Here is a 57,671-nt window from a genome sequence, read left to right as displayed (position 1 = left end):
CTGACGGCGCTGAATCAGGAAGTGGTTTCGCTGGAGTCTCAGGTTAATCCGGGCGATGAGCTGGCCTTTTACCCGCCAGTGACCGGGGGCTGAGCATGACGGTCAAGGTCGTAGTCGATACCGCCGATTTTAACGCGGGCGAGGAAATTCAGCGGGTACAGCAGTTGGCCGATTCAATCGGCGGAGTAGCCAGCTTTATTGGCTGTATGCGTAGCAATAACGACGGTCGCCGTGTTCAGGCCATGAGTCTGGAGCACTATCCGGGGATGACGGAAAAATCCCTGCAGAAAATCGTCGATGAAGCCTGTAAACGTTGGCAGTTGCAGGGCGCTACCGTCATCCATCGTGTTGGCGAGTTTGTGCCAGGTGATCAGATCGTGCTGGTGGTAACGGCGGCTGCACATCGCGGTGAGGCTTTTGCCGCCTGTGAATTCATTATGGATTACCTGAAGACTCGCGCACCCTTCTGGAAGAAAGAGTGCACCGATGAGGGCGATTTTTGGGTTGAGGCTCGCGACAGTGACGGTCAGGCGGCAGATCGCTGGTAAACTCATTTAAACGGACGAGCTGAAAGGCCCATTCTGAGCGCCTGTGCGGCTGTTGACGTCATTAAATTTGCGGGTGAGGCGTGTATAATGCCCAGGCCTTATCCCACCTGAAAAAAGGAATAATTATGAGCCTGGACAGCCGCGAATTTCGCAATGCACTGGGGCGTTTCCCGACCGGTGTTTGCGTGATCACAGCCAATCCTGACGGTTACGAGCCCTTTGGTATGACCGTTAACTCCTTTGCCTCAGTTTCTCTCGACCCGGCACTGGTGCTGTGGAGCCTGCAGAACGATTCCGAGTGCTTTGACGCCTTTGCCAAGGCGAAAAAATACGCGGTGAACATTTTGTCTCAGGAACAGATGAATCTGTCTAACATGTACGCCAAAAAGGGCGATCACGCGCTGGACAAGAGTCACTACACCCTGGGCCGCCACGGCACACCGATGATCAAGGGCGCACTGACAACCTTTGAATGCGATATTTGGCAACGCTATGAAGGTGGCGACCACGTGATTCTGGTGGGTAAGGTGCAAAGCATGGTTAACAGCAATAACGACAAGCCACTGGTATTCTTCTCTGGCAAATACCGCGAGTTGCGCTGATGAACTATTGCAGTGAATGCGGCAAATCGGTTGATAAGCGTATCCCCGAGGGAGACGATCGACCGCGCTATATCTGCGATCACTGCAATATCATTCACTACCAGAACCCTCGGGTAGTGGTGGGCTGTCTGATCACCGCCGGCGACAAAATCCTCATGTGTCGCCGGGCAATCGAACCGCGAAAAAATTACTGGACGCTGCCCGCCGGTTTTATGGAAAACGGTGAAACCATGTTGCAGGGCGCGCTGCGTGAATCTCAGGAAGAGGCCTGCGCGGAAGTAAAGGGTGAAACCTTGTACCGTCTGTTCGATATTCCCCACATTAATCAGGTTTACGTGTTCTACCGCGGTGAGTTGAAAGATGGCGCTTTTGCCGCCGGCCCGGAGAGCCTGGAAGTACAATTATTCGATGAGAGCGAAATCCCTTGGAAAGATATTGCCTTTCCGGTGGTGACCGATTTGCTCACAGAATATCTCGACGACCGGAAAAAAGGCGTTTTCCCGGTTCGGGTGGATCAGCCCAGCCCACTGTGGGCCGAGCATACTGGCTGGAACAAACGCTGAAACCGGCCCTATATTTGGTGCCTCGGAAAAAGCTGTAACGACAATGACAACCAATACTCTGTCACTGCTGGCGGGAGCTTTGCTGCTTGGTGTATTACTGGGTTATCTGCTCGGAGATCTGCGCCGGCGTCGCGCCGGCGAAGTGTCTATTCGCGCAATAGAGGTGGATGCGAAGGCCTACGCCGTCAAACTTGAGGCTGCAACGGCGCAAAGCGAGCGCCTGATGAAGGAGATTGCAGAGCTCCGGCAGAAAAATCTTGAAAGCGCCAACGAGAATGCCCGGCTGTCGACACGGCTGGAAGAGCAGGCCAAGACCCATCAGGAAAAAATGCAGGTGCTGGAACAGGCCCGCGATCAATTGACGGTTCAGTTCAAGCAACTCTCCGATTCAATTTTTGAACAGAAACAAAAAAGCTTTAACGAATCCAGCCGCCAGACACTGGAAACCCTGCTGACCCCGTTCAGGGATCAGCTCAAGGAATTTCGTACCCGCGTTGATGATATATACGACCGCGAGACTCGCGATCGCAGTACCCTGAAAGAACAGATTGCCCAGTTACAGCAGGTCAATCAGCGTATGAGTGCCGAGGCGGTGAATCTCACGCGGGCACTCAAGGGCGACAGTAAGGTGCGCGGCAACTGGGGCGAGGTGATACTGGAGCGGGTTCTTGAGGAATCCGGCCTCCGAAAGGGCCACGAATACGAGACCCAGACCAGCTTTACCGAGCATGATGGCCGCCGCCTGCAGCCCGACGTGGTGGTGCGCTTACCCGATGAAAAAGATATCGTCATCGACGCCAAAGTGTCACTGGTGGCTTATGAACAGTATGCCAGCGCCGAGGACGAAACCGAGCGCAAACAGGCGCTACAGGCTCATGTGCGATCCATCAAGCAGCACATTGATGGCCTTAGCCTGAAGTCCTATGAGCATATTGCCGGGATTAACAGTCTCGATTTTGTGTTGATCTTCGTGCCCATAGAATCCGCTTTTATGGCGGCCTTTGACGCCGACCCTGAGTTGTTTCGCACAGCCTACGAGAAAAACATCATCGTGGTTAGCCCGACAACCCTGCTGGCAACTCTTAGAACCGTGCAGAGTATCTGGCGGCACGAACACCAGAACCGCAATGCAGAAGCGATCGCCAGTGAAGCGGGCGGCTTGCACGATCAGTTTGTGATGATGCTGTCTTCGATGGAGGATATCGGCAAGCATCTGGATCGCAGTCGCGAGGCCTACGAGAAAACGCTCGATCGCATTAGCCGCGGTCGCGGTAATCTGGTGCGCCGGGTTGAGAAACTTGAAAAGCTCGGCGCTAAAACCAAGCGCAGTCTGCCTAAGAATTATCAGGCAGATGATGAATTTGAATCCCTACCTACTGCAGACGACTAACGGAGCGCAACATGGCATTTCCCAAAGTTGGCAATATGGCCCCGGCATTTTCCCTGCTGGATCAGGACGGCAACAAAGTTGCCTTGAAAGATTTCAAAGGCGAGAAAAATGTCATTCTCTACTTTTACCCGCGCGCCTTAACGCCGGGCTGTACGACGCAAGCCTGCGGTCTTCGAGATACCGAGAAAGCGCTCAAAAAGAAAGACTGTGTGGTGCTGGGCGTCAGCTTTGACGAGCCCGCTAAACTCAAGCGTTTTCAGGAGAAATACGATCTCAACTTTACGCTCCTGTCAGACCCCGACCACGCCATTATCGATAAATACGGCTGCTGGCAGCTGAAGAAGTTCATGGGCAAGGAGAACATGGGCACGGTGCGCACCACCTTTATCATCGGTAAAGACGGTCGCCTGAAGCATATTCTCGACAAGTTCAAAACCAAAACGCATCACGACGATGTGCTTGAGTGGGTTGAAGCCAACCTGTAATTGATTCAGCCGACGAACCCGATACAGCCAGGACGCGCCATGAGAAAGTTTATGTACACTGCTATCACCTTACTCACGTTGAGTGTGGTGTTTGGCGCCATTTTTGGCTTTATCGAGTTTCGCGACCGCATGGTCGGCAGCTTTGTGGCGGCTTATATCCCACCGCCTGTCGGGGTTGAAGCCGACCCGGCTCTGGAAGAGCAGTGGGATACCACCTTGTCAGCCGTCGGCACGGTAAAAGCCGTCAATGGTGTCGATATCACCACTGAGGCCAGCGGCCTGATCAAGGAGATTTACTTTGCCTCCGGTCAGGAGGTGGACGAGGGTGACGTACTGATTCAGCTTGACGATGAAGTTGAGCAGGCAAACCTCAAAAGCTTTAAAGCCCAGTATCGACTGGCAAAAATCAACTTTGATCGCGATTCCCGCCTGATGCGCAGCAACGCTATTTCTCGCACCGAGTTTGACAAGGTCGAAGCCCAGCTTGCAGACATGAAAGCGCAGGTCGAACGCACAGAAGCGACCATCTCGCAAAAGAAAATCAAAGCGCCATTTTCCGGTCGTTTAGGCCTGCGTCAGGTCAATGTCGGGGAATTTATTAACAGCGGCGACGATATCGTGACCCTGCAGGCACTCGATGAGTTGCTGATCGAGTTCTCCGTCCCGGAGTATTTCACGCCCAAGCTCTATGTGGGCCAGAAAATCCGGTTCACGGTCACGGCCTTTGGGCAGCGCGTATTTGAAGCCACGATTTCCTCGATCAATGCAAAAGTTGACGAAACGACGCGCAATATTCAGGTGCAAGGCAATTTTCTGAATGACACCGGCAAGATTCTGCCGGGTATGTTTGCCAATGTGAGTATCATCCTGGAAGAGCAGAAGTCTGTTATCACAGTGCCACAAACAGCGATTAGTTACTCACTCTACGGTGATTCGGTGTTTGTGGTCTCCGAGCAGGAGCTGAACCTGAAAACGCCGGATACTACGCTGGAAATCTTTGGCCTGGAAATCGATCTGTCCAAAATCCATAAAATGGAAATTCCACCCGAGCGTGGACTGGCGGTGAGTCGCCGTTACGTGAAACTCGGTGAACGTCAGGGCAATCGGGTCTCCATTGTTGAAGGAGTGTCCGCCGGCGAACTGGTGGTGACGGCTGGCCAATTGAAGTTGAATAATGGCACGCGGGTCGAAGTCATTGAGCAGAAGCCGTAGGCCGCGCCATGAATTTTACTGATATTTTTATTCGTCGACCGGTTCTGGCTTGTGTGCTCAGTTTATTGCTGTTGGTGACGGGCCTGAAAGCCTTTACCGGCCTGCAATTGCGCCAGCACCCTGAAATAACCTATCCCGCTATTAACGTTACAACGGTTTATCCCGGTGCTTCTGCGGCCTTGATGAAAGGCTTTGTGACCACGCCGGTACTTTCTGCGTTGAGCTCCGCAGAAGGGATTGCCTATATGACGGCGACGAGCACCGACAGTACCTCAGTCGTCACCGCCTTTCTGACGCCCGATTACGACGTGGATTCGGCCTTCCTTGAGGTTAGCGCCAAGGTCAATAAGGTGCGTACTGAATTGCCGCGCGAGTCGGAAAACCCGCTGGTCGAAAAAATGGAAAGTGCCAGCGGCGATATTCTGCAATACATCAGTTTTGTCAGTGAGGTGATGAGTCAGGAGCAGATTACCGACTATTTGAGCAAGGTGGTTCTGCCCGAAATCAATACCATTGAAGGGGTCAGTCAGGCCCAGATTCGCGGTAAGCGCACCTTTGCCATGCGGATTTGGTTAGACAGCGAGCGTATGGCGTCACTGGGGCTTTCAACGGATGACATTGAAAGTGCGTTGGCGCGCAATAATTACCAGAGCGCAGCGGGCAAAATCGACGGCGAGTTCGTGCGCATCTCGGTAACGGCGGATACTGACCTCAATTCCCGCGAGGAATTTGAAGATATCGTGGTTCGCGGAAATGGCCAGACTCTTATCCGGATGAAGGACATTGCGCGAGTCGAACTAGGTGCCGAGCACTACCGAGACGTGATTCGCTACGGTGGTCAGCGAACGGTGTTTGTGCAAACAACAGCTTCGGCCAGCGCCAACCCGGTGGAAGTTGCCGCCAATGTGCGGGCTGCCTTGCCCGACCTTGAAAAACAGTTGCCGCCAGAGCTGAAAATGGAAGTGGTGTTTGACACCACCGTCTCCATCGAAAAATCCATTGAGGAAGTCCTGAAAACGCTGGTCGAGGCGAGCATCATTGTGGTGCTGGTGATTTTAGTCTTCCTCGGCAATCTGCGTTCGGTGTTGGTGCCGATGGTGACCATCCCGCTGTCGCTCGTGGGCGTGATGGTGCTCATGCTGATGATGGGCTTCTCCCTCAATCTGCTGACCTTGCTGGCCATGGTGCTGGCGATTGGTTTGGTTGTGGATGACGCCATTGTGGTGCTGGAGAATATTCAGCGTCATATGGAGGAGGGCGAGTCACGCTATCAGGCGGCGCTGAAAGGGGCGCGCGAGATTGCCTTTCCGGTTATCGCCATGACGTTCACACTCGCGGCGGTGTATGGTCCGGTCGGGTTTCTCGAAGGTTTGACCGGAGCCCTGTTTACCGAGTTTGCCTTTACTCTGGCCGCGGCCGTTATCGTATCCGGCGTGGTGGCGCTGACCCTGTCGCCGATGATGTGTTCCCGGATGTTGCCGGAGCAGATCGCCGAAGGGCGGTTCTCCAAAAGCATTAACTCCGTACTCGATGGCTTGACCCAGTTGTATCTGAGAGCTTTGGATGAAGCGATCAAAATGCGCTGGCTTACGGTGTTGTTCTGCGCGGTGATTCTGAGTTGTATCTATTTTCTTTACGACTCGATAGCTCAGGAGCTGGCGCCAATGGAAGATGATGGTGTCGTCGTGGTGACCGGTACCGGCCCGATAGATGCCAACGCCGACTACATGGAAAAGTATGTAGCGCAGACCGAGAAACCCATTGCGGAGATTCCCGAGCGGGAGCGCAGCTTTTTCTGGGTGTCAGATTCCAATGTGTTTTCGCTGGTGCTCTTGTCTGATTGGGATGAGCGCGAGCGCACCGCGAAGGAAATTCAGGATTCCCTGCTGTCGGAGTTGAACAAGGTCACTGGTCTGCAGCTGTACACCTACAATTTCCCGCCGCTGCCCGGCGCAGCCGGTGGTTTGCCGATGCAGTATGTGCTGACATCGACGCTGTCTGATGAGCTCTTGTTTCAGGTTGCGGACCGTGTGCGTGAAGAAGCTTCCAAAAGCGGTCTGTTCACCTATATCAGTCAGGATCTTAAATTCAACAAACCCGAACTGGTGGTCAATATCGATCGCTCCATTGCGGGTGAGATGGGTGTGTCGATGGAAGATATCGGCCGCACCCTGTCGACGTATCTTGGCGAGGCAAACAGTGGCCGTTTTAGCGTCGATAATCGCAGCTACAAGGTCATTGCCCAAGCGGACGCACCCTTCCGTCTGAATCCCGAAGCGCTGGCAAACTATCATGTGCCGGCGGTGACCGGTGAAATGGTGCCGCTTTCTACCTTCGTCTCCACTGAACTGCGCTCGTCGCCCAACAAGCTCAGTCAATTCCAGCAGCTGAACGCCACCTATATTGGCGCCATGCTGGCACCGGGCGTTAGTATGGGGCAGGCGATTGAGTATATGGATGAACTCTCTGAGCGCGCGCTGCCGGATGGCTTCGGTCACGATTACATGGGGCAGGCGCGGCAGTTCCTGGAGGAAGGCAACGTACTGGTAGCGACGTTCGGTTTCTCGGTGCTGTTGATTTATCTGGTGTTGGCGGCGCAGTTTGAAAGCTTCCGTGACCCCATCATCGTGCTGATCAGCGTGCCGATGTCGATTTGCGGTGCCCTGATACCGTTAGCACTGGGCCTTTCGACCATGAATATCTATTCCCAGATCGGCCTGATTACACTGATAGGTTTGATCAGCAAACACGGTATATTGATTGTCGACTTTGCCAATAACCTGCAGGAGTCCGAGGGCTTGAGCGTTCGCGAAGCGGCCAAACGGGCTGCTGCGGTGCGACTGCGGCCGATTTTGATGACGACCGCTGCCATGGTATTTGGTGTGCTGCCACTGCTGATGGCCAGCGGCGCTGGCGCCCAAAGCCGCTTCAGTATTGGTTTGGTGATTACCGCAGGCATGTCTATTGGTACGCTGTTTACCTTGTTCGCGGTACCGGTCCTGTACACCTTTTTTGCGCGTGTGCGTAAACCCTTATCCGCTCATTCATAATTCAGGAGATGCAAATGAAAGGCGAAGACTATATCCAACAGGCATTGCAGACCGAATCACAGCCCAGTGAGGAGCAAATGTCGCGGGTGAATCTGCGGATTTTGCACGCACTGATGGGTTTGCAAACTGAAACCGGCGAACTGACCGATGCCGTTAAACGCCATATCTTCTATGGCACGCCTCTCGATAAGGTGAATCTGGTTGAAGAGATTGGCGATGTGTTCTGGTACATCGCCATTCTGATGGATGAGCTGAAAGTTGATGTGGGTGACAAGGCGAGCTTTGAGCATGCCATGAAGGTAAATATAGAAAAGCTGCGCGCCCGCTACCCCAACAAATTTACCGAGTTTGATGCGGTAAACCGCGATCTGGATACCGAGCGCAAGATCCTCGAACAGTAAGTTGTGAGATCGGGCACGTAGTGCTCAGAGCGACGGCCACTTCGGTGGCCGTTTTTCGTTGAAGGCTGTCATCGCTTCTTCCATGCAGCCGGTAAAGTAGCCCAGCACCTGGGTGCGGTTTTCAATTTCCATGGCTTCGCGCAGGCTGCTGGCATTCACATTACTGCGCAGACCTTTTTTAGTCATCCACACACCGTATTCGGCGTTGTCGCGAATCATCCGGGCTTTTTCCAGGCACGCTTCTAGCAATGCGTCCGGTTCGACGGTTTGAGAAGTCAGCCTCAATTCACGAGCCTCTGCCGCATCGATAATACGCCCGGTCAGCATCAGGTCGCTGGCATCGGACAGACCAATAATGCGGGGCAGGAAATAACTGGTCCCTACATCGCACGACGACAAGCCGGTTTTAATAAACACCGAGCCAAAGCGGGCTTTGGTGGAGGCGATGCGCAGATCGCATGCCAGTGTTATGGCCAAGCCGCCGCCGACAGCAACGCCGTTTATCGCGGCAATCACGGGTTTGTCGCATTCATTGATGGCGAGCATGACTTCTGCCAGATATTCCTGAAACTTGTACACGTAACCCAGTTGCCCCATACCCTCGGTGCCGGGAATGGATCCGGGTGCCGCACCCGTATTGCTCAGATCGGCGCCAGCGCAGAACCCTTTTCCAGCGCCTGTCAGAATAATCACGCGGGTGGCGCGGTCGTTGTGCAGGGTTTGCAGCGTTTCTCGCAACTCCCGAATAAGGGTTTCATTCAGGGCATTGAGGGTTTCCGGTCGATTCAAGGTGACCAGAGCAATTCCGCTTTCCGGGGTGGAGAGTTCAATCGTTGTCATGGGCGGCATCCTCCTTTTGTTTGAGTATAATCGCCAGCGACACAGCGGATATTAACGATAGGATAGGGAGTCGAGGGATGCGCGCACCACTGCAATTCAAGGCCGGTCGAGCTGCAATTGAGTTGATCGAGCGGGAAGGGCTGCAACCGGAAAACGTCGCAGCGATTGCAGGCGCAGCGGGTGGTCCTAAATGGCTGGTGCTCGCGGCCATGGATAAGTTTCTATTCGGGGAGTGGCTCAAGCGCCGAGAAGCGCCGCTACCGCTGGTGGGCTCCTCTATAGGCAGTTGGCGTTTAGCGGCAGTATCCACCGCTGACCCGATTGCGGCCATCAATCGTCTTGAAAGGCTTTACGTTGAGCAGTGTTATAGCGGCAAGCCTTCTTTGAGAGAGGTGACCGATACTGCAACCCGTTTGCTGGACGCACTGCTGGGCGAGCAGGGCACAAAAGAGATTCTAGCTCACCCGTGGGCGCGGCTTCATGTCGTCACCGCGGCCTGCCGGGGTTGGACAGGCCTTGATAAAACGCTGCCCATGGCGCTGGGATTTGCCGGTGCCTTACTGCTCAACACGGTCAAGCGGGATTGGCTTTCGGTTTTTCTGGAGCGCCATGTGTTTGCAGATCCGCGCGGAGGCTTAGCTGAATCGGCGTTTCCCGGTTTTAAAACCAATATCCTTCCACTGACTGACAGCAACCTGCAGCAGTCTTTGTTGGCGAGCGGTTCTATTCCCTTTGTGCTGGAAGCGATCTCCATGCCGGGGCAGGCGGGTCGCTATCGCGACGGTGGATTGATTGATTACCACATGGACTTGCCGCTGAGTCAGGAAGGCGTGGTGCTGATGCCGCACTTTTCCAAAACCCTGCTGCCGGGTTGGTTGGATAAATATATCGGGTCACGCGGTATGAGCAACGGTGCTAATACCTTGGTAATACACCCCAGCGACGAGTGGATTGCGACGCTGCCTAACCAGAAAATTCCGGATCGAACGGATTTTAAAAGCTATCGGGATGATGACGTGGGGCGATTCAGAGACTGGTACAACGTCGCTGGAAGAAGTCAGGAGCTGGCAGATTTTCTGGAAGAGCGTTTGCTCAAGCAGGATCTGCCAGATTTTATTGAGCCTCTCTAACGCGAAGCTTTAACGGTGCAGCTCTTCAAAGGCTGGCCGCAAAACTCTATCAGGCGGGCCTCCCCGTCGTCCTTGTAGAGAAAATTGACGTAGCGCGTATCCGGTTGCAGAGGAAAGCTATGGCTTGCACCCGCATAGAGTCTTTTCGCAGGGATCGGCTGGCACTGTTCTTCATTGCTTTCGTTCGGGCATTCTCTACCGGCATACAATAAAAAATTACTGTTGCCCGTATGGGTAAAGGTCAGCGCTTGGTCTGTGCTGGAGACTAGGTAGCGGGCCTCTTTCGAGGGTGGGCGGAGAATAAGCAGCAATTCATAGTTAAACACCACGCTGATCTGGCTGGCCTTTGACGACGTGCCCTTGTTTGCTGAGGGCTTCACCAAAATGCGGTAAATGGCATCTGTCTCTGTCGGGAGGTGAAGAAAGGATAGCCGCACCTTTCTGCGTTCGCCGGCTGCCAATGTGAATTGGCGCGGGGTAGCCAACAGGCCCATGTCTCGAGGATTTTCAGGCGATACGCGCTCCTCGTTGGGCAGGCCCGGATTCAAAACTCGGTATAGCTCGATACTAACTTCGCTGTCAGTGCTGCCCTGATTCAGGACATGAAAATCACTGCGTCGGGCCTCTCCAGCCGTGACGTCGATGATGCTTCTGTCGATTAGCACGTCCCCGAGGATTAGGGGGGAGGCGAACAGTAACAGACAGCTGGCGATGTATCTAATTGAAATATTTAACATTTGTGTTTTTCTGGGGGCAGTTCAGAGGACTTGGGGTGCTTAAGGTAGTGATACTTTTGCACACAAAGTTGACTTTGTGAATTAATACCGTTATTTTTGTCGCGCTCCTTCTGGAGAGGGGACAGGCGTTTGAGTAAGCCCTGTCATGTATGGTGGCCACTACATTACTCAACTTCTAAGAATCGTGAATCCGCACGAAGCGGTGTCATTATAAATAAAAGGGGTTGATGATGAGTGCGTCAAAGCATTTCAAACGTGTTGTATTGTCTGCGGCGATCGCTGCGGTTTCTCTGAGTACCTTTGCTGCAACTCAAGATGGTACTAAAGGTAATTCTTCTACCGCTAAAGTGGATGTGAATGCCCAAGTTGCGCAAAAAGTACAAATTACCGGCGCAACGGCTATCAATCTGGATACTGAGCTGGCCAACTGGACCGGTGGCGATGTTTCCGGAACAGATCTGCTGTGCGTCTGGTCCTCTACTGAAGCTTATAACGTCACCATTACCGACGCCAGCACGGCCGCTGGCTTTAATCTGGAGTCAACCGGTCAGAATGATCTGCCTTTCTCGGTTTCCTGGGCTGATGAGACCACTGCTGCCGACACGATTGTGCATGGCGATGCTTTGACTGCACAAGTCACGACGGCAAACAACAAAACCTGCACCAACGTGGGCGGCACTAACGCCACCCTGACGGTCACTCTGGCTGAGGCCGATCTGGAAGCTGCACGCGCTGCAGTTTATACCGGTGAGCTGACTGTTGTTGTTGCGCCAGAATAACTCGTAAATTCAGTTAGTTAGCCCATATTGGCGGGGGGGGGTTGTTCCCCCGCCAACTAAGTGTTTTCCGCCATTGACTTTGTAAGGCGTACTTGGTGTTATGACGCTAACAGAGCTGTTCTGGTGTATTCCTTATGCGTTGTCTGAAACGCACATTGTACCTGGCACTCCTTGGAGCTGTTGTGGGTGCGCTGTCCTTGCCGGCAGTTGCGCAAACCGTAGAGAGTTCCAGTACTGTCAAGGTTCCCATCAGCGCGGCGGTGCCCGCCAAGGTCAGCGTCACGCAAGTCCAACCGTTTGCTCTAGGGAATTGGGCCGGTGCCGGTGATTTGGAAGCGGAGCAGCAATTTTGCGTCTGGTCTAGCACGGGCAGTTATAGCCTCACCGCGACCACCACAGAAGGTGGCAATCGCTTTGGTATGTTGGGTCCAAAGAATCGACTACTGGATTACAACGTTCAATGGAATGATGGCGGTGGCTACCAGCCGCTGTCGTCGGGCCAGACTTACTCCGGGCTCTCGGCAAATTCGCAGTCTATTAGTTGTTCTTCTGCGGCTGATTCCAGTTCGCGCCCCTTTATTAAAGTGTCTGTTGCCGAAGCCGACCTGTCAGCCGCCAAAGCAGGTTCGTATAGCGACGTTCTGGAAATTCTTATTTCCGTCGAGTAGACGGCTCTCTTTACTTTTTTTGATCTTCTTCGTGCATCCGTTGCCAGTCAAGGCAATGGAAACGGCATTTGTCGATGTTTATTACGATGGGCGATTGCTCGATGCCATATTGGCTGACTTTGATCATCGCACGATTCACTTTGCGAGCTCCGAAGAGCTTGTTTCGACATTACCGGCCACCACGGATCCGGCTGTACTGAGCGATTTATTGGCCGCTCCCATACCCTTCAGGGATCCGTCTGATTGTCATGCGACGACCATCGCAAGCTGTTTTGAGGGCACCGAAAGCCCCCTGATTGTTACCTACGATCCGAATCTGTTTGCCGCCGTCATTTACCTTGCGCCCCGTTTGTTGCCGATGTATCAGACAGAGACAGATCATTATCTGCCGCCCTACACCGGAGGGCTGTCATACCTCGCCGATTTTCGTTCGCTGTACTTACATAGCGATAGTGATGTCGCGGGCTCAAACACGTCTTATAACCTTGCTCTGGATCAGGTCCTGAGTCGCGGCGATCAACGCTTTACGGCTCAGTTGGGCATAACCGACGACGAATATTACGCGCGTGAGATGTATTTTTCCGCCGACGCCCGGCGCGACCGCTTTGTGTTGGGTCGCTACGAATTGCCCGGTAACCGCCTAACGCCCGGAGCCATGGTATATGGCGGCGGGATTCATACAACCACGGATTTGCGACTGGATTTAGATCAAAACGGGGCAACCCAGTTTGAGTATTTTCTGCCACAACGCGGGCGGGTGGACATTTATCGCGATGGCCGCTTGCTGTCGACGCGCAACTATTCTGCCGGGAATCATCGCCTGGATGTATCGGGCTTGCCGATAGGCGCATACGACATTGAAATACGGGTTGTTGTGGATGGCGTGGTCGTGCAGCAGGATCGACGTTTTTTTACCAAATCCACCACGCTGCCTCCGGTCGGTGAAAACCATTTCAGCGCTGATGTTGGTGTACTGGCCGACCCGACCCGGCTGCACCGGGTTAGCGATGGCGAGTTTGCGCGCCTCGGTTACGGGCACCGCTTGAATGACCCGACTTATATTGATTTCACCCTGCTGGCCACCCACCCGTGGCAGGCACTGCAGACATCCTATCGCTGGGTTTGGCGCAATTTCACGGGCGTGGCGAGCGTGCAGCAGGCGAACGATGGTTACCGAGCATCAACCCTGTCTGCGTCATGGTACAGCGATGCCGGATCGTTCGGTCTGGATTGGAGCCGAGGGCAACCAGGGAGCGTTAACGAGTTAACGCAATTGCGCCGCTTTACCACGGATAGTGAAGAAGTCGGGCTACGCTACGGGTTCTATCGAGCGCCATGGTCGCTCCGAGCCAACACCCGCTATCTGGAGACGGATTCCAATAGCGGCATGGTGAGCTCACTGAGCGCAGGCTACTCGCCCAACTTTGGCAATAGTGCTTTGCAGATTTCTGGCTCGCTGAACTATGACGAGCAGGAACATTTTTCAGCGACTCTAGATGTTGCGTATCGCCTGTTTCGAGAAAATCATGCTTATTGGGGGCGGAGCAGCTGGCGCAATTACGGCACTCAACGGGTGCGCGTTGCCATTGGCGTGGATGCTTCGAGCGAGCCCAGGGGCGACATTAAGCGGCTGGATTATTCTGCCTTGGTGGAGCAGCGCGAGGAAGAAGCTTACCTCGAAGGCGATGTGATTCTCGATCACAGTCGATTCAGCCATACATCGACGGTTAGTGCAGTGGAGGGTGATGTCTCGTCGAGAGTCTATTCAGGAAGCCTGAACACCTCATTAAATGCCACCTCTCGCGGCGTGCAGATCTTCGGCGGTAGCGGCGTTCGTTCCGGTGTGCTGGTTTCCTTGCCGGCAACTCATCGCTCTGAGGCGATTATCAGTATCAACGAGGGGCGGCATATTCCCGTGATATCGGGGTCTGTTCAGTTTGTACCGCTCCAGCCCTACGAAAAGTACCGCATAGCCGTCCTGTCGAAGAGCGGCAGTTTGCTTGAATATTCAGGGCGTGTTGAGGACGTTGTATTGTATCCGGGCCATGTGCCGGTACTGGAATGGATAGGTGTGCAAACCGTTTCTGTATTTGGCCAAATACGCGTACACGATTTGCCGGAAGGCGAGAGTGTTACGGTAACGACCAGCCGTGGCCGAGACCGAATTGAAAATGGCGGATATTTTGCCGTTGATTTAGCCAGTGACTCGCCGCGTATTCGGGTCGAGATCGAGGGCGAGGTTCACTGCGAGGTGGCGGTAGATATTGACGCCAACTCGCAGGGTGTTATCGATATGGGGGCGATAGGGTGTTACACCCTATCACTCTAGAGCAGCGAGCGGTGTGACGACCGTCTGTAGCGGTGCCCGCACAACATTGGCATAGGGTGTGCCTTTGTTTTCGGGGCGTTGGGTCGGCACCATAAACTGCCATTGCTGGCCGTCAATTTCATTGATGGGCTTGCCCAGTACAAAGGCGTTATCGACATCGCCGGTAAAGAAGTAGTGAATACCGTGGGCGCCGAATGCCCCCTGCCGCTGATCGCAACGCAACTGATCGTAAGGAGTTCCACCGTTGGCCTGTTCATAGCCAACGTTTACCCGCGGATCTGTTGAGTCTTCGCCGGGCCAGGGACGGGCTACCGGATCATCACCAGTGCCGTCATCCAGACAGGCGTCATCACGGTAGTAGGGCACCACGACCGGTGTCATCGCTGAGGTCGCTCCCTTCAACTCAAAGCTGTACACCAGCGAACCGCTGTTGCCCTTACCTGAAATCTGCTCCCAGTTATCAAAGGCCAGTGGCAGGTTAAAGGTGGGGTCTGCCGTATCAAAGAATGCCGGTTGTCCTAGTAAACTATCTATCTGGCCGAAATCATCGTTGATACCGTCGATCGGTACACCCTGTGGGCGAAGGGCTGTGAAGTAGCGACCGGGTTCCACCGCTTCGCCGGGGTCAGGCAGCATGGAACTGCGATTGTAGTCCCAGGACGTGTAGAGGCCATCTGAGGGAATCGGGTGAACCCTGACGCGATAGCGGTAGGTAATGACGTCGCGATAAAACGTTTCAGTCTTGGTGACATTGGTGCCGGAATCTGCGCCCCAAGTCTCACGAATACAGCGCACCGGGCCACAGCGCTCACCCAGCAGAGCGGCATTGGCTTCCCAGTTGACCTGCTCATCTTCAAAGCCGACCAGCGAGATGGTTGAGTCCGGGCTTTGCTGAAAGGCACGGCCTTTCCAGCGGTCGATCAGATCAGGGCGTTGAGTCCAGTCAGTGGGCTCACTGCTATTGCCGGGTTCACGGACTTTCAGACTGCGCACCATCCAACGACCACTGGCGTACCACTGGTAGGTATCCGTGGTAACGGTAACGCCGTCGCGGGTAAAGCGGTCAGTGGAAGATCTCGTGGTGTAGTTTGTTTGATCTACGCTGTAGCCATCGCAAACTGTACCTGTAAGATTGGGACCATACCCCGTATTGCTGCTACCGAGTTTTTCGGGATCGTCATCCGTAAAGAAGCGTCGATCTATCCACTGATCCGCAAAAGGATCGTGGACATAGGAAATATAGCCATCTACGGATGAGCTTCCGCTGGTACGTAGTCCGAGATATACAAACCTCACATTGTCTGGGGCCAGCGGGTCGACGACACGAACTTCGTGTAGCTGTTCTGTATTGGGAGGTGAAGTTTCCGTCTCTTGCTCGCCCGCGTCTGAGGCCATAAAGACGATTTCGTCATCGTAATCGAGCCCGGAAATGGGGTCAGGCACGGGAGCGCTTAGTCCGCGCATGCGATCCGTAGCCGGGGGATTGGTGACGTTATCAGGGTTCAGAGGGTCGTAAGCGAGAGTATCCCAACCATTGGGATCATACTCGCGAACGCATTCACCTTCGGTCATCCCCCAGACTTCTTCCCCGAAGTAACCTTCAGGGTCACCTTCACTACGCCAAACATAGGTCAGCTCTTCGTCAGTACCCGAATAAAAGGAAAAGCTTGAGTTGGCATTGGCGAGAAAGTAGGGCATGCGCTCATCGACCTGCACAGGAATCTCACGCCATTCACCCTCAATAAAGCTCCAGGCAACGATCTGGTTTATCGCAATCTTGCCTTTTGCTGGGTCAGCGCCGGGCGTCCAGCCTGCAGGATGGAGCATCGTGCCGTTGTGAGCATTACGGATCGCACTGCCGATCGTACTGCCACCGTCTTGTAGGTTGCCCATGAGCGGGTCATAGGCTTCACAACCGCCCCCTAGTTGGTCAGGGCACTGCTCTGTATCGGCACCTGAAGGATAGGGCTCGGGATAACCAAAGGCGGCCGGCACACTCCATTGCGGCAATTTGTCGCCAGTTAGAATAATCGGCTCGACGCTGCGTTCCGCACTGACTAGTTCTGCGGCGGCCTCTTCGGGGGAGGTATGCAGACCGATAAGGGCAGGAATATCAGATGGGTCGCTGGCGCCAAGAGCCTGAAGGTTTGTGCCTAAATTGGCGAAAGCCGTTTCAAAAGCACCCTGTGCGTTTACGTAATCGCCAGAGAGCATTAACGTCAGCGCCTGATTCATGTCGCTGCCGAAGGCGCCGATAACCCCGATAACGCCAGTGCCGTAGCCATTGTTGCAGTCGCTGCAGACCGTCTCGTCGGGCGTGATCGGAGATAGAGCGGTATCGGCGGGTTGATCAAGGATTGGTGCGCCGTCTTGATCCACTTGATACAGCGGAAGCTGCAAGTCACCGGACAGATTCACTGCGGCAATACTGGCATCACGGGAAAACGAGGCCAGATATTGGGGGTGATAGCCGTAGACGAGCAGACCTAGACGATCCCCCTTGGCAAGGCGCTCTGCGATACCTACCATTTCAATCGAGAGGTGATTGCCTAATCCGCGTATGGGCATGATCTGATCATCAATCAGCTGCCACGTCTCGGAACCGTTCCGCTGAACGCCCAGACCGATATAGGTGATGCTGTCGCAACCTGTCCGTGCCGTTTCATCCGAACCGGCGCAGTACGCATCGCTGGCCCCGATGGGGGTGGTGACCACAAGATTAGCCAGTGGAATACCGGCGACGATAAGCCCTTCCTCGGCAGAAACTTCAGCGATGGGATAAACGCTGAACTCCTGACCGGCGTTGAATGCTTGCTGCGCAATGACGCCATTAGGGATATTGCTGACCGAGACTCCCGAGACTGGGTAGGCATGGGTGCCGATTGAATCCGTCTGGCCCGAACGTGTGGCCAGCAAATGTTCCGCGGGCAGCATGATAGCGTCACCGTCTTCCAGTGACAGGCATAATCCATCGTTGGTTTCGGCGAGCATGTCACTGGCGGGCAGGCCTTTGAGTTTTTCGTTAAACCAGTCGATGGTGGCCTGCTCTCGATCAATTTGACCACAGTTTTTGTTGCCACTGCCGCGCTGAAAGGTGATCTGTGGCGGCATCTCAAAACCGTCTACGCGGTCCACATAGTCCTGAAGGTTGTGGCCACTTTGGTGGGTGAGAAGACGCACGTCACCGCCGCGCTCACTCAGGCACTGATAGTTCCACCAGGCGTCATTAAAGTTAAACAAAGCATCGCGGAAGCCTTGTGTCAGCAGTACGTCGACAGGGCGTTGGGATGCGCGAGTATTGTTTCCGGGTGCCGTGTCGGGATTGAGGTTATTGTTCAGCGTACCTGCGTGAGGCGAGTAGGGGCGACTGGGCTCGTCGCGTAGGTCACACCAGTAAGTCGGGCTGTGATATCGGAACCACTCGAGTCCATTCCGTGGAAATTCATTGGTGCTGGCGCCGCGCAGCAAAGTTTCGCGAATATACGGATCAAGGCCAGAACCTGGTTTCACCGTTTGTGGGTTAGCACTGGTGAGCCCAGGTACATAGCTGCCGCCTTCACCACCAGCAACAAGCAACAGATCCCAGGCTGTTTTCAGGGTGTCGCCGGGGTTCAGGCTATAGCGCAAGTCGTGCCAGGTAATATCGGGCGCGAGCGCGTCCAGACGATCTTTCGGGTCGACGGCATGCAGTAGCAATTGGTAACCACCGCCGTAGCTGCTGCCATAGGCGCCTGCGAGCAGGTTGTCGCCGCCGCTGATACTGGTTCTGTCGGCGGGGCGGGCGACAAATTCTTTGCTGCTATCATTGCGCCAAGCCAAATAGTCCAAGTGTTCTTCTGCCCAATCCAAAATTTGGACCAAGTCTTTGCCTTCAAAATCCGGATCCATCACGCGCACGGTGCCTTCGCTATCTCCGAAGCCGCGTTGGTCGATACTGATGACGGCATAGCCTGCATCGACCAACTTTTGGGTGAGTTGATCGGCTTCCTGCAGGCGCAGGCCACCAAAACCGTGACCGTGAAGTGCTAGCGGGTGAGCGCCTTGATTAACGTTGTCACAATCAAATGTGGCAGGCTCGAATACCTGAAAGCTGATGGTCTGCTTAGTCGCTGAGGTCAGAGTAACTTGATAGCTGCGGCCGCCAGCGAGGTGGTACTCGCCTACGCAGGATGCGTGGTTCGATTGGGACGCGCTACAACCACGCGCATCAACCTGCTCGTTAGCCGGTGTCTCGTGGCAGGCATCAGCTGTTTCATCGCCAAGACCGTCGTTGTCGGCATCGGAGTGATTGTCTTTATCTTCCGGGAAGGCGTCATCCTCATCTTTGACACCGTCGCCGTCATCATCGTCGTCTTCGTTGTTACCAACGCCATCGCCATCAGTGTCGGTAGTTTCCGAATCATCTAAGGGGAAGTCGTCCTCGTCATCGTTTACGCCATCGTTGTCGTCGTCTTCGTCTTTGTTATTGCCTGTGCCGTCACCGTCGGTATCGGTGTCTTCACTGGGGTCGAGGGGGAAGGCATCTTCGTCATCGTTAGCGCCGTCGTTGTCGTCGTCTTCGTCGCAGACATTGCCCTGACCGTCGCGGTCGGTATCGGTTTGCTCCGCGTTTGCATCTACGGGGCAGTTGTCGTCACCGTCGCCTACTCCGTCAAAGTCCGTGTCGGACAGGGTGGGGTTGGTTTGCAGGTTCGCTTCATCCTCGTCCAGCAAGCCATCATTGTCGTCATCGCGATCACAGGCATCGCCGCGAAGATCGCCGTCGGTATCGAGTTGATCTGCGTTGGGTGTTGCAGGGCAGTTGTCGGAGCCATTTGCGATGGTATCGCCATCATCGTCAGCAGCCAGCGCATCGCTGTCCGGGCAGCCTGCAAAGTTTTCATCGCCGGGGGTAGCGGGGCATTTATCGACCGCATCATTTACGCCATCGCTGTCAGTATCCACGCCGCCATCGTAGTCGACGCGGCCATCTTCGATATCCGCCAGAGAGGCATTCAGGTGGGCCTCCGCATCGGCAGCACTGACCAGTGTGCGGGCAGGTTCGCCATTGGCTGTGGTGGCGAAGGTTTCGAGGTCGCTACCTTCCAGAGTGCTGAAATCGACAGTACCCGTGAAGGCGTCTGCCGCCGCGCGCACGGCTTCGCTGAGCTGAATACCGTTTTCAGGGTTGCTGTCGGCGTCGAGGGTTTGCAGGAACTGTGCTATAGCGGTGGCGGTGTCACCAAAATCCTTGGGGCTGACAAAGGCCGCAGAGGGATCAACCTCACCCAGCTCGATCTTGCCGAGGAAGAAGGTCAGGGTCTCTCCGGTGAGATACGTGAAGGAGCCGGTTGCGCTGGTCTGGAAGACCTCATCGCCGCCGTTGCGTCGGTAACTCAAGCCTTTGACGAGACCGTCTACAAATTGGCCGGAGCTGCTGCTGGCGCCGCCGCCAGAACCGGGGCTGCCGCCGCCACTGCTGGAACTGCCGCCACCACACGCGCTCAACGCGACCGCCAGACCCAGTATGCCCAGGCCACCATAGACTCGCTTCATGCTAGAACCTCGAACTGCTTTGTTATGGTTGTTTGTATGCAAAGTCGCGTCCGATCGCCACTATTTAACAACAATTACGCGGCAGTAAGGTTCGGAGTTGACACTGTTAGCATTCTACACAAGCACCACGCAGGCGCAATTTCAATCTGTTAATGAAGGACGAGAATGGGGAGGGTAGGCGCAGCAGAGGTAAATGCCGGGTCAGGTGCCCGGCGCTTGCTGATCCAGCATTTTCAGGGTGGCGGTGGAGGAGAGCACGATTCGGTCATCGACCTGAAGGGTGGCGCGGACGAAGGCCAGTTTGCGGGTGCGTCTAATGAGCTCACCGCGGCCGGTCAACAGCTCTCCCGCCTTGGCGGAGCCGATAAACTGGTTGTCGCAGGTGACGGTTAAGCAGCCCTGTTCTTCGTTTTCTAATGCGGCTAAGCAGAGGGTGTAATCCGCAAAAGCCATCAGTACCCCACCGTGGGTGATGCCAAACAGGTTGCAGTGTTTCTCTGTGAGGCGCAGGGCGGTGTCTGAATTGGGCGCCATGCTGCGGCAGAAAAAGGGGCCGATATTGTCTTCAGCCTTGTCACCGGCCCAGTGGCGGTAGCCCGGGGGCAAGTCAAAATCGGCGGCCAGTATCTCGCTCATAATCGCTACTCCTGAAAATGTGCCGGCTATTGTGCCTGCTCTGCAAGTCGCTCGCCAGAACGTGAGCGCGCGACAAAACCATCGGATTATGCATTGACTGCGTAACTAATTGGCATGGGGCTGGGTTCTGTGAATATTTTCATAGGCCTGCGCGGCGCCACTATGTTTCGCTGACGATAACACTTTCAGTGACGAAAATTTTTGGAATAGGAGGAATGTTGTATGGCCTTCGAACTAATGGAATTGCCTTACGGAAAACGCGCTCTTGAACCGCATATTTCGCGGGAAACGCTGGATTATCACCATGGTAAACACCACCAGAAATATGTGGACACGCTTAATGGTTTGATTGAGGGAACCGCGGATGCCGATAAATCTCTTGAGGAGATTATCCAGTCTTCAGAGGGCAAGTTGTTTAATCAGGCGGCGCAGGTGTGGAACCACAATTTCTACTGGCAGGGTCTGAGCCCTGAGGGTGGTGGAGAGCCGAGCGGAGAATTGCTGGAGGCAATTAACAAGCAATTTGGCGAATTCAAAAGCTTTCGTGAAACTTTCGATGAATCGGCAAAAGGCAATTTCGCTTCAGGTTGGACCTGGCTGGTGAAATTTGAGGATGGCAAGCTGGGCGTAGTGAATACCGACGACGCCGATACGCCGGTTGCCCACAAGGGCGTGACGCCGCTGTTAACGGTGGATGTGTGGGAACACGCTTACTACATCGATTACCGCAATGCCCGTCCGGAGTATCTGGCGGCGTTCTGGGAGCTGGTTAACTGGGACTTTGTTGCAGAAAACCTACGCAAGGCCAGCTGATCACTGATCAGCGCCGGAAAGGCAGCACGTTGTCACCCTGCGGTTTGACCAGCAGGGTAGACAGCAGTTGCTTCAAACGATTCGCAAACAATACCCGGTCGCCGGTGTAGGATTGCACCAGTTGTGGCACCTTGTTGTTTGGCGTGGCCAGATAAAAGCTGGTCATGCCTGCAATCAGTGACATGCAGTCAACCAGCGGCACCGGGTTAAACGCGCCTTCTCGAATACCTCTTTCTATCAATTTTTGCCAGCGATCCAGCGTTTGTACGGCCGTTTTGGGCGGCATTTCCTTGCTCTGTCCCGATGCCACGGCAAAGAGCGAGAGATAGACGAAATCCGGGTTACTGAAGGCGTAGTCCACCCAGGCATCCGTCGCTAAATGCAGCAATTCAACCGGATGTGTGCCGGGTTGTTCGAAATAGGGCGTAAGCTGTTCGTCCTGCTCTTCCATGGCCTGTTGCCAGACCGCTTGGTACAGCGTGGGTTTGTCTTTGAAATGATGGAACAGGGAAGGGCGACGTATGCCGACATCTTCGGCTATATCGTCCAGCCGTGTGCCGGCGTAACCATTGCGAGCGAACTGTTGGCGAGCGGCCAGCAGGATACGCTTGCGTGTGTCGTTGGATTCTCGTGGCGTACTCATGGCAGCTCTTATCAGTTTGGCTGAACGGTAGCGGAAAATCACAGGCCTCACAAGCGCACTTTGCTATACTGACCGTCCTGTCAAAACACCTCGAGCGGACGACCGCGCGTTGTATCTTCATTGGGGACGGCCCCGCACGGATTGATCATGGCGTGGCTTATTCTATTGCTGGCGGGTGTCAGTGAAATCATCTGGGTTCTTGGCCTGAAAACCGGTATTGGCGCAGCGCGGCCGTGGCTTACACTGGTCACTGTTGCAGCAATGGTAGTGAGTGTTGTGCTACTGGAAGTGGCCATGCGGTATTTGCCCGTGGGTACGGCTTATACGGTATGGGTCGGGATAGGGGCCTGTGGAGCGGTTGTCGCGGGTGTCGTGTGGTTCGGTGAGCCCATGGGGCTGATCCGAATTGTGTCGCTGATCTGTGTGGTGCTGGGTATTGTCGGGCTGAAGCTGACTTCAGCTTAAGCGATGATTCTGGCTTGACTGGATGGGCTCTGGGTCCAGGTTGAAAATCAGTGAAAATTCAACGGAGCGAATGGCTGCGCGGAAATCACTCAAGGTTGCCGGTTTCTGAATTGCGCCGGCAGCGCCCATGCCTTCTGCCTGACTGCGGTCATAATCTGACAGGTTGGTCGACATGATCACGCAGGGGGTTTGCTGGTAGCGCCGGTCTCGTTTGATCATTTTCAGGACTTGCAGGCCATAGATCTTCGGCATGAACAAATCGATCAAAATGAGATCAAGCTTGGGCAGTTTCGGATTGGGAGTGCTGGGGCGGCCTGTACTCGGGTCAATACCGAGCATCATCAGCAATTGTTCTCCGTCTTTCGCGTCAAACAAATTGCATTTGTGACTGAATTCGGACAAGCCTCGCGAGACAATAAATACGTCGCTTGGATCATCGTCAGCAATAAGAACGTTTAGGCTCTTCTGCTCTCCACCTTTCACGAAAACCCGCCTCCGGTTGTGCCCGTGTTGAGCCTATATTGAAGCAGAAATTGGGCAAAAAGGGTTTACGTAATAGTACCTAAGACTGTCTCAGCTGCTCTTATCGGCAGACCAGAAGTCTAACACGTCGGCGCCGTGATCCAGCTGGTTTTCTTCCAGCCAGTGATCGTAATGCAACTGATTAAAATCGTAGGTTTTGATTCGGCATCTGTCGGCACCATCTAGTTGAGAGCACACCCACTTGCTAACACCGCTGGCAATCCGCGCAGAGGGCAAAATTGCCCAGGAATCGGGGGCGTACATGGCCATGTGTCGATCTGACAAGTAGCGGGGGAGAACGAATTTCCCAAAACGTCGCAGATTGTCGTCGATAGTTTGCCCCAATGTGTGTTCGTAATGGCGCATTCGCTGATACCAGTGCAGCGTCGTTCCCGTTAGCCTCCGTTGGTTAAGCGCCTGTTCCATCTCCAAAGGAGAAAGATTGGCTATAAGAGCAAGCACTGAAGGCGGGACGCGGTAGCGACTAAGTGCCAGACGCAAATCACGCCCCTTTACCAGCGGTACAACTTGAGTGCAGTTGGTTGCGAAAAGTGCGGCGGGAGGAAGGGAGCTATATTTGCGCATAACGACACACATCTTTTGAATTGCTTAATTGTTGTGCTGAAATCGATCAAAATTTAAGCATAAATACGTAATTACCGCTATAAGATTTGCTTCTTTGGGGTGTTTGAAGGAAATGGAAATAGCGGAATAAAGAGCAGAAACAAGGGGCTGTGCCGTGATCTTAAGGTGATCTGGGGTTCGAAAATCCTCTCGAATGTTTGGTCTGAATACGATAAATCTGGATAATGTGTTCATAGTTAACAAATAACGAGAGAATTATGTCGCGAATCACGCTTCTACGCTCGCCACTGTCCCTGCTCACTGTTCCCTTGGTGCTGGCGGGCTCTATAACCCAGAGCGCGCCTGTCGCGGCTCAATCGGAAAGCCGCGGTGTGCTGGAGGAGGTCGTGGTGACCGCTCGCCGCCGGGCCGAAAATCTTCAGGATACGCCGATTGCGGTTTCTGCCGTGGGCTCGGAAACGCTAGAGCGGCTGGGTATCAGCGATATTGAAGACGTCGAGACTCTGGCGCCTAGCCTTCAGTTCTCCCAGACCAATTACAAGGCGCCGGCCATTTTTATTCGAGGTATCGGACAGCGCAGCGGTAACCCGGTACTGGATCCGGGTGTGGGGATGTACTTGAACGGCGTTTACGTGCCGCGTTCGGACGCCCAGTTGCTGGATGCGGTCGATGTCGAAAATATCCAGGTACTGCGTGGGCCCCAGGGCACACTGTTCGGCAAGAATAATATCGGTGGTGCGATTCTGGTGGATTCCAAAAAGCCCCACTCTGACGAGTTTGAGCTCGCCGCCAAGATGACGCTCGGCAGCCATGGCCGCAAAAATGCCAAGCTGAGTTCCAATATTCCCCTGACGGATGATCTGGCATTGCGACTCGCGATCAATGCCAAGCGCAGTGATGGTTCCATCGACAACGTAAATGCTGACAATGCCTTGTTTGACCAGGATCGTATGGCGGTGTCGGGGCGAATGCTCTGGTACGCAACAGAAACCCTCGAAGTGGATTTGTTTGGCTTTCTCAGTCGCATTGATGAGCGCGGCTCGCCCTACAACTGTAAGTTCCAGAACAGTGGTGCCATTCTAACCAAGGGCATATACCGCGATGCCAATGGCAGTAACCTGAAAGAGGCTTGTGACCTCAGCGATTCGTTGGCCGGTGATTTTAAAGTGTCGCAGAACGACGAAGATGCCCGTTATGCCATAGACAACCATATGGCTGCCCTGACACTGCGCTGGCCGATGTGGGGCATGGATGTAGAAAGTATCAGTAGCTATGCCTTGCAAGACAATATTGCGATTAGTGGTGACTCCGACGGTACCGGCATTCATATCGTTGCGGTCGGTCCCGACGCCGGTCGGCAGGTATTTGATGGCGCTGGTTTGAGCACACCTGATCAGCAGCGCACGCAATTTACACAAGAGCTGAAGTTTAACGGCAGTGCATGGGATGAAACCCTCAACTACACCTTTGGTGCATTTTTCGCGCGTGAAACTCTGGACGATACACTTGATGGCACCGACGTGGGTGACAACGGTCTGGTCGCGGTTGGCCCTGATGCGGCTGTTGATCTGGGTATTCCTTTGCCGAATAACTCCGTGCTGCCGGTACAGGCCAATGCCGCCCAGAATGCCAACTACGAAAACAAAACCAAAGCGGTTTTCGCGCAAGCCAGCTGGGATATGGCGAGTTGGTTTCAAGTGACGCTGGGTGTCCGTTATACGGAAGAAGAACGCAGTAGCGAGCACACGCAGATCACACCCGATTACGTTGAATACGGCAATCGCCTGAATGCGCAGATAGGCAGTGACCCCGCGATCGTGCAGCCGGTCGCTCACTATCAAGACGGCATTTATTCGCCGGTATCCCTGCAGCAATACTTCGCCTATCAGGCGCCTCAAGTTCCGTTGGTATTTGCTGAGCCATTGGTTGGCGATACCCGTTTCTCCGAGGTTACGCCCAACCTGACCCTGACCTATCTGGCGACAGACGATACGCTGGAAGCCTTAAATCTCGACAGTTTTATTGTCTATGGCACGATCTCAAAAGGCTTTAAGTCCGGTGGTCTCGATATTCGCAACACTCAGACTTCCGCCAATATTCAGCAGTTTGAGCCGGAGCTGGTAACTAATAAGGAGCTGGGTTTTAAACTCGATGCGCTTGATTCGCGCGTGCGCTTTAACGTTGCTGTCTTCCAGATGGATTACACCGACCTGCAAGTCGCGCTTTACGAGCGAGGCGCGACTGCGACCGAAGTGATTCAGTTTACCGGTAACGCCGGTGAAGCCGTGGTCGACGGTTTCGAGCTGGAGCTAACGGCCTTGCTCGGTGATTTTACGATTAATGCCAATGCTGGTTACACCGATGGTGACCTGGTGGAATACAGCTTGGGTACCAATACCGCCGATGGGTTTGCGGTGGTGGATCGCAGTGGTGAAGCTTTTCCGCAAGTGCCGCAGAACGTGCGCGGACTGGTTGTGCGCTACGACTGGTTCTCCGACCTCGGCATTATTTCGCCGCAGCTGCAGTACTACTATTCCGATGAGATTTTTATCGGCACCGATTATCTGAGCGGCGAATACGAAAGCTCTGTTATCAGTCAGTATGAGTTGTACAACGCGCGTTTGGCTTGGGAAGTGAATGATCAGCTGTCAGTTACGGCCTTTGTCGACAATATTAAAGATGCGCCGTATTTTGTCGGCGGTATCGCGGTAACCAGCGTGATCGGCGTAGCCAACCGGGTGCCCGGTACGCCGCGCCAGGCTGGCTTGGAATTCAGTTATCGCTTCTGATAGCTCTCGGAAAATAAGGTTCTTATGAAATTTCTGAAATGGATTGGTGTGTTGTTAGTGGTGCTGGCCGTTGTATTGCTGGTGCGTACTCAACAATTCAAGCCGGTACTGGATGAGCAGGCAAGCGCCGTTGATTTGGGGCGTTGGGATGAACAGTATCTGGCGCAGGGTTTGGCGAAGTCACTGACTTTTCCCACCGTTTCCAGTGGTGACCCGAGAGAGTTCGACCTGCAGCCGTTTTTTGCGTTTCAGGAATACCTGAAACAGCGCTTTCCAAAAACCTTTGCACAGATTCCTTATGAAGTGATCAATGAAGCAACACTGCTGTTTCGTTGGCAAGGGCAGGATACTTCGCGTAACCCGATTATCTTGTTGTCGCATCAGGATGTGGTTCCGGTTATTCCCGGGACGGAAGAGGAATGGACCTATCCACCCTATGCGGGCACCGTTGCGGATGGCTATATCTGGGGGCGAGGCGCCATTGATGACAAGGCCGGCGTGGTTGGTATTCTTGAAGCGGTAGAGCGCCACCTGGCGGAAGGCTTTGTTCCACCGCGCACAATCTATCTGGCCTTTGGGCACGACGAAGAAGTTGGCGGTAATCTCGGTGCTGTCGCCATTGCCGATCTGTTTAAGCAGCGCGGTGAAACGCTCGATTTTCTGCTGGATGAAGGCGGCGTGATTGCCAAGGATATGGTGCCCGGCGTTGAGAAGCGCATTGCCTTGATTGGCCCGGGTGAAAAGGGCTACGTCAGTTTGAAGCTGAGTGCGCGCGGTACCGGTGGTCACTCATCCATGCCGCCGATGCAGACCGCTGCGGGCCGGGTTGGTCGTGCGGTGCATCGCTTGGAGCAGCATCCCTTTCCGGTAGATCTGGATTATACCGTTGAGTTCATGCGTTTTCTGGGAGAGGATCAGCCTTTCTTCCAGCGTTTGTTGTTCGCCAATGCCTGGCTGTTTTCACCCTTGCTAACTACTGTGTTGGAAAATAATCCGGCAACCAATGCCGGCATCCGTACGACAACGGCTGTTACCATGCTGCAGGGCAGTGTGCGCGATAACGTATTGCCGATTAAGGCCAGCGCCGTCGTAAACTTCAGGATTCTGCCGGGTGATACCGTCGAATCGGTGATGGCTTACGTGAAAGAGGTTGTGGATGATCCGGCGATCAAGATTGCACCCTATGATGGTTTTGGCAGCAACCCTTCACCGGTTGCTGATACGTCCAGTGCGGGCTTTCAGGTACTGAGTGATGTGGTCAGGCAGGTAAGCCCGGAGACAATTGTGGCTCCGCGTCTTGTTATGGCTGCGACTGACGCGCGGCATTTCAGTGAGGTGGCCAAAAATAGCTATCGGTTTATGGGGGTAGAGGTTAGTCCACGCGAGCTCGCAGGCATACACGGTACGGATGAGCGCGTGTCGGTTTCAAGTTACACCGAGGCCGTGAAAATGTACTATGCACTGATTGCGCGGGCCGACGAGCTGTAAGGTTTACTGTGCGTTTTGAGCGGGGGAGGTCGTTTCGATCTTCCATCCCAACCGCATTACCAGTACCGTCATTAGTGGGCTGATCAAATTAAAAAAGCAAAAGGGCAGATAGCTCAGCGTTCCTATACCTAGAACGGTCGCGTGGTAAGCACCACACGTATTCCACGGGACTAATACTGACGTTACTGTTCCACTGTCCTCCAGTGTTCGGCTCAGATTCTTCTGGCTCAAGTTGTACTGGTCATAAAGCTCCGGGTACATACGCCCGGCAATCAGCAGTGTCAGGTATTGCTCTGAGGCTGTCAGGTTCAATACGCCGCAGGTGCCCGACGTTGTTGCGACCAGCGAGCTTGGCCCCTTCACCAATCGATTCAAACCATTGAGCAGGCTGGTCAGGCAGCCTGACGCTTCCATTAAGCCGCCAAATACCACCGCACAGAGTATCAGCCAGATGGTATTTAACATGCCGGCCATACCAGAGGTGGACAGCAAATCATCGGTAAAAGCATTGCCGGTGGAAATAGCGTTATCGGTTACGAGGGTGGCGATTAAGCCTCGGTAAATTCCGCTCCAGTCTTCAGAGCCACCAATCAAATAGACCAGCTCGCGCTGGAATAGCAGTGAACACAGACTGCCGAGCAGCGTCGCAAAAAACATCAACGGCAAGGCCGGCATTTTGCGGACAATGGCAAACACCACCAGTGCCGGAACAAGCAGCAGCCAGCCGGAGGTATGCACATTGCGATTAATTGCATTGATCATCTCCGCAGGCTGGGCGATCTGACCTTCAGCGCTGTGTGTCAGCCCCATCGCGATGAAAAGACCAAGCGCCAATACGAATGACGGCAGTGTGGTGAGAAACAGATAGCGAACGTGTTGAAATAAATCCACGCCGCATACCCCGGAAGCGAGGTTGGTGGTATCTGACAGGGGGGATAGTTTGTCACCGAAATACGCCCCGGAAATAACCGCACCTGCTGTTACTGGCAGACTCATGCCCAAGCCTTGCCCCGTAGCCATCATGGCGACACCAATGGTGGCGGCAGTTGTCCACGAGCTGCCAACGGCAGTGGATACAATGGCGCAGACGACAGCCGCTGCGGCATAAAACCAGGCTGGGTCAGCCAGTTGTAGCCCCAAGACAATCAGCGTGGGGACGATTCCGCTGATCATCCAGGTGCTGGCCAACGCACCGATCAAAAGCAGCATTAAAATCGGAGTAAGTGCAACATGTACGACTTTCAACATGCCGTCTTGAAGATCTGACCAAGCCACGCCCCGTCGAATGCTAATCAGAGCCGCCATAACGCCAGCAATGATCAACGCAATTTGATTTGGCCCTTCTATGGCGCTGTCACCAAACAGAGCGACATTGACGCCAAGCAGGATCAGGAGCAGTGTGAGTGGCAGCAGGGCGAGGGTAAGCGTCGGGCTGTTTGCGGGCGTCTGCATGGTCTCTTGCCGTGGGGTTTCGGCGCAGTATAGCAGTCATCCGCCTCGCGGCGAGGTTCCCCTGAATGGGTGATGCCTGCGCGGCCTTGGTAGCTGAAACTTAGAAAATAATAAGGTGGTGAGAGGAGTCTTTCATGGAATACATCAGTGTGGAGCAGGCGCGAGAGCAGGGTGGACTGCGACTCGTACTATGTGCGGGCACGCCCGGTGTGTGGGGCGAGGCGATCAAGGCGGTGCTGTCGTATAAGGGGATTAGCTACACGCCCGTTCTGCAGGAGGTTGGCGGTGAAAACCGAGCCTTGAGGGAGTGGACAGGGCAAACCAGTGCACCGGTCATTGTCGATGCAAATAACCGCCAGCATATTCTCTGGGAGAGCATGGTCTTGCTCGCCGAGGAGCTAGAACCCGAGCCGGCGTTGATACCGCAAGACCCAAGTCAGCGCGTGCAGCACTTCGGGCTGCTGCGGGAGATTGCCGGTGTTGAAGGCTTGGGCTGGAATCGTCGGTTGCAATCTATCGCTCTGTCTGGCGGTCCCTCCGTCAACCCGGTGCTCCAGCGTTTGGCCGATAAATATGGCTACAGTGACGAGGCGGTAAAACGCTCGGAAGCTCGCACAGTAGAGATATTGAATTTACTCAGCGCACAACTAAAGCAGGGCGGGCCGTATTTTTTCGGCGATCAGCCGACCGCGCTGGATTTTTATGCGGCGATCTTTATCGGCGTGATGATCAACCCCTTGCCGCATGAAGTGATCCCGATGCCGAAGGGCATGCGAGCGGGGTTCTCGCATCCTTCAGAGGCGATTGCTAGTGCGCTGGATACTGTTCTGCTGGCGCATCGAGACAGGATATTTGAGCGGCATATTAAATCGCCGCTGACGTTTTGACCTATTTTCCGAGCCGCTCACGGGTAATGTCTGCATATTCGCCATTGCTGCCTGCCAGCTCCAGATACGTTTGATAGTACTTGCGCGCTCCGACGCTGTCGTAGATCTTTCGGAGCGACTCGGCATAGCGGAAATAAAAACTGTTCGGTAGTGGCAGTTCGAGCGCTTCAAGTGCGGCGTAGTTTTTGACTGCAGTATGATGATCGTCGCTGATCAGTGCGCTGCGCAGCGAGGTCATATAGATTCTCTGTTGTTCTCGTTTGGACTTCCACTGGATAGCGTCTAGTTCCAGCGCCGCTACCCAGTTTTCGTCATATGGTGCCTTCAGAGTCAACTGACTGCCATTGTTTTGCCTGCGAGTGATCAATAGTTCAACTGCTTGGGGGCGCAAGGGTAGAGATTCCAACGGGGCGCGGAAAGGAATTTTGAATGCGCTTGTCCCGCTACGTGCAATCGTAGACAAGGATACTTCCTCAGTACGTGCTATCTCGCTGCCGAACTCATCCTTCGCTACCCAAGTATAGCTATACTCGCCTGGAGTTTTAGGGGCGACCCAATCCCTTGTTTCGTCTGACAGTTCTCGAATGTTTCGCTTTTCGTGACGGTATTCCCAGTCGCTAGTACTCCCGTAGCAAACGTCGGGCATATGCCTATCTAAAAAACAAATCCAGAAGATTAGAGGGTTTAGACCAATATAGAGCTTACCGGGGTAATGGGTTCGCTCTTTGACTTTGACGTAGTCGTACTCAACGATATAAAAATCTTCACTCTCTCCAAGGATGGTCTCGATGAAAGAGGCTTCGCTAGGTCGGCCTGAAATAGTTGGTTTTCCCTCAATGCGAAAGTAGACAGACTGTTTGTCGCTCAAGACGCGCTCACTGCGAACGTCGATATGTTCTGTTTGAGACTCATGCCTTGGATAGCTTGAACAGCCAGATACGACGAGTATGAGTAAACTAGCGATAGCTAACCGAGTGGTCTGTGTAAGTGCGCAGACGATTCTGCTGAGAGTCGTTTTGGTTGCGCTTGTTGTCAGGTTAGTCATGAATTTTATTCCCAAGTGCACAGTACTTGTTTTAGATAGCTTCCGTATTCGCCAGTGATAGGGGAGATTCTGTCGCTCCGATAATGCTGCCATCGCTTGTCGTTCGACGGAAGTTCGGAGATATTGAGTTCGCGTTGTATCTTATACTCATGTACCGGAATAAAGGTTTTAAGGCCCATCTTTTGGCACATCGATACAATGGCTCCAAAGTCGCTATCTTCAAATTTGTCCGAAAATAGGTAGCCGCGCTCCATTAATTTTATCTGGCTGTAAGGTCCAAGGGGCATAAATGCAACGACGCCGTTACGTTCAATCTCACAATAGCCACCGTCGTCTCCACTAATATTGTTAGGGCACTTACCAAACCAACGGCCAAAGCGTCTTGCATGTCTTGATTGAGCCGACACGTCGGTATAGGTTGGAGGTACGTGCCATTTTCCGGATTTTGCTATAATCCCATACAGAGGTTGCGGCCGAGTGCCACTCCATCCGTTTTGTTGCCCACGGTTCGACGCGCGGATTGTGTAGGGATATCGGTACCGATAGTCCTTGGTAATAGCAAAAGGTTGCCTTGCTATCGCTAGGCCATCAATGAAGGGATAAGCCTCCAGAAAGCGAGGTGGTATCTGCCAGTGTCCTGTTCGATCAATGTAGCCCCAGTAACAGTAAGGTGTATCACTAAAGCTGTACTGTTTGTGTCGACAGGGATATTCCAATGCTGCTGCTAGGCCTTCGCTGAAAGGTCGCACCCGTGTAAATCGCGGCTGAATAGCCCAGTTACCAGCTGCATCTTTAAAGCCCACGAGGTTGTTGCTTCCCCGGGAAGGCCGGAGTTCTTCTTTGCTGCAATCCTGGTGTCCTCGCCTCTGCGTTTGAATAAATGTAAAAAGATTATTATACGCCTTGCTGTCGGAAGGAATCTTTCCGCAATCGCGGGATGCAATGCGTTTTTCATAGTTATCCCTAGACCTTGTCATTGCGTCGGCAACTCTCTGCCGCTGAGTGCTTTTCCCTGAGTGTTCACGCTTTGTAGTCTTTAACGATTTTGCTTGATCAACCTGCTTGAAAAGAGCATCGAAGTCATCAGGGGCTGATTCTTGATTTTTGCTCACCGATTGCTCTTGCTCTTGTATGCTTGCTTCCCGATATTCGTTAAGCCAGCGGTATACGGCCCCTATATCCAAGCGCAAACCTTCGATTTTTACCGTGTCGCTGCCGTAAAGCTCATCGCGGAATAGGGCTTGGCCGCGTTTCAATATATTTTTCGCGTAGTCAGATGAGCGAGGTGTGGCCGATTTAAGAGCATAGCCTGTGGCCATCGAAAAAGTGTAGAACTGCTTATCCCAACCACGGCTCTCCGGGACATTAAATGAGGCTTTTTTTACCCCGGGCCCCCAGAACGACCCTGGGTCACACTTTATGTAATCAAAGCCTGTATTTTGCTTGCTGTCGAAGGGAAGCCAGAATTCACCACCCCATATACGTATGGCGTTCGCGACTTCAGTGGGTAGCTCTCGCATCGTAAATCGCTGCCCTTCAACATTGAGAGCGTTTAGCTCCCACCAACCGGTGCACATCTGTACGGGCTCCCCAAGCAGGGTCCAGACTTTTGTCGCCATGTGGAGATTAACGTCAGCAAAATCCTCGCCAAAGCCCTTGTCGCTGACAAAGACACGAAAACCTTCAATATTGAGTCTGCCGCCTATTTCATAAGGGGCTGCTGCAAGCGATAACGGAGTTATGACAATAAGGAGCGTCAGGATTAGGGAGTATAGGCTTTGTCGGTAAGACATTGCGGGTGTAGTCTCCTTTGTTGTCTTATATTACTCGAGATGACTGCGGTTGTTAGGGGAGGGGTGTGCAATCAACGGTGTGCATGCACCACGCTCGATTAGTTTTATCTTCAGTGGGATTTTCGCCCCTAAATTCGGAGTATAGCCTTGCTGGTATAAAGCAGATTTCGAGAGCTCGATCCGTTTTTGCAAAGCGTGCAGCTGGAGTGTGATGTGCTCTCCCTTTAGTCCAGTGATTGTGCCGTCGTCTTTGAATATTGCGTAAGAGCAGGGGCTACCGGCGCCACCATGAGAGAGAGTCGCGACGGATGTCACTATGAGTGTGATGATGCTACGAGAGAGCAACCTTTTAATCCGCTTTTTGGTGGGTGATATATTAAATCCTAGCAAAGGTGGTGATGTTGATAAACTCAGCTGAAAACACATGACTAATCTTACAGAAAGAGAGAAGCGCCGGGGATGACTGTGAAAACCTTGTTTCGTGCGGGCTGCTGTATCGGCCTTATGCTTGCCGCTCTGGTCGTGGGGCGCGTTCAAGCGTCCGGCAGTTTGGGCGCTTATCTGCGGCTCTCCGATATTGCTTATTATCCTGAAGTTAAACTTGAACAAATCGGTTCACGAGATCTTCACTACCTCGGCAGGCTTGGAGATTGGCATCTATTGATGCGGATAGTCAGCTCCGTTGCCAATGGTATGCCGTGGAGTGATGGCGAAATTATCAAGATGAAGGCGGGGGACCTATCAATTCAGAATGCGTGGCTCATTAAACAGGATGAGCGGTTTATTCATGCGAACGCCTGCCCTTTTCTGGAGTATAGTGCTGGGCAGTGGCTGGTGACTGGCGATGAGCGGCGTGGAAAGATTTGCGGAACGCAATAAAAGCAGGCGCAGCCGTCAGGTGGCCACGCGAAATTGCACAAAAAAGGGCTACACCTTTCGATGTAGCCCTTTTCTTTGTTTGGCTCCGCCTGCTGGGCTCGAACCAGCGACCCAATGATTAACAGTCATTTGCTCTACCAACTGAGCTAAGGCGGATTGGTGCTCTCCGTCAGGAGAGGTGGCGCATATTAAAGGCCTTTTTTTACATCGTCAACCGCTTGAAAGCCGTTTTTTCCAGATTTATGGCAATTGGCCAAGGCGGTGGCGGGGTAGTACCATATTTCTCTTTATGCTGTTGAAAATATGAGCAAATCTTTCACGGTTTCATCCAAGTTTGAGCCCGCCGGAGACCAGCCAAAAGCTATTGAGCAGCTGGTGGAGGGGATCAATGCGGGGCTGCATTCGCAGACCCTGCTGGGTGTCACCGGTTCAGGTAAAACCTTCACCATTGCCAATGTTATTGAGGCGATTCAGCGGCCGACCATTGTCATGGCGCCCAATAAGACCCTCGCGGCCCAGCTCTATGGCGAGTTTAAAGAGTTCTTCCCCAATAACTCGGTCGAGTATTTCGTCTCTTACTACGATTATTACCAGCCAGAGGCTTACGTTCCTTCGTCCGATACCTATATAGAGAAGGACGCGTCGGTTAACGATCATATTGAGCAAATGCGTCTTTCTGCCACCAAGGCACTGATGGAGCGCGAGGATGCGCTGATTGTGGCGACGGTGTCGGCCATTTATGGTCTGGGTGACCCCGAGCAATACTTCAAGATGGTATTGCACCTAGATCGGGGCGAGCAGATTGATCAGCGCAAGTTGCTACGCCGGCTCGCGGAGTTGCAGTACACCCGCAATGATGTGGCTTTTCAGCGGGCGACCTACCGTGTGCGGGGGGATGTAATAGATATTTTCCCGGCAGAATCTGAAAAAGACGCGGTGCGGGTTGAGTTGTTCGATGATGAGATTGAAAGCATTACGCTGTTTGATCCGCTGACGGGGGAGTCGCTAGGCAAGCTGCCTCGTTATACCGTTTTCCCGAAGAGTCACTATGTAACACCGCGCGATACGCTGCTGAAAGCGGTCGATCAGATTGAAGAAGAGCTAAAAGAGCGATTGGAAGTTCTGCGCAACAACGACAAGCTTCTGGAGGCCCAGCGTTTGGAGCAGCGCACCAAGTTCGATATGGAGATGATCCGCGAGCTGGGCTATTGCACTGGCATTGAGAACTACTCGCGCTATCTGTCCGGGCGGGAGCCGGGGGAGGCGCCGCCGACCTTGTTTGATTACCTGCCGCACAATGCGCTGGTTGTTGTCGACGAGTCTCACGTGGGGATTCCACAGATAGGAGCCATGTACAAGGGCGATCGCTCGCGAAAGGAAACGCTAGTGGACTACGGCTTTCGGCTGCCCTCGGCACTGGATAACCGGCCCCTGAGGTTTGAGGAGTGGGAGCGCTTGATCCCACAGGCCATATTTGTATCGGCAACACCTGGCCCCTATGAGGCTGAGCACGCAGCGCGGGTGGTGGAGCAGGTGGTGCGGCCCACGGGGCTGGTGGATCCTGAGGTGGAAATCCGACCCGCAGCGACGCAGGTGGATGATTTGATGTCTGAAATCAATCTGCGGGTTGCTGCAGAGGAGCGGGTGCTGGTCACCACGCTAACCAAGCGCATGGCAGAGGATTTGACCGAGTACCTTGGCGAGAATGGTATTCGGGTGCGCTACTTGCATTCAGATATTGATACCGTTGAGCGTGTCGAAATCATTCGCGATCTGCGTTTAGGTGAATTTGATGTGTTGGTGGGGATTAACCTGCTGAGAGAAGGTCTGGACATGCCTGAGGTGTCGCTGGTCGCGATACTGGATGCGGACAAGGAAGGTTTCCTGCGCTCTGAGCGGTCTTTGATTCAGACTATTGGTAGGGCGGCTCGAAATCTCAACGGTAAGGCGATTCTCTATGCCGATGTGATGACAGGCTCCATGGAGCGGGCCATAAGTGAGACTAATCGCCGTCGCGAGAAGCAGGTGGCCTTTAACAAAGAGCACAACATAACGCCTGCCGGTGTGAAAAAAGCCGTTGCGGATATACTGGAGGGGGCCTTCGCGCCCGGTAGCAAGCGCGGTCGCAAGGGCGGTGCTCGCAAGGCGGCGGAGCCCGGTGGGGATTATGCAGTTGATGTGAAGTCCATGAAACCGGCTGAACTCTCCAAAATGCTCAAGAATCTGGAGCAGCAAATGGCCGAGCACGCCAAGAATCTGGAGTTTGAAGAGGCTGCGCGGGTTCGGGATCGATTGGCGGATATTAAGCGCGATCTGTTTGTTGAATAAATAGAAGAAAGGGGAAGACCATAATGAAGAAAATTCCGTTGCTGATCCTGATGATGGCGACATTCACCGCAGTGGGGTGCAGTTCGAGCCGGACCTTGAGCGATGCAGAGGTGGAGCGCGAGCGGGCTCGGGCCAATGAAGTACACCGTGAAATGGACCGGGAGACCCGCTGAGGGCGCTGGAGAAAGCTGATTGAAAACAGGTGGTTGTTTAGTGTCAGCAGCGTGGCTATAATGCGCGTCCTCTGAAGGCGGGGTGGTTTTTCCGCTGATCAGATGCTGTACGACCGTAGCTCAGCTGGTTAGAGCACCACCTTGACATGGTGGGGGTCGGTGGTTCGAGTCCACTCGGTCGTACCAATATTCGCGAAAACGGCTCACCTTTGGGTGGGCCGTTTTTGTTTCTGCTCCGATTTACTAAAAATATATTATATTTACTGTTTATTCATACAATTCAAAGCGTTAAGCTCGGCATATGGCTTTTGGTAATATGCACACCCTTGGGTTAATTGTGATACAGTTAACGCATTGCTGTGTCTGCGGTTAAGCGGGCATTCAGGTCAAGAAGATCGGACAAGAACAATGAAAAAAGCGTGGTGGTGTGGGGCATACCTGACTCTGGCTTTCTGCTTTGCCGGGCCGGTACAGGCTGGGTTGTTTGATTCGTTACTCGGCGCGGCGAAAGACAAGGCTGAAGAAGAAAGCGGTTCCAAAGAAGAACGTGCTTTGAGTCTCTATCGCAAGGGCAAGAAAAATTACGAGTCCGGCGACTATCAGGCTGCGCGTGATTATCTTTCGCGTGCTCTGCAACTGTATTCCTCTGACGGCAAGATTCGCATTGTCAAAGATCAGCAGGTTGAGTGGGTGGAGACCCCGCGAGGCCTCGAACGTCGAATCGTTTCTGATTCTACGGCCTACGATTACTACCCCAATCGCTATATGGGCTACGTCAGCAATGAGTTGGCGCGTATAGAGCAAGAGCGCAAGGTTGCCTGGGAACAGCAGCAGGCAGATCAAAAGGCTCAGCAGGACCTCCAGGAAAAATTTGCCAATCCCCCTCAGCTGGTCATTCGCTATGACCTCGTAGACAGCAACCGTGACAATGTATTGTCGGCTAAGGAATCTGCCAAGGCGGTTGTGACGATTGAAAACGCAGGGCAGTCCATGGCCGAATCGGTAGAGCTGACGGTATTCAGCAGCTCCCAGCATGTGACGCTGGGGTGTTGTGATACCCGTCGGAAGCTTGCCATCGGGAATGTTTCACCCGGTCAGTCTATTGTGGAAACCCTCGAAGTTATTGCGACCGATAAGGTTGGTACCGGCTCTGAGCACTTGAGTGTGACCGCGACCGAAGCCGATGGCTTCGGCATCCCGGACGAACTCAAATTTGCTTTTGCTACGCAGGAATATATGCCTGCTGCGTTTGCCATTCACGATCAGCGTGTGGCTCATGTTAAGGGCAATATCTATGAGATTTCCTATACGGTTATAAATCAGGGTAAGGGCCCCGCGCTGGATGCGGTGACTCAGGTCCGCTCTGAAAATAGCAACGTCCATATTTTTGGGGATACGGAGAGCGCTATCGGTCGTTTGGCGGTCAATGCCAGTCAGCGCGTGACCTTTACCTTTGCCAAAACCAATCGCCTGAAAACCGGTGACCGCTTGCCAATTGCCTTGCGCGCGATTGATCGCGCGGATGAAAGTACTCAGCAGGAATTCGCTCATTCGATGGTACTGCCGGCCGGCAGTGCGCCGCAGCGTTACGCGGGCAACAGCTTTCAGGCCCCGGCTGCTGTAGCGGCTCCCTTGGCAGGTATTGCGATTGAGCCGGTAGATACCGATATTCCCACGGGGACAAAACAGATTCGCTTCGGTCGGGCCTTCGTGGTCGGCAATAGCCGATACAGCAATCTGGATGCCGTGGATTACGCGGAAAACGACGCCAATATTGTGGCTCAGTACGCCAAGAAAACGCTTGGCTTTCAAAAGACCAAGTTGTACCTGAATGAAGGCACCTTTGGTCTGCGTGATATTTTCGGAACCAAAGACAAGAAATTCAAAGACGGCGACCTGTACAAGATGGTCAAGCGGGATTCCGAGCTACAGCCGAATCCGCCGGTCTTTATTTACTACTCCGGCCACGGCGCGCCTGGACTGGAAGACGGTAAGGCTTACTTGGTGCCGGTTGATGCGCAGATGGAACGACTCGACCAGCAGGGCTATCCGCTCGAAGATCTGTACGCGGCTATTAAATCGCTGCCTACCAATAACGTAACGCTGGTGCTGGACTCCTGCTTTTCGGGTAATACGGACACCTCCGACGGTCAGCGCACCAAAGCACTGTATACCGGCGTTAGCCCGGCGGCTTTTAAAACCAATGAGCTGAATCCTGGCAACATCGACAATCTCACGCTGTTTACCAGTGCTTCGGCCAGCGAAGTCAGTTACTGGCATAAAGAAAGTCGTCATGGCCTGTTTACCTACAACTTCCTGCGCGCACTGCGTGGCAAGGCGGATAACTGGGTGAAAGGCAACAACGACGGCGTTGTGAGCGCGGAAGAGATTCAGAGTTTTGTCAGCTACGAAGTGGCCGAATATATTGATCAGACCGACAAAGGAAGTAATCAGACCCCCGGGCTCAGTGGCCAAAAATCCAAGCCTCTTGCTGTCTTGAAGTAAGGGCGGCGAGTGAAAAGGCTTTTTGGCGCACTTCTGTTTGCAAGCACGCTTCTAATTCAGTCCTGTGGCCTGCTGCCGGAGGGTTCAGAGGCGTCTGAGGTTTCGTCTGAAACACAGGCGGAGCAGCAATACCGTTCGTTCTGTATTGATAAAACACCTCGCGATACCGATCACTTTGTCGTTGGCGTGGGTGTCGGTGAATCGCTAAGCAAAGCACGCCAATTAGCCTTGTCCGAAATTGCACAGAAACTTTCCAGCCGGGTGTCTGTGACCACCAAAAGCACGACGCGCGCGATCGATGATTATGAGTCTCAGACCTTTGATCAGGATGTGTCGATCGAGTCCGATGTCGCTATCGATAACGCGGTTGAGTTGTGTCGCGATATTGATGATCCCCGCGGCAAAGTCTACGTTGTCTATCAGCTCGACAAACGGCCTCTGGTACAAAAGGTTTATTCCGATCTCGCTCGCCAGTGGCAGGGCAATCTTCCAAGAACCATTCAGTTTAAAGGGCCGTCCATTCTGGTGAATTCTCATTTCGTATCCGAATTGAGAGAAAAGCTGGAGCGCGACACCAGCACGCTAGAGAAAACGGTTGTGATTGATCTCAAGCGTCAGAACAATCGCTGGGTGCTTAGCGTGAACGATAGTGCCACGTACACTGTGGCAGATCGCAAATTCCTGTCGTTTATAGCGCCGGATTTTGCCGGCACCGTCAAAGCACTGGATATTGATATTGCCTCTGGTGAAGCGCCGCGGCCGCCAGCAGATTTTCGTTTTGCTCGCAGTGTCAGGCTGAGGCACGGCGACGATTTCAGCTTCCGAGTCGCGTCCCGCCGCAATGGTTACTTTTCGCTGTTTAATATTTATGAAGACGGGCGAATTGCCAATTTGTTGGAAAACCGTTTTGTTGATAATAACAGCGCATTTCAGTATCCCGATGGGGGCACCTTTACCTCACTCGTGCTGGAAGACGGCAAAACCACTTACGATGTATATATCGGTGTGCTGACTGAGAACCCGATTGTGCTGTCTGAGTTCGCCAAGCTGGAAAGCCAGGGCGGTTTTCTGGCGGGCGATGATTACTATCAGTTCGACCAGTTTCTTCGCTGGTTTGATTTTGTTGACCCGATAGGGGTGTCTACACTTGAGGCTCGGACCGATCCTTAAAGCTAGTTTGTCGATGTGCGGCCTGCTGGTGACATCGACACTTGCTGCGGAGCCCTGCTGGCTCTCGCAACCGGTCACGAACGAGTATCAAGGTTACATAGGCGTAGCCGAAAAGTTTGATGCGGCTGGCAGCCTTGCCATCGCGGCCAGCCGACGTTCCGCATTGCGACAACTGTTTGCAGTTGATGGCGCCACACTCCCTGAAAAATTCCAAAACGACGATGCGCTGCTTGAGTTTGCAGGTATTGATGTTGAAGGGCGTCATTTTGATTTCACGTCCGACTACGTCGGGCGGGGCGCAGTCTTCTCCTATTTGGTCACTGGCGACCATTCGGACGATACATGTGTGGCCTCAACGTGCAGTAGTCAGCGCTGCGAGCCTGAGTGGCTGTGCGGGCAGTCATCCGACGCTGAAAGCACCAATGTGCTTGGTGTAGGTGAATGGCGCATCTCCGACAAGCAGCAATGGCTGGATGCGGCTAAATCTGCCAGTGAAACGGCTGCGTACTGGGGCATTGCTGATGTCAGCTCGGAATATCGATTATTGCGTACGGCGGCGGCTCAGCAATATCTTAGCTTTATTGATCATACGATTTCTGTTGAAACTAACAATCGAGATTTGCCGCCACTCACCTTGATGGAAAGTTGCCGTGATGGGGCAACGTTATTTCAACGATGGCTCTACGAAGATCGTCAGAAATTTAAGCGCTACGCAAATTCCAATGCGCTGCGCGGAAAAGCTACCGTTTCTGCCTATACGGCCGCTGGCACACTGCAATCCGTTATTGATTTGGCAATTCACAGGGCTTATGCTGAATTGGCGCAGAACAAAGATGTTCGCGTCAAATCATTACAAAAAACAGTATCCGGGGAAAGCACCGGTCGAGGATACTCGATGGAAGCTGTTTCGCTATCCAGTCATCACCGCATTTCGGCAAGCCTTTCGAGATTGTCTATCACGCCGCGCGTGGACAAACCTTATATTGTAGAAGTTGAATTACTCGAGAACACTGCTCAATAAAACTCACTCAAGGAGAATATTATGAAAACAGCAGTTAAAGCAGCTTCCCTGGCAGCAAGTGTTTTGTTGGCAGCCTGCGCAGGTGCACCAGAACAGACCGCTCAGACAAGCAACGCGGCGCCTTACGATAATCGCCCGGATTGGGTAAAGCTGCCGATGGTTGAAGATGGTCTTGCGAGCACTCAGTGCGTTGCCAAGAAAGGTTCTTCCAGCATTATGCAGGCCAAAGCGACGGCATTAGCTCGTGCTGAAATTGCCCGTCAAATTGAAGTTAAAGCGACGGCGCTGGATAAAACCTATCAGCGTCTGACTGAAGCATCTGCCGGCGATTCCTTCGGTTCTTCCTTTGAAAGTGTCTCCAAAACTGTAGCTAACCAGAATCTCTCCGGTACTCGCGCGGTGAAAGCTGAATATGTCATGGGTATTGATGGTCAGCCGGAATATTGTGTCATGGTGACCATGAGCCCATCGCTGACGAAAGATCTATTTAATGATCTGATGAAAGAAGCTGATGCCAACCTGAGCGCGCAAAACGAAGCAATCCTCTACGAGGAATTTAAAGCTTTCAAAGCGCACAATGAGCTGGATGAGCTGACGGCTCAGTAAGGTGAAGCGAAGCGCAAAACTGCTGACAGCGCTGCTGGCGATTTTGCCAGCGGCGCCTGTCACGACAGCAGATATTTGGGGAGAGCTCGAGCGGGAAGCTGGGGAGCTAGATTCGGCTGCAGAGCGCAGTGTCGAGGCTTCCACAAAGAAACCTACTGAGTTCGAGCTTTACAAGAAGCGTCAACAGGAAGAATTTGCCGCCTACCGCAAGATTTTTGAAGAAGAATTAGATAACTACAAGAAGGCGATCAAAAAACGTTGGCCTGATCCGGAAGTCAGTTCTCAGAAAGTCTGGGTGTCTTACACGCAAGACTACGCCGTGAAGCGAGCGGTCGACTTCGAGAGTAATACGCTGACGATCTCCGCGCAGGGTGTACAGGCGAATCAGAAAGCCGCGGTTAAAAAGTTTGAGGACCAGATTCGTCAGGTACTGACCACGACGGTCTCGGGCGCGTTTGAAACTGATCAATTTGCCAGTGCTGTTGAAGCGCGTATCAAGCGTGAAGGTGTTAAGGCAAAAACCAGCAAGGTACCGAATAGCTCGATTTTTGGTTTGAGCTCTGCGGACAAAAAGAAAGCTGAATTGCTGGAGAAGCGGGTAAAAGAGCTCGCCAGCAAATTGGAATTAAAACGCTCTCAGGACGGTAAGGCTGTTACCGCCAGCGTAGATATTTCCAAGGTTCTGAAGAGTAAGAAAGCATCCAGACCAAATGCGGGTGCTGTAGCGATGCCTGCGCGTGCGGAAGCCTATGCTGATCGTATCGTGGCTGAATCTCAGCGTAGAGATCTGGAAACCAGCCTAGTATTGGCAGTGATCCAAACGGAGTCTGCCTTCAATCCGATGGCACGTTCTGGCGTTCCGGCGTACGGTTTGATGCAAATCGTTCCCAAAACGGCCGGCTTGGACGCAACGGAATATGTTTATGGGAAGCAGACTCTGCTGGCACCTTCAGCTCTATACAACCCTGATCAGAATATAGAGCTGGGCGCCGCCTATCTGTGGATTCTGAATAATCGCTATTTGAAAAAAATAGAAGACCCATTGAGTCGCTATTACTGTGTTATAGCGGCGTACAATACGGGGGCAGGGAATGTCGCCAAGGCATTCACGGGCAAAAGAAACGTTAATCAGGCGGCAAAGATCATCAACAAAATGTCACCAGAACAAGTCTACAATCATCTGATTAAAAACCTGCCTTACGAGGAAACACAGAATTACCTGAAAAAAGTCGTCCGCCGAGCGGAAGGCTATAAAAAAGCTTCACAAACCTAAGCTACAGCGATAACTGAGGAGAACGACAATGAAAAACAAAAAACTTCTTGCTGCCGGCCTGATGGCTGGTGCGACTTTGGGGGCGAGCAATAGCTTTGCTTTGGAGCAGTACTTTAATACGCCGGGTACTCGCGCGATGGGTATGGGCGGCGCGTTCGTTGCTAACGTTGGGGATAGTAGCTCGCTTTGGTACAACCCCGCTGGTTTAGCAAAAATTAAGGATTCTGGTGACGCGACTCTGGAGATTGGTGAGCTCGTAGAACGGATTGATACGAACGAGTTTCTAAATACTTGCTCAGGCGGCCCATGCGGTGATCTTTACGATTCCTCAAATACGCTGAAGTACTTCGCATTTGCAAAGAATCAGCAGGGTTTTGCATATTTCTCCCCATATCGATTCAAGAATTCGGCGTTTTACAACGTAAATGGGACGCAAAATGCGGCCGATGTTGAAACAGATTACCGAGAGTTGAAGTGGGGGATGGGCTTCGAACTAAGCGAGAATATTAATTTTGGTTTCACTCTTGATTGGCTCTTCCGGTTTGCTGATATCAAGAATATCAACACTGGCGAAGAGGACGAATTAGACGAGAACGAAATTGGCTTCTCGCTGGGCCTGCAAGGTAAAGCGCCTCTGGATGATGTGCTTCCGAAGGGACATAAGCTGACTTATGGACTGATTTACCGATCTGGAACTGATAGTGAAGTCGAAGACGATGTGACTTTTGACGCTGTAGAAGGCGTTCCGGGTCGTCCTCAAGCGCTGAACTATGGTATTGGCTATATGGCTCCCTTGCCAGCGATCATGGGCATGAATTCAGTTATCACATTCAATTATGAAATCGATAATCTTGAGTATGAGGACATCCTCAACGCGCTTACTGTGAATACTACGGGTAACGCTGAAGGAGACCTTGAGGAAGAGCGCACTGCTTTTGGTTTGGAATGGCAGATGTTCCCAGAGTTCATGGGTGCAGGCTCGCTGTTTGTTCGCTTTGGTATGAGCGATACAGATATTGATGTCAGCGGTAATCCGGAAACATCTATGGTTGATAGTATTGAAGCTAGCTCAATCGGTTTTGGTATTAAACACGGCAATCTCGTTTTCGATATTGCACAAGAAACCAGAGATGTGGAGTTTATTCCAACTTTGTCGAACGTGCCTGATCAAGAGTTTGATCTGACGGCAGTTTCAATCTCCTGGTTGTTCTAAAAAAAAGAAAAGGAGGCTTCGGCCTCCTTTTTTATTGCCTCAATCTAATGCTGTCGCCTTCTCGAATTTCCCCGCCTTTAATCACCTTCGCATAAACCCCCATATTCAAATGCCCAAACTGTCGCTTCAAACCCTGAAGCGTTTGATCGCGCGCTGCAGTTTCCGGGTTAACATTTATCGCCGTGCAGCGATCAGTAATTTTGTAAACGAGGAATTCCGTGCCGTTAATCGTCAGGGTTTTATTCAGCCACGTTTCTTCTTCCCAGGCGGGTAAATCATCCAAGTAGATATTGGCGCGAAAGCGTCGGTGGTCTACTGGATAGCCTAGCGCTTTCTCTAGTGCTTTTACGCTATTGAGGTTGATCAGGGAAATGCAGGGCGTTGAAAGGTCGGTATAGCTGATACCCGGTGCGCTTATTAGCCGAGCCTTGCCTTTGATCAGCCCTTGCATGAAATTGGTCAGATGCTCTTCGCACTCCGACTTTCCCGCCGAATTACTCAGTGCGAAGATAGAGGTGCTGCCGTTTGACGAAAGTGTCAATTCCGTGGTCAGCGGATCAAAGCCCGTTTTAAGCTGGGCCAGTCGCTCGTATTTCATTTGCACGACCAGCTGTTGTTTTTTGAGATGGCAGGGCTCGCTCGGATCGAAGGGCGTACTTTCGTCGGCAATGGCGAATTGCCTGTCGGCAGGAAAACCACGGTTTTCGGTTAATTGAACACGCTCAAGCGAAATGCCCTGCAGGCCTTTGACGGGGTAGTAGGTCAATTGGGCAATTTGCGCCATGTGATCCTCTTTGCCGGGCTTAAAAGCTGGCTTTTAGTACGATAAAGAAGTCCGCTTCCTGAGCTTCTATGTGATCTACGCTGATATTACTGTCTGCGGTGGGTGCTGCAGCGACGGCGGTAAGTTCAAGGTGATCACCGGCGCGTATTGATGCGCTCAGGCCGGCGTCCTGCAGTGTGCTGTATTGGCTGAGATCCACGTCTTCGCTGTTGCCGAGTTGTACATCTTCATAGCCTGCTGCGCCTGCTTCATAAAACACGCTGGCACTCAGTGTTACATCGTCATTGATGGACCATTTACGTTTCAGCGAGGCCTTTGCATGGTAGCCGCTGTCGCCGACCAGCACGCCGGGCAGGTAGGCATGCAGACGCGAGGTGCCCCCGAGTACCCACTGCTGTTGCTGAGGCAGTTGATCGTTGGTGAGTTGGGCCTGCGCGCTCAGTTCTGCTTCCCAATGTTCAGTAATGGGGTAGATGACGGAGAAACTCGGTTTCGCCGTGGTGAATTCTGCAGTGCGCTTTCCGATGGCGACACTGGGTGATTCCGGGGCGGTAGCAAACGTTCCGCTATCACTGCTGAGGCCGTGATCGATATGCAGGCTGATCCGCCAGTTAAGCGCTTTGCCGGCGACGGGTGTCAGCGCCTCATAGCGTGTTCCGATTTCCAGTGCGGTGTAGGACTCGTCTTGCGGTGTCAGGCTCCGGTTGGAAAGTTCGGAATCGATATATTCAAGACGCTGTTGCAGTGTCCAGCGGTGATCGGTATCCGCCGAGATTAGTTGTTGGGCATTGATTGCCACGGTTTGTATGGTGGCATCGAAAGATTCACTGCTGGCCGCTTGCCCCGGTGTGCTGCTCAAACACACGCCGCCAAACAGGGCGGCGGAGCAGCTGCCGGCAGTGGCGGGTGTGGTGATATTTCGGGTGTATTCTGAGTGGCTCGCTTCCAGTTCATAAATGCCCCAGCGCGAGGGGTGGCTGATGCTGAGGCGATTGCTGTTGTAATCTTCGCCTTCACCGGTTTCGCCCCATTCGGGAATAGCGCGCTGGTGACGTGCCTGCAACTGGGTGCCACGAGAAAAGGTGTAGCTCAATGCGGTATCCGCAAAGTATCGGCCAACAAAACGGTTGCCCTGATTGCCGAGTTGTAAGCTGCCCCGCCAGCGTTTTCGCTTGCTGCTGGCTTTTTCGTTGAGCTGAATATTCAAGGCCCCTGCATTTGCTGAAGAATAGGTTGTTGAGTAATCGCGTCCGGTTCGTCGGGAATACTGGTTGGCCAGAATCTGGCGACGCAAAAACTCATGGCGTTTCAGTGAAGGGGTATTTTCCAAGCCGCTGAAGAAATGGGTGATTGCGTCGTCGCCCTCGATCTCTCCGAGACGCTTTTGTATCGCCAGTACATGCACGATCCCATTCACCGGGCGGGCATAGAGATACTCGACCAGCCAATGACCTTTCTGGCGAGTCTGGTCGTTCATTAGCAGGATGGCTTCCGATGGAGTGCGGGCTTTATCGAATATCGCTTCGAGTTCGTCAAAGCTGAGATAGTGATCACCACTTACCTGTACGGAAAAGTCGCCCACAGTGCGAATATAGGCGCCGCGACTGCGTTGCTCGTCGATCACGCTGGAGGGGTTTTCCAGGCTGGGCGGTAAGCTCGGGGGAAGATCTATTGGCATGAGATAAGTGTATAGCTCGCTTTATTCTTCCAGGTTAATGACTTCCAGGGTGTAACCGGGGTCGCTGTAATCCTCGGCTTCGCCTTCGTCGTCGCGTGAGGCGGTGCCGGTTTCTTCTAGAAACTCCAGCACTTCGTCGTAGCTTTCCTCGGCGCTTTCAGCACGCTCTTTAGCCGCTTGTATTTGGGCCGCTTTTTCCTCACGAAGGCGAGCCTCCTGCGCGATTTTCTCCTGACGACGCTGCTCGCGCTCGCGCATGGCGGTACGTAAAGCGGCAAACGTTTCCGGGGCAGTGACGGTCAGCTCCATGCGGCGATTGATCTCGGCCACGCCGGGAAGTCGCTGTCCACTACTGGTGCGGTGAGGGACCAGAGGAAAGGCTTCGCCACGGCCGACGAATGCGAGTCGGTTTTCCGCTATGCCGTTGCTGATCAAATACTGGTAGACCGCTTTTGCCCGCGCTTCTGATAGAGCGAGGTTGGCTTCCTCGCTGCCGTTGTCATCAGTATGACCTTCGACAACAATGTGTGGCGCCTCGCTGGATTTGATCAAACTGATAATTGAACTCAGTGAGCTTTTGGCCGCCGTGTTCAACTGTGCGCTGCCGGAGGCAAAACGAACGCCGCTAAGAATAATGGGGTTGCCGGGTTGCAGGCCGCAGCCATTGTCCAGAACCGGTGCTGAGGCGGGGGAGCCTAGACAGGCATCGCGAGTGTCACAGACGCCATCTTTGTCGCTGTCGCGACACTCGCCGGTTTCGGCGTTCTCACGGCTTTCTTCAGACTCGAGCCCCGGTAGTTCAAACAGCGTCGTCTGGTCACACTGAAAACCCTCGCAGCCGTTATCGGCGCTGAGTCCGGAATTGGAGTCTCCAGTTTCGCTGCCGATCAGGTCGGTAATACCAAAAACATCAGCGCCCTGACCGGGATCACCGCTGCCGGGTGAAAGCAAATTTTCACCACTGCCGACCATATCGGTAACAGGCGGCTGTGCGAGGGATGGGGCGCAGCTGAAAAGCGTGATCAGCAGTACAGCCAGAGCGTTGTGGGCCCAGTTCTCCAATTCGGGTAACACCTGTCATATTCGAGCGGTTATTATGGGGTCAAGCATACCGCGTGAGGCCCTGTCTTGCATCTGCAATCTTGCTTTCAGCGGCGTGCTTCAAGGAGACAATAATAAAGTCTGTCACGGAGGATTATCATGGCTGTCTATAGTAATCATGAACCACAAAAGCCCTGCTGGATTGGGTTGAACAGCGGTCAGCAATATCGACTGCGACTGCGAATCTGGGAGCGGCGGCAAGGTGAGGACGGCCCGACTCTGGGCACCATTAGCTGTAATGAGTGGGATTACCAGCATCTCATTGAACAGACCGGCGGCGCAGCTGGTTGTTTTGAAACCCTGTCGCTGCCGGTGACCGCCACCCTGTGGTGTGATTTTACGGCGATTCCCGCGTCCAATCAGGATATGCATATCGAGATAAATCTTCTGGCTCTAAATAATCACGCGCTGGGCGAACCGTTTTACGAAAAGGTGCCGAAGAATGTGAGCAGCCAGCCGCTGTCGCTTATGCTCGCTTACGCCTAAGGAGAGGCTTATGAACAATCTACTACGGTTTCTAGCCGTGCAGGCGCTGGCCTATATTGTGCTGCCCGCAAATGCGTCGTTCAGCTCTGCTGATGCGGCGCGACAATTTCTCGAACCCCACCGGGCTGATTGCCGATTGGCCGGCCCCAACCCGCGTTTGCAGTACTGTTTAACTGAGTCCAAGGCGACTATTGATCGTTTGCGCTGCCTTCAGGCACACGGTAGTGCGGTTGTGAGCGGTGCTTCAGTTGAGCAGCGAGATGATCGTGTTAAATCCGCGCAAGACAGATTCGCTGCTGGCGGCGATCTTCAACAGGCTTTATTGAAGCAGACTCTGGATAGAGTGAAGGCAGTGGTATCGACCTCGCCCTTGCCAGCGCTCGCGGGTGTGGCTGACGATTTCACCAATACACTGGTGCCAACCTTGCTGGAGGCCAGCGGTGGATTGAATGAGCCTCAAACACTGGGTTTATCGGTGGTTCTGCCGCGTTTTCTGGGGCTGCGGGTAAAACTCGGTGGCTACAGCAATCCCGATGCGGAACTGAATCCGCTGCTTGAAAAGACCCTGCTTGAGCGGGGACAGTTAGCTGGGTTTCGGGAGCAGGAGGCACGACTGGATCTGGGCGATGACTACTATCTGAGCGCGGATGTCAGTGTGTTGGGTCGCTGGTTGGGGCGTGACCCAATGGATCATGGCCGGGATCAGTCGGCGCTGGCCTGGCAGTTGATGGCCGATGCGCCGCCGGGACAAGACGCGCTCAGCCGCCGTTTTCAGGAGGCCGCGACCAAAATTGTAGCGGACGCGGCGTTCTCTGAATCGGATATTGCCGCCGTCGATTGCGCCGTTTATCAGTATCGCAAAGAGAGTCAGCAGGCGCAGGCGCGCATTGCCCAAAGCGGACTGAATGATTTCTGGCGACTGGTACATAATCAGCCACAGTTGATTCTGGGTTACCGCCGTCTGCATCGCGATGATCTGGTGGGAGCCGACAGCCGCACTTACAAAATCAAATTGAGTTCGGGCCTGTTCAACAACGTCAATTTTCTGCGCTGGACCTCGCGCTGTGACAAGCATCTTGGCGGTGATGACTGCCCGCAGGCGATGGACGATATGCTGCAAAGCTGGGCCATGCGACATGGTTTAGGATTGGCGCTGTATTTTGAGGAAAGTGATCTTGCCATCCTGAGGGTAGAGCTGCCGGAGCTGGCGTCGGCGGGCAGCGCACTGACGCCGCCACTGCTCCAGCAGCAGATCGTGGGCGACGACGATGTGTTCCGGCTTGAGGGCGGCAATTACCAACGCTTTGGCTGGTCTGTGGGCACCGAGCTGATTCAAATGCCGAGTTCGGACCGGGAGAGCAAGTCCTCGCTCAGACTCGATGCCGGTATGGACTACTATCGTTACGATCGCGATTTGCTGCGGGCGGATCATGATGTATCCCGAGTTACACTCACTTACCGTCGGGGGTTGTTCAGTTTTCCCTTTCACCTGATGTACCGCTCAGAAACCGAGTTTGAGGCGGATCTGGGCGATGATCTGGTCGTGGGGATTGGTGTCCAGTCCAGTTTCAGCCAATTCTGACGGTTCAGGTAAATCGCCTGTAATGTCTGAGGCATCTCTGCCACTCTATGATGGAGAGCGATAACACTAACAACGATCAGGAGTGGCAGTATGAAAGTTGCAGTCTGGGGTACAGGCAATGTCGGGCGCCCGGCGATTCGTGCGGTTCTGGATCATGCGGAATTGACGCTGACCGGCGTGATTGTATCCAGTGAGGCCAAAGACGGCCGTGATGCCGGGGAATTGGCAGGCGTTGCTCCGACCGGGGTTATTGCAACCCGTGATGCCGCTGCGGTGTTGGCGGGCAAACCGGATGTGGTGGTGTACACAGCGTCGGCGGATATTCGCCCGGACGAGGCCATGGCGGATCTGTTGAACTGTCTGGAGGCGGGCTGTGATGTGGTCAGTACCTCGTTCTATGATTTTCTGCATCCCGCCCTGGCTCCGGCGGATGTGCTGGAAAAAGTGAATGCCGCTTGTGAGCGTGGCAACGCCTCTTTGCTGGTGTCCGGGATCGATCCGGGCTGGGCGATGGATGCCTTGCCACTGTTTGCCAGTGGTGTGGTTGCGGGCATTGAACAAATTCGCTGTCAGGAAATTTTCAACTACGCCCTCTACGATGCGCCGGATATCGTGCGCTATGTGATCGGCTTTGGTCAGTCGATGGATGAGCTGCCGCTGATGCTGCACAGCGAGGTGTTACTGAAGATTTGGGAGCCGATGGTGCGATTGGTGGCTAAGGGCCTGAACGTCGAGCTGGATGAGATCACCACGATGGTGGAGCGTCGTCCGCTTGAGAAAACCGTTGAAGTCGCCGGTATGGGCAGTTTCGAGAAGGGCGGGCAAGGTGCCTTCCGTTTTGAAGTGATGGGTATGAAAAATGGCCGCCCGTTGATAGTGGCTGAGCATATCACCCGCATTGACGCAGATTGCGCCCCAGACTGGCCGCAGCCGCTAACGGAAGGGGGTTGTCACCGGGTTCTGGTGAAGGGTAACCCGGATCTGGATATTACGGTGCACGCGACTGATCACGTGGATTCAGGCGCGGCAGCGGGTGGCAATGCGACCGCTGCCAACCGGCTGGTGAATGCGATTCCGGCGGTATGCAAGGCGCCTGCCGGCGTACTGTCGGCACTGGATGTGGCGATTGTGCCGGGCACCAGCCAACTGAAACTTTCCTAGTCGTGGCGGATTTAATCGCTCGTATTTAGTGAAAGTCGTGTGACGCCACCTCGAGCGCCAGCTCGCTGGTGGCGTCTTCAATATGCAGTGCCACCACATGAATCACCGGGGGCGTACTAAAACCTTCCCGCTTTGGCGGGGCAGATCGCTGCACCAGTCCTTTCACAATCACCAATCGGCCGCCGAGAATGGCTTGCCGACACTGAACTTGCACCTGCTTCCAGACCACAATATTGCTGTTGCCGGTTTCATCTTCCAGCGTTAGAAACAACACGCCAGAAGCGGTACCGGGCCGCTGCCGGCAGGTCACCAGTCCGGCCAGGCGAATAAAGCGGCCGTTATCGATATAAGGCAATTCCTTAGCCTGACGGCAGCCTTTGAAGCGGGGCCGCTCGCGCAGCAGGGCCAGAGGATGGCGGCGTAGACTGAGTCGGCTGAAACTGTAGTCGGCGCGGACCTCGGCAATCTCAGAGGGCGCGGGTAAGGTCACGCCGTCGTCGAGATCCTGCGCGGCGGGCAGAAAAGCGTCGTTCTGTTCGCTGGCGCTGACCTGCCACTGACTCTGGTGGCGGTGAAGTTTAAAGCTGGCAAACACATCGGCCCGGGTCAGGGCATTGCGCTCCAGTTTGTTCAGGGGTACGCGCGCCAGAAAATCTGCCAGCGAGGCATAGGGCTTTGATTGCCGGTTGTCGACAATGCGTTGCGCAGCGATCTGGTTAAAGCCCTTAACCTGACGCAGTCCCATGCGCAGTTGCGGCTTGGCCGTGTGCAGGTTTTCCAGCGTGTAATCCCAGTGGCTGTGATTGACGCAGTAGGGCAGCACGGTCACACCGTGGCGGCGGGCATCCTGAATGAGCTGCGAGGGGCTGTAAAAACCCATGGGCTGGCTGTTCAGCAAACCGGCAAAAAACGCGGCGGGGTGATGACACTTGAGCCAGGCCGAGGCGTAGGCGAGCAGAGCAAAACTGGCAGAGTGAGATTCGGGGAAGCCGTAGGCACCAAAGCCTTTCATCTGATTGAACAGACGCTCGGAGAAGGCTTCGCTGTAGCCGTTTTTTTTCATGCCTTCGATCAGCTTGTCACGGAAAATCAGTAGTTGGCCGTTGCGCCCCCAGCTGGCCATGGCCCGGCGCAGCTGATCTGCTTCGCCGCCACTGAAACCGGCCGCGACCATGGCGAGCTGAATTACCTGTTCCTGAAAGATGGGTACGCCCAGTGTGCGCCCCAGCACTTTTTTGATGCCTTCGTTTTCATAAACCACTTTTTCCAGTCCCTGCCGCCGGAGCAGATAAGGATTCACCATATCGCCCTGAATCGGGCCGGGCCGGACGATGGCAATCTGGATCACGAGATCGTAAAAACAGCGCGGTGCCAGTCGCGGCAGCATGGTCATCTGGGCGCGGGATTCAATCTGGAATACGCCCACGCTGTCGGCCTGGCAGAGCATATCGTAGGTCGCCTGATCCTCGGCCGGAATATCCTGCAGGGTGAAAGGGTGCCCCTGTTGCTGACTGAGCATTGCCAGACTTTTGCGAATGCTGCTGAGCATACCGAGTGCCAGCACATCCACCTTCATCAGGTGCATGGCTTCGAGATCTTCTTTATCCCATTGAATGATAGTGCGCTCCGCCATGGCGGCATTTTCCAGCGGTACCAGTGTGGCGAGTGGATCGCGACTGATGACAAAGCCGCCCACGTGTTGGGACAGGTGGCGCGGAAAACCGTAAATCTGCTGCACCAGTGAGTAAAACAGGTTTGCCGTCTGCCCTTGTAAGCCTAACTCCTGTAGCCGTTGCAACAGGGCGTCGCGCTTGTCCCACCAGGCGAGCGATTTGCTGAGTTGGCTAATCAGTGTCTCGTCAAAACCGAGGGCCTTACCCACATCGCGCACGGCACTGCGCATCTGGTAGGTGATGACGGTGGCGGCCAGTGCAGCGCGATCGCGACCGTATTTTCGGTAGATGTATTGAATGACTTCTTCGCGGCGCTCGTGTTCAAAATCCACGTCGATGTCCGGTGCTTCATCGCGCTCTCGTGACATAAATCGCTCGAATAAAAGCTGGCCGCGAGAAGGGTCAACCTCGGTAATAAACAGGCAATAGCACACCGCGGAGTTGGCGGCGGAGCCACGCCCCTGACACAGAATATTCTGGCTGCGGGCAAACTGAACAATGTCGTAAACCGTCAGAAAATAGTGCTCGTAGCGCAGTTCCGAGATCAACTGCAGTTCGTGTTCGAGTAGGCGAGTGACTGTTTCGGGCACACCGTCGGGCCAGCGTTGGCGGGCACCGGCTTCACTCAATTCGCGCAGAAAATCGGTGGCGCTGCGACCTTCTGGTACCACTTCATCCGGGTACTGGTAACGCAATTCGTCGAGTGAAAAATGACAGCGCTCGGCGATGCGCAGGGTCTCGCTGAGCAAGTCGGGGGGATACAGCCTGACGAGACAGGAGCGCTCACGCAGATAGTGTTCGCTGTTGGCGAGCAGCTCTGTGCCGAGACTCTGTATGGGCTTATTCAAGCGAATCGCGGTCAGCGTATCCTGCAGGGGTTTGCGTTCTCGCTGATGCATCAGCACGCTGCCGCAGGCCACTATGGGTAAGTCGAATTGCTCGGCCAGTGCCAGTACACGCTCGTAAAACAGCTGCTCGCCCTGGCGATGCAGTCGCTGAAAACCGAGCCACAGGCGGGAGTCGAACAAGGTCTTTAAATGATCGCCGTAATGGCGAACTTGCTCTAAAGCGCCTTGCTCAAAAGGTGGCAGCCACAGTGCGAGGCAGTGGCGGGTAGTGTGTGTCAGGGCTTTCAAATTGATTTGGTATTCGCCCTTTGGGCTGTTCAGGCGCGCCCGGCTGATCAGGGCTGACAGTTCAGAATAGGCGCGTTTGTCCGGTGCCAGCAGCGCCAGATACAGGCCTTCGTCGAGATGGAATTCCGCGCCGATAATCAGTTTGATGCCGCACTGTTTGGCGGCGATATGGGCGCGTACCACACCGGCAAGGCTGCATTCATCGGTCAGTGCCAGCGCCCGGTAACCGAGTGCGGCGGCTTGCTCGACCAGCTCGCCGGGGTGGGAGGCGCCGCGCAGAAAGGAAAAATTGCTGAGGCAGTGCAGCTCGGCGTAGGCCGGTAGTTTCTGGCTTCTCTCTTTCATTCAGGAAAACCAGCCGTGCAGATACCAGCGTTGCTGCAGGCAATCCCGGTAAACCCAGCACAGGGCATTATGATTGGTGCGAGCAATGTAGTAGTCGCGCACTTGTCGCTGTTGCCACCATAGGTTGTCCAGACGCTCCGGCCCTTGCAACAAGGTCAATGGTCCTTGCCAGTAGGGTTGCTGCTGTTGTTCCTGCAGGCGAAGGGGGTGCGGGAGTAACCAGAGTGGTCGTTGTGGAAAAATCGTGTCGGCGGGCTTGGCGGTGCTGCTGCGTGTTGTGCTCTGTTCCGGCAGATGGCGGCTGGACAGGACTGGCTGCCACAGTGCGCTATTACCGAGTCGGGCTTTTAGCTTGTCCAGCAGAGCCAGATAGCGAGCGTGGCGCTCGTGATCAAACAGGCTGGCTTGGGGAAAGAGCTCATGGCTGCGCTGCTGCACGGTTTCAAAACGCGCGCAGTGCAGGGCAAGGGAATCCACCGGGCCGCGCAGGCTGTAGTGTTCGAGCTTCAGCAAGACCAGTGTCAGCAACTGGCGGCGGTCAAAATGTGCGTGAGAAACCGGCAATTGCAGTTCATCGTGTTGGCCGTCGCAGTAGCAGAAATGCCAGCGCAGTTCGCGGCAAACCCATTGCTTGAGCTGCAGAAAATGACCGAGTTCATCCAATAGCCCGGCCAGTGGAAAGCGCAGCTCCTCGCTGCGGGTCAGTTCGCCATTGAACTGACGCTCACTGAAAAAAGTATCCGGCGGTTGAAAGTAAGGGCGCGGGTCTGCCTGTTCACCATAGAGCCGTGCCAACAGCTGACCGAACTGTTTGCCAAAGCGGCGGCTCAGGGCTGTGCTGGGCAGGTTGCGTACGTCCTTGAGTGTGTTAAGGCCCAGCGTTAATAAGCGTTCCTGTTGTTTAGGTTCAATGGGCAGAAATTGGCTGGGTAACTGATCCAGTAGGGCAATCACGGCGCTTTCATTGAGCTGCCCGTTGTTGTCCAGCAAATCTGTCAGTTCATGGACATGGTGACTCAGCAGGGTGGCTGCTAGGGGGGTATGGCCGAGGCCATAACGGGCGGCAATCCGGCGCTTTCGAAAGCCGCTGCGCAGACGGCGGTACAACGGATGGAAACCCGCAAACAGTTTTAGTGAGCCGCGAATATTCAGTAGCAGACAGTCGGGTGCCGCAAGGCTGACTTCCGGGGTAAAGCGGTAGCCCCAGAAGGCCAGTTGCGACAGCCGCTGCTGCATGCGTTCCGGATCAGGTGTCCGGCATTGCAACTCGGGGCAGAGGCTGCGGGCGGTGCTCAGGGATTGCCCCGCCTGAACGCCCGCAGCGGCGGCGGAACGGTTTACTTCTTCAATCTGGTTGTTGCGTAGCAGTGCCTGAGGGCCGCTCAGCGGAGGCTCCGGTGGTAGAGGCTGGTCCAGCAGTAGCCGGGGAAAGCGAATGCACAACCACATCAGTGGATTTCCAGAGAGGAGGCAGGTTTTGTGGTTGATAAAGGACGGGCCAGCCGCAGGCGACGGCGCCGCAATGGGCGGGGACGAGGAGTGGGCCAGTCGCTGGCCGCCTGCTGTTGATGCAATAGAAATTCCGCGCGGGGCAGCAGCAATTGTTGTCCGGAAGGCCCGCCACTCTGTTTGAACAGCTCCAGCGCCAGCCCGGATTCCTGAGCGCGCAGGGCGATACGCAGGGGGGCGGGAGAGCTCTGCCGGTGGCAGTGATCACTGCGAAAATGTATATGCCAGCAGTGGTTGTCTCTGGCAGCCAGTTGCAGGCGGCGCAAATCCCGGTCGCTCAGCCGCTGCTTGCCGGTCCAGTTTATTACGGCGGCACAGGTGGCAGAGCGCAGCAATTCTTCGCAGGCCCAGAGTTGGTCGCGCAGGTTGCCCGTTTCGATGAACAGACAGTGCTTCAGGCAGAAGCCTGCCTGCTGAAGAGCGGGGGCGCTGGGCTGAAAGGGCGGATTCAACCAGGCAATGGTCTGCTGTTGGCTGAGTTCGGAAAGTGCAGGGGTCAGCAGGCTCAACTCCCCAATGCCACTGTGGTTACACAGCAGCTCGGTACTGCCACCCCGGGGCCAGCCGCCGCTGTGCAGGGCCTTATCCAGAGCGCGATGCCCCGTGCTGAGTGCATCGCCTTCGGCAGCCAGGTTACGGCGAGAGCTCCGCCATAACTGCGGATTGTTCAGCAGATCATTGAGTCGAGCCATAGGAATTGATAGCTGTATAAATATACAGTTTATGGTGGCAGGAGATTGGGAGCTTTTCAAGTAGGGGGGCTGATGCTACTTTGATGTATTAACCGACAACATTGATAGGCTAACGGATATAGCGAGGGCTTATGGATCTACAGGCTGAGCTGGATTTTCCCGAATTCAAGGAGAGGGTGGAGCAATTCTGTGCCATCTATTGCCCGCCCGAGCAGGAATTCGAGCTGGATCGAAACCCGGTTTATCCCGAAGCCCTGCATCAGGCCATGGCCTCCAGCGGCCTGCTATCACACTGCCTGCCGAAGGCACTGGGTGGCAGTGACGGCACGCTGGTTGAGTTGTGCATGATCAATGAAATCCTGGCCCGGCACAGTATGAGCGCGACCAATATCCTGTTTATCAATGGTATCTGTGCAGCGCTGATGGCCATGGCCGGCAGCCCGGAGCAGCAGGAAACGTATGTGAAAGGGATTGCCGAAGGGCGTCTGAAATTCAGTTTTGCCCTCACTGAACCCAATGCCGGGTCCGATGCGGCTGGTATTCAGGCCAGCGCGACCGCTGACAGCGAAGGTTATCGAATCAATGGCACCAAGCTCTACACCACTGGCGCTGATGTTGCGGACTATATCCTGACGGCCGTGCGCACGGACAGTGAAGGCAAGGCCAGCCGTTCGGTCAGTCTGTTTATCGTACCAACCGCGAGTGAGGGGCTTAGTATTGCGCCGCTCGACAAAATTGCCGGTAACGATGTGGCGTCCTGTCAGGTCGAGTACCGCAATGTAACCGTGCCCACGAGCGCCAGACTGGGCGAGGAAAATGCCGGGTGGTCGACGCTGATGCTCGGCGGTGGTCTGGAGCGGCTCAGCGTCGCTGCCTGCTGTATTGGTGCAGCCCAGGCCAGTCTGGATGAGGTGCTGGAGCACGTGAAGCACCGCAAGCAGTTCGGTCAGCCGGTGGGGCAGTTTCAAG

Annotated in this window: 47 protein-coding genes and 2 tRNA genes (2 of these 49 cut by a window edge); 32 read left to right on the top strand and 17 right to left on the bottom strand. The window is 54.0% G+C overall.

All coding sequences use genetic code 11. From position 1 onward, the window contains the following. From FHR99_RS04520 to FHR99_RS04480, 9 genes are all read left to right on the top strand, one after another. Positions 1-93: the final stretch of a MoaD/ThiS family protein gene (locus FHR99_RS04520; RefSeq protein ID WP_183409344.1), read on the top strand. Its footprint begins 156 nt before the window's first position; only the last 93 of its 249 coding nucleotides appear in the window; its start codon lies off the left edge, out of view; it ends in the stop codon at positions 91-93. Positions 94-95: 2 nt separating this feature from the next. Further along, entirely contained in the window at positions 96-548 is a 453-nt protein-coding gene (moaE, locus tag FHR99_RS04515; protein ID WP_183409343.1) for a molybdopterin synthase catalytic subunit MoaE, read from the top strand. A 125-nt stretch (positions 549-673) separates the two neighbouring features. Continuing rightward, the gene (locus FHR99_RS04510) at positions 674-1,150 is read left to right on the top strand and encodes a flavin reductase family protein (RefSeq protein ID WP_183409342.1); all 477 of its coding nucleotides are present in this window, start codon (positions 674-676) and stop codon (positions 1,148-1,150) included. Next, entirely contained in the window at positions 1,150-1,713 is a 564-nt protein-coding gene (locus tag FHR99_RS04505) for an NUDIX hydrolase (protein WP_183409341.1), read from the top strand. The genes FHR99_RS04510 and FHR99_RS04505 overlap by 1 nt, the downstream gene beginning before the upstream one ends. A gap of 43 nt (positions 1,714-1,756) precedes the next feature. Continuing rightward, positions 1,757-3,103, top strand: a complete 1,347-nt coding sequence (gene rmuC, locus FHR99_RS04500; protein ID WP_183409340.1) for a DNA recombination protein RmuC — start codon at positions 1,757-1,759, stop codon at positions 3,101-3,103. Between the two features lie 11 nt (positions 3,104-3,114). Further along, positions 3,115-3,588, top strand: coding sequence for a thioredoxin-dependent thiol peroxidase (bcp, locus tag FHR99_RS04495; RefSeq protein ID WP_183409339.1), 474 nt, complete (start codon positions 3,115-3,117; stop codon positions 3,586-3,588). A gap of 39 nt (positions 3,589-3,627) precedes the next feature. After that, complete coding sequence (locus FHR99_RS04490; protein ID WP_183409338.1) at positions 3,628-4,800, top strand: efflux RND transporter periplasmic adaptor subunit; 1,173 nt, start codon at positions 3,628-3,630, stop codon at positions 4,798-4,800. 8 nt (positions 4,801-4,808) lie between these two features. After that, positions 4,809-7,850, top strand: a complete 3,042-nt coding sequence (locus FHR99_RS04485; RefSeq protein WP_183409337.1) for an efflux RND transporter permease subunit — start codon at positions 4,809-4,811, stop codon at positions 7,848-7,850. 14 nt (positions 7,851-7,864) lie between these two features. Then, positions 7,865-8,251, top strand: a complete 387-nt coding sequence (locus FHR99_RS04480; protein ID WP_183409336.1) for a nucleoside triphosphate pyrophosphohydrolase family protein — start codon at positions 7,865-7,867, stop codon at positions 8,249-8,251. Positions 8,252-8,275: 24 nt separating this feature from the next. Here the strand turns inward: FHR99_RS04480 and FHR99_RS04475 are convergent, their stop codons facing one another. After that, entirely contained in the window at positions 8,276-9,082 is an 807-nt protein-coding gene (locus FHR99_RS04475; protein WP_425488613.1) for an enoyl-CoA hydratase/isomerase family protein, read from the bottom strand. An 86-nt stretch (positions 9,083-9,168) separates the two neighbouring features. Between FHR99_RS04475 and FHR99_RS04470 the strand changes: the two genes are divergently transcribed. Beyond that, positions 9,169-10,221, top strand: a complete 1,053-nt coding sequence (locus tag FHR99_RS04470; RefSeq protein ID WP_183409334.1) for a patatin-like phospholipase domain-containing protein — start codon at positions 9,169-9,171, stop codon at positions 10,219-10,221. On the opposite strand, the gene FHR99_RS04465 is transcribed toward FHR99_RS04470, so the two are convergent. Further along, on the bottom strand, positions 10,218-10,958 hold the full coding sequence (locus FHR99_RS04465) for a fimbrial biogenesis chaperone (RefSeq protein WP_183409333.1): 741 nt from the start codon (positions 10,956-10,958) through the stop codon (positions 10,218-10,220). The two genes, FHR99_RS04470 and FHR99_RS04465, sit on opposite strands and share 4 nt — an antisense overlap. Positions 10,959-11,188: 230 nt before the next feature. Between FHR99_RS04465 and FHR99_RS04460 the strand changes: the two genes are divergently transcribed. The 3 genes from FHR99_RS04460 to FHR99_RS04450 all read left to right on the top strand — a co-directional run bounded on the left by FHR99_RS04460 (position 11,189) and on the right by FHR99_RS04450 (position 14,734). After that, positions 11,189-11,737 carry a hypothetical protein gene (locus FHR99_RS04460; RefSeq protein WP_183409332.1) on the top strand — a complete coding sequence of 183 codons (549 nt, stop codon included), beginning with the start codon at positions 11,189-11,191 and terminating at the stop codon, positions 11,735-11,737. A gap of 182 nt (positions 11,738-11,919) precedes the next feature. Continuing rightward, a complete protein-coding gene (locus FHR99_RS04455; protein WP_183409331.1) occupies positions 11,920-12,405 on the top strand; it encodes a hypothetical protein in 486 nt (161 codons plus the stop codon). Between the two features lie 55 nt (positions 12,406-12,460). Continuing rightward, the gene (locus FHR99_RS04450) at positions 12,461-14,734 is read left to right on the top strand and encodes a TcfC E-set like domain-containing protein (RefSeq protein ID WP_183409330.1); all 2,274 of its coding nucleotides are present in this window, start codon (positions 12,461-12,463) and stop codon (positions 14,732-14,734) included. Here the strand turns inward: FHR99_RS04450 and FHR99_RS04445 are convergent. Beyond that, positions 14,726-20,269 (bottom strand): CocE/NonD family hydrolase, encoded by a 5,544-nt coding sequence (locus tag FHR99_RS04445; protein WP_183409329.1) that lies wholly within the window; start codon positions 20,267-20,269, stop codon positions 14,726-14,728. The two genes, FHR99_RS04450 and FHR99_RS04445, sit on opposite strands and share 9 nt — an antisense overlap. Positions 20,270-20,470: 201 nt before the next feature. After that, positions 20,471-20,905 carry a PaaI family thioesterase gene (locus FHR99_RS04440; RefSeq protein ID WP_183409328.1) on the bottom strand — a complete coding sequence of 145 codons (435 nt, stop codon included), beginning with the start codon at positions 20,903-20,905 and terminating at the stop codon, positions 20,471-20,473. A gap of 222 nt (positions 20,906-21,127) precedes the next feature. Here FHR99_RS04440 and FHR99_RS04435 point away from each other — a divergent pair, with 222 nt between their 5' ends. Next, positions 21,128-21,718: a superoxide dismutase gene (locus FHR99_RS04435; RefSeq protein WP_183409327.1), complete on the top strand. Its 591-nt coding sequence runs from the start codon at positions 21,128-21,130 to the stop codon at positions 21,716-21,718. A gap of 7 nt (positions 21,719-21,725) precedes the next feature. Here FHR99_RS04435 and FHR99_RS04430 read toward each other — a convergent pair whose 3' ends face one another. Further along, entirely contained in the window at positions 21,726-22,361 is a 636-nt protein-coding gene (locus FHR99_RS04430; RefSeq protein ID WP_183409326.1) for a TetR/AcrR family transcriptional regulator, read from the bottom strand. A 147-nt stretch (positions 22,362-22,508) separates the two neighbouring features. Here FHR99_RS04430 and FHR99_RS04425 point away from each other — a divergent pair, with 147 nt between their 5' ends. Next, positions 22,509-22,826 (top strand): DMT family transporter, encoded by a 318-nt coding sequence (locus FHR99_RS04425; protein ID WP_183409325.1) that lies wholly within the window; start codon positions 22,509-22,511, stop codon positions 22,824-22,826. Here the strand turns inward: FHR99_RS04425 and FHR99_RS04420 are convergent. Next, entirely contained in the window at positions 22,818-23,309 is a 492-nt protein-coding gene (locus FHR99_RS04420) for a response regulator (protein WP_183409324.1), read from the bottom strand. The two genes, FHR99_RS04425 and FHR99_RS04420, sit on opposite strands and share 9 nt — an antisense overlap. Positions 23,310-23,399: 90 nt before the next feature. After that, a complete protein-coding gene (locus FHR99_RS04415) occupies positions 23,400-23,849 on the bottom strand; it encodes a hypothetical protein (protein ID WP_183409323.1) in 450 nt (149 codons plus the stop codon). Between the two features lie 341 nt (positions 23,850-24,190). Here FHR99_RS04415 and FHR99_RS04410 point away from each other — a divergent pair, with 341 nt between their 5' ends. Next, positions 24,191-26,722 (top strand): TonB-dependent receptor, encoded by a 2,532-nt coding sequence (locus FHR99_RS04410; protein WP_183409322.1) that lies wholly within the window; start codon positions 24,191-24,193, stop codon positions 26,720-26,722. Positions 26,723-26,746: 24 nt separating this feature from the next. After that, positions 26,747-28,210, top strand: coding sequence for a M20 family peptidase (locus FHR99_RS04405; protein WP_183409321.1), 1,464 nt, complete (start codon positions 26,747-26,749; stop codon positions 28,208-28,210). Between the two features lie 3 nt (positions 28,211-28,213). Here FHR99_RS04405 and nhaC read toward each other — a convergent pair whose 3' ends face one another. Beyond that, positions 28,214-29,662 (bottom strand): Na+/H+ antiporter NhaC, encoded by a 1,449-nt coding sequence (gene nhaC / locus FHR99_RS04400; protein WP_183409320.1) that lies wholly within the window; start codon positions 29,660-29,662, stop codon positions 28,214-28,216. A 134-nt stretch (positions 29,663-29,796) separates the two neighbouring features. On the opposite strand from nhaC, the gene FHR99_RS04395 reads away from it, so the two are divergent. Then, complete coding sequence (locus tag FHR99_RS04395) at positions 29,797-30,549, top strand: glutathione S-transferase family protein (protein WP_183409319.1); 753 nt, start codon at positions 29,797-29,799, stop codon at positions 30,547-30,549. A gap of 1 nt (position 30,550) precedes the next feature. Here FHR99_RS04395 and FHR99_RS04390 read toward each other — a convergent pair whose 3' ends face one another. Continuing rightward, positions 30,551-31,417, bottom strand: a complete 867-nt coding sequence (locus FHR99_RS04390; RefSeq protein WP_183409318.1) for a hypothetical protein — start codon at positions 31,415-31,417, stop codon at positions 30,551-30,553. A gap of 182 nt (positions 31,418-31,599) precedes the next feature. Next, the gene (locus tag FHR99_RS04385) at positions 31,600-33,387 is read right to left on the bottom strand and encodes a WG repeat-containing protein (RefSeq protein WP_183409317.1); all 1,788 of its coding nucleotides are present in this window, start codon (positions 33,385-33,387) and stop codon (positions 31,600-31,602) included. A gap of 465 nt (positions 33,388-33,852) precedes the next feature. Between FHR99_RS04385 and FHR99_RS04380 the strand changes: the two genes are divergently transcribed. After that, positions 33,853-34,266 carry a hypothetical protein gene (locus tag FHR99_RS04380; protein ID WP_183409316.1) on the top strand — a complete coding sequence of 138 codons (414 nt, stop codon included), beginning with the start codon at positions 33,853-33,855 and terminating at the stop codon, positions 34,264-34,266. Positions 34,267-34,346: 80 nt separating this feature from the next. Here FHR99_RS04380 and FHR99_RS04375 read toward each other — a convergent pair. Continuing rightward, a tRNA-Asn gene (locus FHR99_RS04375) sits at positions 34,347-34,422 on the bottom strand. 147 nt (positions 34,423-34,569) lie between these two features. Here FHR99_RS04375 and uvrB point away from each other — a divergent pair. The 9 genes from uvrB (at position 34,570) to FHR99_RS04330 (ending at position 44,555) form a co-directional block, all read left to right on the top strand. Beyond that, complete coding sequence (uvrB, locus tag FHR99_RS04370; RefSeq protein WP_183409315.1) at positions 34,570-36,594, top strand: excinuclease ABC subunit UvrB; 2,025 nt, start codon at positions 34,570-34,572, stop codon at positions 36,592-36,594. A gap of 23 nt (positions 36,595-36,617) precedes the next feature. Next, positions 36,618-36,767: a hypothetical protein gene (locus tag FHR99_RS04365; RefSeq protein WP_183409314.1), complete on the top strand. Its 150-nt coding sequence runs from the start codon at positions 36,618-36,620 to the stop codon at positions 36,765-36,767. 109 nt (positions 36,768-36,876) lie between these two features. Next, a tRNA-Val gene (locus FHR99_RS04360) sits at positions 36,877-36,953 on the top strand. A 222-nt stretch (positions 36,954-37,175) separates the two neighbouring features. Then, a complete protein-coding gene (locus FHR99_RS04355) occupies positions 37,176-39,272 on the top strand; it encodes a caspase family protein (RefSeq protein ID WP_183409313.1) in 2,097 nt (698 codons plus the stop codon). A 9-nt stretch (positions 39,273-39,281) separates the two neighbouring features. Then, positions 39,282-40,442 (top strand): LPP20 family lipoprotein, encoded by a 1,161-nt coding sequence (locus FHR99_RS04350; RefSeq protein ID WP_183409312.1) that lies wholly within the window; start codon positions 39,282-39,284, stop codon positions 40,440-40,442. A 13-nt stretch (positions 40,443-40,455) separates the two neighbouring features. Then, positions 40,456-41,463 carry a hypothetical protein gene (locus FHR99_RS04345; protein ID WP_183409311.1) on the top strand — a complete coding sequence of 336 codons (1,008 nt, stop codon included), beginning with the start codon at positions 40,456-40,458 and terminating at the stop codon, positions 41,461-41,463. 21 nt (positions 41,464-41,484) lie between these two features. Continuing rightward, positions 41,485-42,069 carry a hypothetical protein gene (locus FHR99_RS04340; RefSeq protein WP_183409310.1) on the top strand — a complete coding sequence of 195 codons (585 nt, stop codon included), beginning with the start codon at positions 41,485-41,487 and terminating at the stop codon, positions 42,067-42,069. 1 nt (position 42,070) lies between these two features. Next, positions 42,071-43,342: a murein transglycosylase domain-containing protein gene (locus FHR99_RS16560; RefSeq protein WP_183409309.1), complete on the top strand. Its 1,272-nt coding sequence runs from the start codon at positions 42,071-42,073 to the stop codon at positions 43,340-43,342. Between the two features lie 28 nt (positions 43,343-43,370). After that, complete coding sequence (locus tag FHR99_RS04330) at positions 43,371-44,555, top strand: hypothetical protein (RefSeq protein WP_183409308.1); 1,185 nt, start codon at positions 43,371-43,373, stop codon at positions 44,553-44,555. 31 nt (positions 44,556-44,586) lie between these two features. Here FHR99_RS04330 and FHR99_RS04325 read toward each other — a convergent pair whose 3' ends face one another. The 3 genes from FHR99_RS04325 to FHR99_RS04315 are packed head-to-tail and all read right to left on the bottom strand — an operon-like array spanning position 44,587 to position 48,079. Then, positions 44,587-45,339 (bottom strand): MOSC domain-containing protein, encoded by a 753-nt coding sequence (locus tag FHR99_RS04325; protein ID WP_183409307.1) that lies wholly within the window; start codon positions 45,337-45,339, stop codon positions 44,587-44,589. Between the two features lie 19 nt (positions 45,340-45,358). Further along, entirely contained in the window at positions 45,359-47,017 is a 1,659-nt protein-coding gene (locus tag FHR99_RS04320) for a ShlB/FhaC/HecB family hemolysin secretion/activation protein (RefSeq protein ID WP_183409306.1), read from the bottom strand. 21 nt (positions 47,018-47,038) lie between these two features. Further along, entirely contained in the window at positions 47,039-48,079 is a 1,041-nt protein-coding gene (locus FHR99_RS04315) for an OmpA family protein (RefSeq protein WP_183409305.1), read from the bottom strand. A 138-nt stretch (positions 48,080-48,217) separates the two neighbouring features. On the opposite strand from FHR99_RS04315, the gene FHR99_RS04310 reads away from it, so the two are divergent. The 3 genes from FHR99_RS04310 (at position 48,218) to FHR99_RS04300 (ending at position 51,347) form a co-directional block, all read left to right on the top strand. Continuing rightward, entirely contained in the window at positions 48,218-48,604 is a 387-nt protein-coding gene (locus FHR99_RS04310) for a hypothetical protein (protein ID WP_183409304.1), read from the top strand. Between the two features lie 10 nt (positions 48,605-48,614). Further along, complete coding sequence (locus FHR99_RS04305; RefSeq protein WP_183409303.1) at positions 48,615-50,186, top strand: hypothetical protein; 1,572 nt, start codon at positions 48,615-48,617, stop codon at positions 50,184-50,186. 90 nt (positions 50,187-50,276) lie between these two features. Then, on the top strand, positions 50,277-51,347 hold the full coding sequence (locus FHR99_RS04300) for an NAD(P)H-dependent amine dehydrogenase family protein (protein WP_183409302.1): 1,071 nt from the start codon (positions 50,277-50,279) through the stop codon (positions 51,345-51,347). A 25-nt stretch (positions 51,348-51,372) separates the two neighbouring features. Here FHR99_RS04300 and FHR99_RS04295 read toward each other — a convergent pair whose 3' ends face one another. The 3 genes from FHR99_RS04295 to imuA are packed head-to-tail and all read right to left on the bottom strand — an operon-like array spanning position 51,373 to position 56,702. Then, positions 51,373-54,501 carry an error-prone DNA polymerase gene (locus FHR99_RS04295; RefSeq protein ID WP_183409301.1) on the bottom strand — a complete coding sequence of 1,043 codons (3,129 nt, stop codon included), beginning with the start codon at positions 54,499-54,501 and terminating at the stop codon, positions 51,373-51,375. After that, positions 54,502-55,950, bottom strand: coding sequence for a Y-family DNA polymerase (locus tag FHR99_RS04290; RefSeq protein ID WP_183409300.1), 1,449 nt, complete (start codon positions 55,948-55,950; stop codon positions 54,502-54,504). Next, positions 55,950-56,702, bottom strand: coding sequence for a translesion DNA synthesis-associated protein ImuA (gene imuA / locus FHR99_RS04285; protein ID WP_183409299.1), 753 nt, complete (start codon positions 56,700-56,702; stop codon positions 55,950-55,952). Before imuA ends, FHR99_RS04290 begins: the two co-directional genes overlap by 1 nt. 131 nt (positions 56,703-56,833) lie before the next feature. On the opposite strand from imuA, the gene FHR99_RS04280 reads away from it, so the two are divergent. Continuing rightward, on the top strand, positions 56,834-57,671 hold the 5' portion of the coding sequence (locus tag FHR99_RS04280) for an acyl-CoA dehydrogenase family protein (RefSeq protein WP_183409298.1). It continues 302 nt past the right edge of the window; only the first 838 of its 1,140 coding nucleotides appear in the window; the start codon lies at positions 56,834-56,836; the stop codon falls past the right edge of the window.

Source organism: Litorivivens lipolytica, from assembly GCF_014191715.1.
Taxonomy (GTDB): Bacteria; Pseudomonadota; Gammaproteobacteria; order Pseudomonadales; family Spongiibacteraceae; genus Litorivivens; species Litorivivens lipolytica.
Note: the sequence above shows the minus strand (reverse complement) of the source record. Positions and strands in the feature narration are given on the sequence as shown.

Coding starts and splice junctions, on each gene's coding strand:
- FHR99_RS04410 (WP_183409322.1), top strand. CDS start 24,191: ATGTCGCGAATCACGCTTCTACGCTCGCCACTGTCCCTGCTCACTGTT.
- FHR99_RS04505 (WP_183409341.1), top strand. CDS start 1,150: ATGAACTATTGCAGTGAATGCGGCAAATCGGTTGATAAGCGTATCCCC.
- FHR99_RS04405 (WP_183409321.1), top strand. CDS start 26,747: ATGAAATTTCTGAAATGGATTGGTGTGTTGTTAGTGGTGCTGGCCGTT.
- FHR99_RS04325 (WP_183409307.1), bottom strand. CDS start 45,339: ATGGCGCAAATTGCCCAATTGACCTACTACCCCGTCAAAGGCCTGCAG.
- FHR99_RS04305 (WP_183409303.1), top strand. CDS start 48,615: ATGAACAATCTACTACGGTTTCTAGCCGTGCAGGCGCTGGCCTATATT.
- FHR99_RS04330 (WP_183409308.1), top strand. CDS start 43,371: ATGAAAAACAAAAAACTTCTTGCTGCCGGCCTGATGGCTGGTGCGACT.
- FHR99_RS04395 (WP_183409319.1), top strand. CDS start 29,797: ATGGAATACATCAGTGTGGAGCAGGCGCGAGAGCAGGGTGGACTGCGA.
- FHR99_RS04320 (WP_183409306.1), bottom strand. CDS start 47,017: ATGCCAATAGATCTTCCCCCGAGCTTACCGCCCAGCCTGGAAAACCCC.
- FHR99_RS04385 (WP_183409317.1), bottom strand. CDS start 33,387: ATGTCTTACCGACAAAGCCTATACTCCCTAATCCTGACGCTCCTTATT.
- imuA (WP_183409299.1), bottom strand. CDS start 56,702: ATGGCTCGACTCAATGATCTGCTGAACAATCCGCAGTTATGGCGGAGC.
- FHR99_RS04290 (WP_183409300.1), bottom strand. CDS start 55,950: ATGTGGTTGTGCATTCGCTTTCCCCGGCTACTGCTGGACCAGCCTCTA.
- FHR99_RS04310 (WP_183409304.1), top strand. CDS start 48,218: ATGGCTGTCTATAGTAATCATGAACCACAAAAGCCCTGCTGGATTGGG.
- FHR99_RS04345 (WP_183409311.1), top strand. CDS start 40,456: ATGTGCGGCCTGCTGGTGACATCGACACTTGCTGCGGAGCCCTGCTGG.
- FHR99_RS04460 (WP_183409332.1), top strand. CDS start 11,189: ATGAGTGCGTCAAAGCATTTCAAACGTGTTGTATTGTCTGCGGCGATC.
- uvrB (WP_183409315.1), top strand. CDS start 34,570: ATGAGCAAATCTTTCACGGTTTCATCCAAGTTTGAGCCCGCCGGAGAC.
- FHR99_RS04425 (WP_183409325.1), top strand. CDS start 22,509: ATGGCGTGGCTTATTCTATTGCTGGCGGGTGTCAGTGAAATCATCTGG.
- FHR99_RS04435 (WP_183409327.1), top strand. CDS start 21,128: ATGGCCTTCGAACTAATGGAATTGCCTTACGGAAAACGCGCTCTTGAA.
- FHR99_RS04485 (WP_183409337.1), top strand. CDS start 4,809: ATGAATTTTACTGATATTTTTATTCGTCGACCGGTTCTGGCTTGTGTG.
- FHR99_RS04355 (WP_183409313.1), top strand. CDS start 37,176: ATGAAAAAAGCGTGGTGGTGTGGGGCATACCTGACTCTGGCTTTCTGC.
- FHR99_RS04465 (WP_183409333.1), bottom strand. CDS start 10,958: ATGTTAAATATTTCAATTAGATACATCGCCAGCTGTCTGTTACTGTTC.
- FHR99_RS04340 (WP_183409310.1), top strand. CDS start 41,485: ATGAAAACAGCAGTTAAAGCAGCTTCCCTGGCAGCAAGTGTTTTGTTG.
- FHR99_RS04445 (WP_183409329.1), bottom strand. CDS start 20,269: ATGAAGCGAGTCTATGGTGGCCTGGGCATACTGGGTCTGGCGGTCGCG.
- bcp (WP_183409339.1), top strand. CDS start 3,115: ATGGCATTTCCCAAAGTTGGCAATATGGCCCCGGCATTTTCCCTGCTG.
- nhaC (WP_183409320.1), bottom strand. CDS start 29,662: ATGCAGACGCCCGCAAACAGCCCGACGCTTACCCTCGCCCTGCTGCCA.
- FHR99_RS04430 (WP_183409326.1), bottom strand. CDS start 22,361: ATGAGTACGCCACGAGAATCCAACGACACACGCAAGCGTATCCTGCTG.
- FHR99_RS04300 (WP_183409302.1), top strand. CDS start 50,277: ATGAAAGTTGCAGTCTGGGGTACAGGCAATGTCGGGCGCCCGGCGATT.
- FHR99_RS04365 (WP_183409314.1), top strand. CDS start 36,618: ATGAAGAAAATTCCGTTGCTGATCCTGATGATGGCGACATTCACCGCA.
- rmuC (WP_183409340.1), top strand. CDS start 1,757: ATGACAACCAATACTCTGTCACTGCTGGCGGGAGCTTTGCTGCTTGGT.
- FHR99_RS04295 (WP_183409301.1), bottom strand. CDS start 54,501: ATGAAAGAGAGAAGCCAGAAACTACCGGCCTACGCCGAGCTGCACTGC.
- FHR99_RS04440 (WP_183409328.1), bottom strand. CDS start 20,905: ATGAGCGAGATACTGGCCGCCGATTTTGACTTGCCCCCGGGCTACCGC.
- FHR99_RS04450 (WP_183409330.1), top strand. CDS start 12,461: ATGGAAACGGCATTTGTCGATGTTTATTACGATGGGCGATTGCTCGAT.
- FHR99_RS04510 (WP_183409342.1), top strand. CDS start 674: ATGAGCCTGGACAGCCGCGAATTTCGCAATGCACTGGGGCGTTTCCCG.
- FHR99_RS04480 (WP_183409336.1), top strand. CDS start 7,865: ATGAAAGGCGAAGACTATATCCAACAGGCATTGCAGACCGAATCACAG.
- FHR99_RS04490 (WP_183409338.1), top strand. CDS start 3,628: ATGAGAAAGTTTATGTACACTGCTATCACCTTACTCACGTTGAGTGTG.
- moaE (WP_183409343.1), top strand. CDS start 96: ATGACGGTCAAGGTCGTAGTCGATACCGCCGATTTTAACGCGGGCGAG.
- FHR99_RS04470 (WP_183409334.1), top strand. CDS start 9,169: ATGCGCGCACCACTGCAATTCAAGGCCGGTCGAGCTGCAATTGAGTTG.